At 72.5% G+C, this 57,671-nt stretch carries 49 protein-coding genes and 1 pseudogene (2 of these 50 cut by a window edge); 24 read left to right on the forward strand and 26 right to left on the reverse strand.

Annotated features, from left to right (window positions below; translation table 11 throughout):
- On the reverse strand, positions 1-1,377 hold the 5' portion of the coding sequence (locus tag ACFV18_RS18060; protein WP_380484240.1) for a hypothetical protein. It extends 234 nt beyond the left edge of the window; the window shows 1,377 of its 1,611 coding nt (coding positions 1-1,377); it begins with the start codon at positions 1,375-1,377; its stop codon lies off the left edge, out of view.
- 252 nt (positions 1,378-1,629) lie between these two features.
- Between ACFV18_RS18060 and radA the strand changes: the two genes are divergently transcribed.
- Together radA and disA are read left to right on the forward strand one after the other, a co-directional pair.
- Complete coding sequence (radA, locus tag ACFV18_RS18065; protein WP_380484242.1) at positions 1,630-3,150, forward strand: DNA repair protein RadA; 1,521 nt, start codon at positions 1,630-1,632, stop codon at positions 3,148-3,150.
- A 122-nt stretch (positions 3,151-3,272) separates the two neighbouring features.
- A complete protein-coding gene (gene disA / locus ACFV18_RS18070) occupies positions 3,273-4,379 on the forward strand; it encodes a DNA integrity scanning diadenylate cyclase DisA (protein WP_380484244.1) in 1,107 nt (368 codons plus the stop codon).
- Between the two features lie 7 nt (positions 4,380-4,386).
- Here disA and ACFV18_RS18075 read toward each other — a convergent pair whose 3' ends face one another.
- Positions 4,387-4,989, reverse strand: coding sequence for an ArsR/SmtB family transcription factor (locus ACFV18_RS18075; protein ID WP_380484246.1), 603 nt, complete (start codon positions 4,987-4,989; stop codon positions 4,387-4,389).
- 103 nt (positions 4,990-5,092) lie between these two features.
- Between ACFV18_RS18075 and ACFV18_RS18080 the strand changes: the two genes are divergently transcribed.
- Complete coding sequence (locus ACFV18_RS18080; RefSeq protein WP_380484248.1) at positions 5,093-6,343, forward strand: MFS transporter; 1,251 nt, start codon at positions 5,093-5,095, stop codon at positions 6,341-6,343.
- A gap of 14 nt (positions 6,344-6,357) precedes the next feature.
- On the opposite strand, the gene ACFV18_RS18085 is transcribed toward ACFV18_RS18080, so the two are convergent.
- Positions 6,358-7,062, reverse strand: coding sequence for an NAD(P)-dependent oxidoreductase (locus tag ACFV18_RS18085; protein ID WP_380484251.1), 705 nt, complete (start codon positions 7,060-7,062; stop codon positions 6,358-6,360).
- A 114-nt stretch (positions 7,063-7,176) separates the two neighbouring features.
- On the opposite strand from ACFV18_RS18085, the gene ACFV18_RS18090 reads away from it, so the two are divergent.
- Positions 7,177-7,887: a TetR/AcrR family transcriptional regulator gene (locus ACFV18_RS18090; RefSeq protein ID WP_380484253.1), complete on the forward strand. Its 711-nt coding sequence runs from the start codon at positions 7,177-7,179 to the stop codon at positions 7,885-7,887.
- A 27-nt stretch (positions 7,888-7,914) separates the two neighbouring features.
- Here ACFV18_RS18090 and ACFV18_RS18095 read toward each other — a convergent pair whose 3' ends face one another.
- The gene (locus tag ACFV18_RS18095) at positions 7,915-8,778 is read right to left on the reverse strand and encodes a hypothetical protein (RefSeq protein WP_380484255.1); all 864 of its coding nucleotides are present in this window, start codon (positions 8,776-8,778) and stop codon (positions 7,915-7,917) included.
- 133 nt (positions 8,779-8,911) lie between these two features.
- Here ACFV18_RS18095 and ACFV18_RS18100 point away from each other — a divergent pair, with 133 nt between their 5' ends.
- Both ACFV18_RS18100 and ACFV18_RS18105 read left to right on the forward strand, forming a co-directional pair.
- Complete coding sequence (locus tag ACFV18_RS18100) at positions 8,912-9,655, forward strand: rhomboid family intramembrane serine protease (RefSeq protein WP_380484257.1); 744 nt, start codon at positions 8,912-8,914, stop codon at positions 9,653-9,655.
- Positions 9,656-9,690: 35 nt separating this feature from the next.
- Entirely contained in the window at positions 9,691-10,596 is a 906-nt protein-coding gene (locus ACFV18_RS18105) for an A/G-specific adenine glycosylase (RefSeq protein ID WP_380484259.1), read from the forward strand.
- Positions 10,597-10,653: 57 nt separating this feature from the next.
- Here the strand turns inward: ACFV18_RS18105 and ACFV18_RS18110 are convergent, their stop codons facing one another.
- On the reverse strand, positions 10,654-12,270 hold the full coding sequence (locus ACFV18_RS18110; protein ID WP_380484261.1) for an MDR family MFS transporter: 1,617 nt from the start codon (positions 12,268-12,270) through the stop codon (positions 10,654-10,656).
- A 208-nt stretch (positions 12,271-12,478) separates the two neighbouring features.
- Here ACFV18_RS18110 and ACFV18_RS18115 point away from each other — a divergent pair, with 208 nt between their 5' ends.
- Complete coding sequence (locus tag ACFV18_RS18115) at positions 12,479-13,087, forward strand: TetR/AcrR family transcriptional regulator (protein WP_380484263.1); 609 nt, start codon at positions 12,479-12,481, stop codon at positions 13,085-13,087.
- A gap of 37 nt (positions 13,088-13,124) precedes the next feature.
- Here the strand turns inward: ACFV18_RS18115 and ACFV18_RS18120 are convergent, their stop codons facing one another.
- On the reverse strand, positions 13,125-14,099 hold the full coding sequence (locus ACFV18_RS18120; RefSeq protein WP_380484265.1) for a M23 family metallopeptidase: 975 nt from the start codon (positions 14,097-14,099) through the stop codon (positions 13,125-13,127).
- A 339-nt stretch (positions 14,100-14,438) separates the two neighbouring features.
- Here ACFV18_RS18120 and ACFV18_RS18125 point away from each other — a divergent pair, with 339 nt between their 5' ends.
- Positions 14,439-15,548 (forward strand): threonine aldolase family protein, encoded by a 1,110-nt coding sequence (locus ACFV18_RS18125; RefSeq protein WP_380484267.1) that lies wholly within the window; start codon positions 14,439-14,441, stop codon positions 15,546-15,548.
- Positions 15,549-15,642: 94 nt separating this feature from the next.
- Here the strand turns inward: ACFV18_RS18125 and ACFV18_RS18130 are convergent, their stop codons facing one another.
- Positions 15,643-17,976 carry an immune inhibitor A domain-containing protein gene (locus tag ACFV18_RS18130; protein ID WP_380484489.1) on the reverse strand — a complete coding sequence of 778 codons (2,334 nt, stop codon included), beginning with the start codon at positions 17,974-17,976 and terminating at the stop codon, positions 15,643-15,645.
- Between the two features lie 374 nt (positions 17,977-18,350).
- Entirely contained in the window at positions 18,351-20,870 is a 2,520-nt protein-coding gene (locus ACFV18_RS18135) for an ATP-dependent Clp protease ATP-binding subunit (RefSeq protein WP_380484269.1), read from the reverse strand.
- Positions 20,871-21,417: 547 nt separating this feature from the next.
- Between ACFV18_RS18135 and ACFV18_RS18140 the strand changes: the two genes are divergently transcribed.
- Positions 21,418-21,780 carry a hypothetical protein gene (locus ACFV18_RS18140; protein WP_380484271.1) on the forward strand — a complete coding sequence of 121 codons (363 nt, stop codon included), beginning with the start codon at positions 21,418-21,420 and terminating at the stop codon, positions 21,778-21,780.
- Between the two features lie 14 nt (positions 21,781-21,794).
- Here the strand turns inward: ACFV18_RS18140 and ACFV18_RS18145 are convergent, their stop codons facing one another.
- The 15 genes and pseudogenes from ACFV18_RS18145 to ACFV18_RS18215 form a co-directional block, all read right to left on the reverse strand.
- Positions 21,795-22,151: an Lsr2 family protein gene (locus ACFV18_RS18145; RefSeq protein ID WP_380484273.1), complete on the reverse strand. Its 357-nt coding sequence runs from the start codon at positions 22,149-22,151 to the stop codon at positions 21,795-21,797.
- 104 nt (positions 22,152-22,255) lie between these two features.
- Positions 22,256-22,783 carry an amino-acid N-acetyltransferase gene (locus ACFV18_RS18150; protein WP_380484275.1) on the reverse strand — a complete coding sequence of 176 codons (528 nt, stop codon included), beginning with the start codon at positions 22,781-22,783 and terminating at the stop codon, positions 22,256-22,258.
- Between the two features lie 11 nt (positions 22,784-22,794).
- Complete coding sequence (locus tag ACFV18_RS18155) at positions 22,795-23,187, reverse strand: BlaI/MecI/CopY family transcriptional regulator (protein WP_380484277.1); 393 nt, start codon at positions 23,185-23,187, stop codon at positions 22,795-22,797.
- Between the two features lie 105 nt (positions 23,188-23,292).
- Entirely contained in the window at positions 23,293-23,454 is a 162-nt protein-coding gene (locus ACFV18_RS18160; RefSeq protein WP_380484279.1) for a hypothetical protein, read from the reverse strand.
- A 4-nt stretch (positions 23,455-23,458) separates the two neighbouring features.
- Positions 23,459-25,024 (reverse strand): annotated as a pseudogene (gene lysX / locus ACFV18_RS18165) (bifunctional lysylphosphatidylglycerol synthetase/lysine--tRNA ligase LysX); the annotation flags it as partial.
- 134 nt (positions 25,025-25,158) lie between these two features.
- Entirely contained in the window at positions 25,159-26,886 is a 1,728-nt protein-coding gene (locus ACFV18_RS18170; protein ID WP_380484281.1) for a hypothetical protein, read from the reverse strand.
- Positions 26,887-27,116: 230 nt separating this feature from the next.
- On the reverse strand, positions 27,117-27,809 hold the full coding sequence (locus ACFV18_RS18175) for a hypothetical protein (RefSeq protein ID WP_380484283.1): 693 nt from the start codon (positions 27,807-27,809) through the stop codon (positions 27,117-27,119).
- A 130-nt stretch (positions 27,810-27,939) separates the two neighbouring features.
- Positions 27,940-28,734 carry a type III pantothenate kinase gene (locus tag ACFV18_RS18180; protein WP_035863765.1) on the reverse strand — a complete coding sequence of 265 codons (795 nt, stop codon included), beginning with the start codon at positions 28,732-28,734 and terminating at the stop codon, positions 27,940-27,942.
- Positions 28,735-28,757: 23 nt separating this feature from the next.
- Positions 28,758-29,729 carry a carboxylating nicotinate-nucleotide diphosphorylase gene (nadC, locus tag ACFV18_RS18185; protein ID WP_380484286.1) on the reverse strand — a complete coding sequence of 324 codons (972 nt, stop codon included), beginning with the start codon at positions 29,727-29,729 and terminating at the stop codon, positions 28,758-28,760.
- A 62-nt stretch (positions 29,730-29,791) separates the two neighbouring features.
- Positions 29,792-31,405 (reverse strand): L-aspartate oxidase, encoded by a 1,614-nt coding sequence (locus ACFV18_RS18190; RefSeq protein WP_380484289.1) that lies wholly within the window; start codon positions 31,403-31,405, stop codon positions 29,792-29,794.
- Positions 31,406-31,421: 16 nt separating this feature from the next.
- Positions 31,422-31,871 (reverse strand): aspartate 1-decarboxylase, encoded by a 450-nt coding sequence (panD, locus tag ACFV18_RS18195; RefSeq protein WP_380484291.1) that lies wholly within the window; start codon positions 31,869-31,871, stop codon positions 31,422-31,424.
- A gap of 62 nt (positions 31,872-31,933) precedes the next feature.
- Positions 31,934-32,839 carry a pantoate--beta-alanine ligase gene (panC, locus tag ACFV18_RS18200; RefSeq protein ID WP_380484292.1) on the reverse strand — a complete coding sequence of 302 codons (906 nt, stop codon included), beginning with the start codon at positions 32,837-32,839 and terminating at the stop codon, positions 31,934-31,936.
- Positions 32,839-33,753, reverse strand: a complete 915-nt coding sequence (locus ACFV18_RS18205) for a Rossmann-like and DUF2520 domain-containing protein (RefSeq protein ID WP_380484293.1) — start codon at positions 33,751-33,753, stop codon at positions 32,839-32,841. The genes panC and ACFV18_RS18205 overlap by 1 nt, the downstream gene beginning before the upstream one ends.
- A 151-nt stretch (positions 33,754-33,904) precedes the next feature.
- Positions 33,905-34,594 carry a response regulator gene (locus ACFV18_RS18210; protein ID WP_380484491.1) on the reverse strand — a complete coding sequence of 230 codons (690 nt, stop codon included), beginning with the start codon at positions 34,592-34,594 and terminating at the stop codon, positions 33,905-33,907.
- 14 nt (positions 34,595-34,608) lie between these two features.
- A complete protein-coding gene (locus ACFV18_RS18215) occupies positions 34,609-35,832 on the reverse strand; it encodes a sensor histidine kinase (RefSeq protein WP_380484295.1) in 1,224 nt (407 codons plus the stop codon).
- Between the two features lie 105 nt (positions 35,833-35,937).
- On the opposite strand from ACFV18_RS18215, the gene ACFV18_RS18220 reads away from it, so the two are divergent.
- Positions 35,938-36,939, forward strand: a complete 1,002-nt coding sequence (locus ACFV18_RS18220) for an SAM-dependent methyltransferase (RefSeq protein ID WP_380484297.1) — start codon at positions 35,938-35,940, stop codon at positions 36,937-36,939.
- A gap of 14 nt (positions 36,940-36,953) precedes the next feature.
- Positions 36,954-38,117: an NADH-quinone oxidoreductase subunit D gene (locus ACFV18_RS18225; protein WP_380484299.1), complete on the forward strand. Its 1,164-nt coding sequence runs from the start codon at positions 36,954-36,956 to the stop codon at positions 38,115-38,117.
- Between the two features lie 53 nt (positions 38,118-38,170).
- On the opposite strand, the gene ACFV18_RS18230 is transcribed toward ACFV18_RS18225, so the two are convergent.
- Positions 38,171-39,034 (reverse strand): hypothetical protein, encoded by an 864-nt coding sequence (locus ACFV18_RS18230; protein ID WP_380484301.1) that lies wholly within the window; start codon positions 39,032-39,034, stop codon positions 38,171-38,173.
- Positions 39,035-39,257: 223 nt separating this feature from the next.
- On the opposite strand from ACFV18_RS18230, the gene ACFV18_RS18235 reads away from it, so the two are divergent.
- The 9 genes from ACFV18_RS18235 (at position 39,258) to ACFV18_RS18275 (ending at position 52,703) form a co-directional block, all read left to right on the forward strand.
- A complete protein-coding gene (locus ACFV18_RS18235; RefSeq protein ID WP_380484303.1) occupies positions 39,258-39,602 on the forward strand; it encodes a WXG100 family type VII secretion target in 345 nt (114 codons plus the stop codon).
- Positions 39,603-39,667: 65 nt separating this feature from the next.
- Positions 39,668-42,916 carry a toxin glutamine deamidase domain-containing protein gene (locus ACFV18_RS18240; protein ID WP_380484305.1) on the forward strand — a complete coding sequence of 1,083 codons (3,249 nt, stop codon included), beginning with the start codon at positions 39,668-39,670 and terminating at the stop codon, positions 42,914-42,916.
- Complete coding sequence (locus ACFV18_RS18245; RefSeq protein WP_380484306.1) at positions 42,913-44,190, forward strand: SUKH-4 family immunity protein; 1,278 nt, start codon at positions 42,913-42,915, stop codon at positions 44,188-44,190. Before ACFV18_RS18240 ends, ACFV18_RS18245 begins: the two co-directional genes overlap by 4 nt.
- A 49-nt stretch (positions 44,191-44,239) precedes the next feature.
- Positions 44,240-45,193: a Ppx/GppA family phosphatase gene (locus ACFV18_RS18250; RefSeq protein ID WP_380484308.1), complete on the forward strand. Its 954-nt coding sequence runs from the start codon at positions 44,240-44,242 to the stop codon at positions 45,191-45,193.
- A gap of 132 nt (positions 45,194-45,325) precedes the next feature.
- On the forward strand, positions 45,326-48,265 hold the full coding sequence (locus ACFV18_RS18255) for a hypothetical protein (RefSeq protein WP_380484310.1): 2,940 nt from the start codon (positions 45,326-45,328) through the stop codon (positions 48,263-48,265).
- Positions 48,266-48,489: 224 nt separating this feature from the next.
- The gene (locus ACFV18_RS18260; protein ID WP_380484493.1) at positions 48,490-49,293 is read left to right on the forward strand and encodes a sugar phosphate isomerase/epimerase family protein; all 804 of its coding nucleotides are present in this window, start codon (positions 48,490-48,492) and stop codon (positions 49,291-49,293) included.
- Between the two features lie 151 nt (positions 49,294-49,444).
- Positions 49,445-50,200 carry a class I SAM-dependent methyltransferase gene (locus ACFV18_RS18265; protein WP_380484312.1) on the forward strand — a complete coding sequence of 252 codons (756 nt, stop codon included), beginning with the start codon at positions 49,445-49,447 and terminating at the stop codon, positions 50,198-50,200.
- A 106-nt stretch (positions 50,201-50,306) separates the two neighbouring features.
- Complete coding sequence (gene ilvD, locus ACFV18_RS18270) at positions 50,307-52,151, forward strand: dihydroxy-acid dehydratase (RefSeq protein ID WP_380484314.1); 1,845 nt, start codon at positions 50,307-50,309, stop codon at positions 52,149-52,151.
- A 48-nt stretch (positions 52,152-52,199) separates the two neighbouring features.
- Positions 52,200-52,703, forward strand: a complete 504-nt coding sequence (locus ACFV18_RS18275) for a hypothetical protein (protein WP_380484315.1) — start codon at positions 52,200-52,202, stop codon at positions 52,701-52,703.
- A 7-nt stretch (positions 52,704-52,710) separates the two neighbouring features.
- On the opposite strand, the gene ACFV18_RS18280 is transcribed toward ACFV18_RS18275, so the two are convergent.
- Together ACFV18_RS18280 and ACFV18_RS18285 are read right to left on the reverse strand one after the other, a co-directional pair.
- On the reverse strand, positions 52,711-53,736 hold the full coding sequence (locus ACFV18_RS18280; protein ID WP_380484317.1) for a hypothetical protein: 1,026 nt from the start codon (positions 53,734-53,736) through the stop codon (positions 52,711-52,713).
- A gap of 127 nt (positions 53,737-53,863) precedes the next feature.
- Positions 53,864-54,307: a hypothetical protein gene (locus tag ACFV18_RS18285; RefSeq protein WP_380484319.1), complete on the reverse strand. Its 444-nt coding sequence runs from the start codon at positions 54,305-54,307 to the stop codon at positions 53,864-53,866.
- A gap of 190 nt (positions 54,308-54,497) precedes the next feature.
- On the opposite strand from ACFV18_RS18285, the gene proC reads away from it, so the two are divergent.
- From proC to ACFV18_RS18305, 4 genes are all read left to right on the forward strand, one after another.
- Positions 54,498-55,325 carry a pyrroline-5-carboxylate reductase gene (gene proC, locus ACFV18_RS18290; protein WP_380484321.1) on the forward strand — a complete coding sequence of 276 codons (828 nt, stop codon included), beginning with the start codon at positions 54,498-54,500 and terminating at the stop codon, positions 55,323-55,325.
- Between the two features lie 11 nt (positions 55,326-55,336).
- Entirely contained in the window at positions 55,337-55,987 is a 651-nt protein-coding gene (locus ACFV18_RS18295) for an HAD family hydrolase (protein WP_380484323.1), read from the forward strand.
- A 97-nt stretch (positions 55,988-56,084) separates the two neighbouring features.
- On the forward strand, positions 56,085-57,326 hold the full coding sequence (locus ACFV18_RS18300; RefSeq protein ID WP_380484495.1) for an MFS transporter: 1,242 nt from the start codon (positions 56,085-56,087) through the stop codon (positions 57,324-57,326).
- Between the two features lie 79 nt (positions 57,327-57,405).
- A protein-coding gene (locus ACFV18_RS18305) for an acetoin utilization protein AcuC (protein ID WP_380484325.1) crosses the window boundary here: on the forward strand, positions 57,406-57,671 show its 5' end (the start). Its footprint extends 919 nt past the window's final position; 266 of the gene's 1,185 nt are visible here — the first part of the coding sequence; its start codon is at positions 57,406-57,408; the stop codon falls past the right edge of the window.

The raw sequence follows: 57,671 nt of genomic DNA on the forward strand, positions 1-57,671 counted from the left end.
GTCCACCGTCACGGTGACGGTGATCCGCTGGCCCGGTGCGAGGATGCCGTCGTCCCGGCTGAGCCGCAGCCAGTCCACGTCCAGCACGGCATGCCAGGCCAGCGCGGTGTCGCCGGAGTTGGTCAGGGTGAGCACCGTGCGGCTGCCGTACTCGCGGGCCTCGACGGTCAACTGCTCCCGGGCGGCGGACGGCGCGGCCGGGTCGGCGGTCGGTGCCGGGCCGGACAACCGGGACCCGCCGTGCCCGGGCGCCGCCAACGCCGGACCTTGAACCGGCGGCAGGGACGTTTCTGCGGCCACCGCGCCCGCCAGTTGCAGGGAGCTCACCGCCGGCGGCAGCGCCACGGCCGGCTGTGCCTCCTGGCGGTCCGCAGGCGCGTCCACCCGCACCGAGGACACGGCCGTTGCCCGGTCGTCCGGGCCGCCGCCCTGGTGCGCGCTCCACAGCGCCACCACCGGCGCGGCCAGCACCGCCGCCAGCACGCCCGTGGTCACCACCCGCTGGCGCACCGCCGAGCTGCGCTGCGGTACCACCACCCGGTGCCGGGGGAAGCCGCGCCGGTCGAACTGCGGCTCGCCGCCGGCCAGGCCCTGCGCGGCCCGCCGACCGGCCGCCGCGCCGGACAGGAACGCGGTGCCGCCGGTCGGCGGGGCAGGGCGCAGCCGGGCCGGCGCCGTCAGCAGCGGCAGGCCCGGCAGCCCGGCCAGGCCATGCCCGAGTTGGCCCGCCACCCGCTCGGCGGTGCCCCGGCAGGTCGGGCAGTCCACCAGGTGCAGCACCAGCTCCCGGCGCAGCGCCGCGCCGAGCACCCAGCCCCGCCAGGACTCCGCGCCGACCCCGCCGAGTTGCGCCAGCTGCGGGCAGCAGCCCACGCCGAGCACCAGCAGCGCCGTCCTGGTCCGGCCGACCTCGGCGCCCGCGGCGTCCAGCAACGCGGTGGCGGCCTCGGGGGTGATGCCGAGCACCGCCGCGACCTCCCCGGTCTCCAGCCGGTGCCGGACCGCCAGTTCCAGTGCCTCGCGCTGCTCCGGGTCGGTGCCGGCCGCCTCCGGCCAGGCCAGCGAGGCGAGTTCGCGGCGCCGCTCGCGGAGCACGCCCGGTTCGGACGGCGCCTCCGCCGCGGGGGTGCCGGTGCCGTTCAGCCGGATCAGGCAGCGGTGCCGGGCCAGCGCGTACAGCCAGGCGCGCAGCAGCGCCGGTTCGGTGAGCCGCTCGCCGTGGCGACGGGCCAGGTCACGGACCTCCCGCACGGCCGCGGTGGCGGCGTCGTGGTCGCAGAGCACGGACAGGCAGTAGGTGAACAGCCCGTCGACGCAGGCGCCGTACGCCCGCAGGGCCGGGGACGGATCGACGGGGTGGAACTGGCCGGTGGTCACGTCATCGACCGTAGGCAGCCCAAACCCTCCGCCCGGTGGGTTTGGGCCGCTTGTCCTTCTTTCGGGTAACACCACCGCTCTCGTGTTCGCCCGGTTGACGCCGGCCGTTGACACCGCAGGTTGACGCCGCCCGCCGCCCGCCGCCCGCCGCCCGCCGCCCGCCGAACGCCGCCACCCACCGCCGCCCGCCGGACGCCGCCGCCCGCCGGGCACGGGCGGGTGCTGTCGGTGCGAGGCGCTACCGTGGCGCGCATGGCTGCCCGTACCAAGACCTCCGCCAAGCCGCGCCCGGCGTACCGCTGCACCGAGTGCGGCCACCAGCTACCCAAGTGGGTCGGCCGCTGCCCCGAGTGCAACGCGTGGGGGACGGTCGAGGAGTACGGCGCGGTGCCGATCCGCACCACGGCGGCGGGCCCGGTCTCCGCGCCGGCCAAGCCGATCGCGCAGGTCGACGGCCAGGTGGCCACCGCCCGCTCCACCGGCGTGCCGGAGCTGGACCGGGTGCTCGGCGGCGGCCTGGTGCCGGGCGCCGTGGTGCTGCTGGCGGGCGAGCCGGGCGTCGGCAAGTCCACCCTGCTGCTGGACGTCGCGGCAAAGGCCGCCACCGACCGGCACCGCACCCTGTACGTCACCGGTGAGGAGTCCGCCGGGCAGGTCCGGCTGCGCGCCGACCGGATCAACGCGCTCTCCGAGCACCTGTACCTGGCCGCCGAGCAGGATCTCGGCGCGGTGCTCGGCCACATCGAGGCGGTCAACCCGGGCCTGCTGATCCTGGACTCGGTGCAGACCATCGCCTCCGCCGAACTCGACGGCGCCCCCGGCGGCCCCGCGCAGGTCCGCGAGGTGGCGGGCGCGCTGATCCGGGCGTCCAAGGAACGCGGCATGGCGACCCTGCTGGTCGGCCACGTCACCAAGGACGGCCAGATCGCCGGCCCCCGCCTGCTGGAGCACCTGGTGGACGTGGTGCTGTCCTTCGAGGGAGACCGGCACGCCCGGCTGCGGCTGATCCGCGGCGTGAAGAACCGCTACGGGGCGACCGACGAGGTCGGCTGCTTCGAGCTGCACGACGAGGGCATCGTGGGCCTCGCCGACCCGTCCGGCCTGTTCCTGACGCGCCGTGACAAGCCGGTGGCCGGCACCTGCCTGACCGTCACCCTGGAGGGCAAGCGGCCGCTGGTGGCCGAGGTGCAGGCGCTGATGGTCGACTCGCAGATCCCCTCGCCGCGGCGCACCACCTCGGGCCTGGAATCGCCGCGGATCGCGATGATCCTGGCGGTGGTGGAGCGGCACGGCGGCGTGAAACTCGGCAAGCAGGACATCTACACCGCCACTGTCGGCGGCGTGAAGCTCACCGAGCCGTCGGCGGACCTGGCGATCGCCCTCGCGGTGGCGTCCTCCTCGACCGACACGCCGCTGCCGAACAACCTGGTGGCGATCGGCGAGGTCGGCCTGGCCGGCGAGGTGCGCCGGGTGACGGGCGTTCAGCGCCGGCTCGCCGAGGCGCACCGGCTCGGGTTCACGCACGCCCTGGTGCCGCCGGACCCGGGCAAGGTGCCGCCGGGCATGAAGGTGGTGGAGGTCTCCGACATCGGCGAGGCGCTGCGCGCGATCCCCGGCCGCCGCCCCCGTTCGAAGCCCCGTCAGGACGCCGCGCCGCAGGGCGTCCCGGCCGGCCGGGCCCCCGCCCGGGAGCGCGCCGCCGCGCCGGTTCCGGCGTACCCGGACGAGCTGATGGCGGGCTGGGAGCCGCTCGACTCGGACGAACTGGCCTGACCCTCGTCCCGCCGCTGCCGCACGCAGTTAGACTGCACCTGCTAATTGCCGTCAAGTGCAGTAATAACAGACAGACCGTCGGGCATCGTGGCCACACGGTCCGGGTCGGCCCAAGGAGTCACGTGGCAGCCATCGACCGGGCGGACAAGTCCCCCCGCGAGGAGGCCCTGCTGCGGGCTTCCCTGAGTGCGGTCGCGCCGGGCACGGCGCTGCGGGACGGGTTGGAGCGGGTGCTCCGGGCCAACACCGGAGGCCTGATCGTCCTCGGCTTCGACAAGAGCGTCGACGCGCTGTGCACCGGCGGTTTCGTGCTGGACGTCGAGTTCACCGCCACCCGGCTGCGCGAGCTGTGCAAGCTGGACGGCGCGGTGATCCTCGACAAGGACATCACCAAGATCCTGCGGGCCGGCGTGCACCTGATGCCGGACGCCAACATCCCCACCGACGAGACCGGCACCCGCCACCGCACCGCCGAGCGGGTCAACCGGCAGACCGGCTTCCCGGTGGTCGCGGTCTCGCACTCGATGCGGCTGATCGCCATGTACGTGAACGGCACCCGCCGGGTGCTGGAGGACTCCACCACCGTGCTGTCCCGCGCCAACCAGGCGCTGGCCACCCTGGAGCGCTACAAGCTGCGCCTCGACGAGGTGGCCGGCACGCTCTCCGCGCTGGAGATCGAGGACCTGGTCACCGTCCGGGACGTCTCGGCCGTGGTGCAGCGCCTGGAGATGGTCCGGCTGATCGCCGGCGAGATCGCCGGCTACGTGCTGGAACTCGGTACCGACGGCCGCCTGCTGTCGCTCCAGCTGGACGAGCTGATCGCCGGCGTCGAGCCGGAGCGCGAACTCGTGGTCCGCGACTACTTCCCGGACCGGGCCGCCAAGAAGGGCCGTACCGTCGCCGAGGTGCTGGACGACCTGGAGGCGCTCACCCACGCCGAGCTGCTGGACCTGCAGACCGTCGCCAAGGCGCTCGGCTACACCGGTACCCCCGAGTCGCTGGACTCCGCGGTCTCCCCGCGCGGCTACCGGCTGCTCGCCAAGGTGCCGCGGCTGCCGAACACCGTGATCGAGCGGCTGGTCGACCACTTCGGGGGCCTGCAGAAGCTGCTGGCCGCGTCCATCGACGACCTGCAGACCGTGGAGGGCGTCGGCGAGACCCGGGCCCGCTCGGTGCGCGAGGGGCTGTCCCGGCTCGCCGAGTCCTCCATCCTGGAACGCTACGTCTGAGCAGTCGTCAGTCCTTGGCGGGCAGGACGGCGTACATCAGCGCGAACAGGGTCACCTCGACCGCGTCGGGCTCGGCCGAGTCGTCCTCCGCGAACACCTCGTCCAGCAGCTCGTCCAGCCGGGAGCGCAGCCTGCGCAGCCGTTCCGGGGTGAGCCGGACGTTGGTGTGCGCGAACTTGTTCGGCAGCGGGTTGCCCTGGGCCGCCGGGGTCAGGTCGATCCGGCCGGCCAGGAAGTTGCGCCGGAAGTCGGCCCGCACCAGGTCCATCGTCGCCAGCACGGTGCCCAGCGCCTCCGGCGGCTGCTCGCCCTCCGCGAGGACCTGCGGCGACAGCCGCAGTGACTGCTGCGCGGAGCGGTAGCGGCTCTCCACGATCCCGGACACCAGCCGGGTCTCCGCGACGTGCACCAGCCCGGTCTGCTCCAGCTGTTTGATGTGCCGGTAGAGCTTGGTCGGCGCCTCGTCCAGCTCGGCCGCGATCTCCTTCACCGACATCGGCTGCGGGTCCCGCTTCATCAGCGCACTGAGCACGGCCAGGCGCAGCGGGTCGGCCAGGGCCTTCAACGTCGCGACGTCGGTGACCTCGCGTTCCTTCATCTGATCAACCACGTTCACATTCAGCCACAGCGTTGGCCCTTGTGCAATCATTCGCGCCCGTGCAACCATTCACGCAGACGTGAATGGTTGCGCGATACGTGAACGGGGTGGAGTGATGACGGTGACCGAAAGCCCGACCAAGGCCGTGTCCGAGGCGGTGCCGCTGCGCCGCAACCGGCGGTTCCAGACGCTGTGGGCCGGCTCCGCGGCCGCGATGCTCGGCACCTGCGTCGCCGACACCGCGTACCCGCTGCTGCTGCTCGCCATGACCGGATCGCCCACCCTCGCCGGGGCGTTCGGTGCCGTCCAGTTCGGCGCGTCCGTGCTGTTCGGCCTGCACGGCGGCGCGGTCGCCGACCGGCACGACAAACGGCGGGTGCTGATCCTCGCCGACACCGTCCGGCTGGTCACCGCGCTCAGCGTGGCCGTCGCGCTGTTCACCCACCGGCTGACCGTCCCGCACACCCTGCTGGCCGCCGCCGCCATCGGCGCCACCATGGCCTACGGCGGCCCCGCCCGGATGCTCGCCCTGCGCGCCGTCGTCCCGCCCGAGCAGCTGCGCCAGGCGCTGTCCCAGGACGAACTGCGGGTCAACGGCGCGGCACTGGCCGGACCGCCACTGGCGGGCTTCCTGCTCGGCCTCGGCCGGGCCGTCCCCTTCCTCGCCACCGTGCTGGCCTCCGCGGCCGCGCTCGGCGCGTCGGTGGCCGTCCGCTTCGACCCCGAGCCGGGCGAGGGGCAGGCGGCGAGCGGCGGGAAGGAGAAGGGCGCGGTGTTCGCCGGGCTGCGGTACCTGTTCGCCGACCCGACGCTGCGTGCCACCGTGCTGGTCACCGTCGCGCTCAACCTGGCCGGCTCCGCGATGCTGCTGGCCGTCATGGTGCTGCTGCGCGACCACGGCACCTCCGAGGCCGGCACCGGCCTCGCCCTCACCGGCGAAGCCGTCGGTGGCCTGCTCGGCGCCCCGCTGGTCACCCGCCTGCACCGCACCCTCGCCCCCGGCGTGCTGCTGCTCGCCGTCGCCTGGACGGCCGCGCTGCTGTTCCTCGTCCCCGCCCTGGCCGGCGGCCCGGTGGTGGTGTTCGCCGCGCTCGCCGTGATGTCGCTGGGCGTGCCCGCCCTGCGCGTCATGCTCGACGTGCTGGTCTTCCAGCAGGTCCCCGAGGCGATGCGCGGCCGCGCGGTGGCCGCCACCATGACCCTGCTGATGGCCGGCCTGCCCGTCGGCACCATGACCGCGGGCCTGCTGCTCGACCGCCTCCCCGCCACCACCGTGCTGCCGCTGCTCGCCGCCCTGCTCGCCGGTGGCCTGCTCCCGCTCACCCTCGGCCGCTCGCTGCGCGGCACGAGCTGGCCGAAGGCGTGAGCTGCGGCTCCGGATCAGTACCCGGCGGTGAAGCGCCGCTGCACGTGACGGGGCAGTTCGGCCTCGTCGACCAGGACGATCGCGGCGTCCTCGGCGGAGATCCGGCTCTTGCCGTCGGCGTCCACGACGGGCTGGTCGCCGCCGAGGCGGAAGCGGCCGGTGCGCTCGCCGGGGCCGATCTGCTCGGCCGGGCTGAAGTACGTCCACAGTCGGTTGGAGGTGCGCAGCACGTCGAGCGCGTCCCGGTGGCCGCGGACGGCGGCGGCGTACTCGCGGGGCAGGCCGAGCTCGTCGAGCAGGGAGTGCAGCAGCTCGTCGTGGTCGGCACGCACCACGCCCGGCTCCTGTTCCAGGCTGCCCGCCCCGCCGATCACGATCAGCCGGACCCGCGGGCGCGAATCCAGCGCGGTGAGCAGCGAGCGGGCGGCCCGCGCGTAGACGCCCGGGTCGGCGATCGAGCGCCGGACGGTGTCGTGGAAGTCGAGCGAGGCGTTCCCGGGCTGGAAGCCGCTGATCAGCACGTCCAGCCCGGGCGGCAGCGCGGCGGCGACGCTCTCCGGGTCCAGGACGTCGATGCTCGCCCAGTCGAGGTTCTCCCGCCGGTCGGTGATCGCGGACGCGTCCCGGCTGAACGCCGTGACCCGGTGCCCGCGTCCGAGGGCTTCGGTGACGATCCGGCTGCCGATGGTGCCGGTGGCTCCGATGACGCCGATGTGCATGGTTCTCCCCTGATCTCATGCCTGCGGGCAGCCGAGCGCTGCACGCCGTGCAGTGACTATACGGCGTGCAGTTTCTGCACGGCAATCAGAGCGGTGACGCTGTAGATTCGACCCGTGGCAGCCACCCCCAGCACCGGACGGCGCGAACGACTGCGCGCCGAGACCACCGCCGAGATCAAGCGCACCGCCCTGGAGCTGATGCGCTCCGGCGGCCCCGACGCGATCACCCTGCGGGCGATCGCCCGCGAGATGGGCATGACCGCGAACGCCATCTACGGCTACTTCGCGACCCGCGACGACCTGGTCACCGTCCTGATCGCCGACGTCTACACCGCGCTGGCCGACGCCGTGGACGCCGCCTGGGCCGACTCCGCGGCCGACACCCCGGCAGCGCGGATCCAGGCCTGGGCGGGCGCGTTCCGAGCCTGGGCGCTGGCCAACCCCGAGGGCTTCCGGCTGGTCTACGGCGACCCCGTCCCCGGCTACCGGGCCCCCGAGGGCGGCGCCGCACCGGACGCCGCCCGCCGGGTCTGCGTCGGCATCGCGGCGCTCGCCGACGCCGCCTGGGCGCACGCCGAACCCGCGCACGGCGGCGCGGACTTCGACTGGGACGACTTCGACACCGGCCTGCTCGACAAGGTCCGCCCGGCCTTCCCCGCGCTGCCCCCGGCCGGCGTGGCCCTGGCCCTGCGGATCTGGGGCCACCTGCACGGCCTGGTCGCGCTGGAGGTCTACGGGCACCTGGGCGCGCAGACGACCTCGCCGGAGAAGCTGTTCCGGGTCGAACTCGCCCAGCTGGTCAGGTCCTTGGGCCTGTCCGGCTGAGCCGTCAGCCCTCCAGGCGGACCGCCGTCAGCCCTCCAGGCGGACCGAGGTGCGGGCCGACAGCGGGCCGCCGGCCGGGCCGGTCAGGTCGGCCTGGACCAGGTAGTTGCCGGGCTGGGCCGGCGTCGGGTCGGCGCTGGCGCACTGCGGCTTGGAGCGGCCGCGGTCCCAGCCGAAGGTCTCGGTGACACCGCTGTTGCCGGCGATCTGCGCCCAGGCGTCGACCTTCTCCGGGACGCAGTCGGCGGACGACCAGATCCGCTCATTGGTGCTGGAGGTGATGGTGAGCGCCGAGTTCTCGCGCGAGAGGTTGACCCGGCAGCCGGAGCCCGAGGAGTTGCGAATGGTCAGGGCGAGGCGCGGCTTGTCCTTGGCGGCGAAGGAGTTCTGCGCGGGGGCCAGCTCCAGCGACAGCTGAGAGGTGGCACAGACCGGGAGGGCCATCACCTCGGGCGTGTTGACGGCCGGCGAGGGGCCGGGCGAGGCGGCGCGCCCGCCGCTGCCGCCGGAGCCGTTCGAACCGCTGCCACCGCCGTTGCCCGTACCACCGCCGTTACCGGAACCGCCGTTACTGCCCGAGCCGCCGCTGCCGCCGCCCGTCACGTTCAGCTCGCCGGCCGCGCCGCCGCCCGAGCCGCCGCCGTTGCCGCCGGGGCGGGTGGTGATGGCGGAGCCGCTGGGGGAGGCGCCGGGGGTGATGGACTGGGCGGGCGCGGGCTGCGCACCGGTGGCTTCGGAGGCCTTCTTCTGCTTCTCGCCGTCCCCGCCGGTGCCGAACGCGAGCCAGCCGACCAGCAGCAGAACGACGGCGAGGACAGCGAGGACCACGACGCGGCGCCGCCAGTAGATCGAGGCGGGCAGCGGTCCGACGGGCTGGCGCAGAGAAGGCACGGGCAAACTCTACGAGACCTTGTGCGTCTGTTGACGCATCAACACCGCAGCAGAGGCACTTCTTTCACATGATCCGCCATTTGCTCCGGTCGGGGGACTCGACACGACGGTGCGCCGCCCTATAGTCGCCCTCATGGCCTCCCCGCACGACTCCGCTCCCGGCACCGCGACCCTCGACCCCGCGCAGCTGATCGCCGAGGCGCGCAGGGCCTTCTTCACCATGTTCGGCTTCCTCTGCCTGATCTGGATCGTGCAGGTGGCGAACTGGGCGATGGACGAGCAGATCGCCCTGCAGCACGGCATCCGCTCGCACCAGCTGGACAGCTTGCCGAACCTGCTGACCGCGCCGTTCCTGCACCTGAACTGGCAGCACCTGGAAGGCAATTCGGGCCCGCTGTTCGTGTTCGGCTTCCTCGCCGCCTACCGCGGGGTGCGCAAGTTCCTCGCCCTGACGGCGCTGCTGGTGGTGACCAGCGGTATGGCGGTCTGGCTGTTCGAGCGGGACGACGTGGTGACCGTCGGCGCCAGCGGAGTGATCTTCGGGTACTTCGGCTACGTGGTGCTGCGCGGCCTGTTCGACCGCAACCTGATCGACACGCTGATCGGCCTGGTGATGGGCGCGTCCTTCGCGTACCTGCTGACCACGGCGATCCCGGGCACCCCCGGGGTGTCCTGGCTCGGGCACCTGGGCGGCCTGGTCGGCGGTCTGGCCGGCGCCTGGATATTCCGGGCGCGGGAGCCGAAGCGGACGGCGGCTCCCGCCGCAGGCGCCGTACCGGCCGTCGGTCCGGCCTCCGTTCCGGCCGCCGGCCCCTCCACCGCTCCCGCCGGTTCGCGGGCCGACCTGCTGAAGGAGCTGGACGACCTGGGGCTTTAAGCCCGCGCGGCACCTCGTGGCAGGATCGAGGGGCCATGGTTGCCACTGCTTCGACTCTCGCCCCCGCCGCCGTACAGGCGCTGCACTCCACCGTCATCGGCTGGTACGAGGCCCACGCCCGCGATCTGCCCTGGCGGACCCCGGACGCCTCGCCCTGGGCGGTGATGGTCAGCGAGTTCATGCTCCAGCAGACGCCCGTGAAGCGGGTGCTGCCCGCATACGCGGCCTGGCTGGAGCGCTGGCCCACCCCCGCCGACCTGGCCGCGGACGCGCCCGGCGAGGCGGTCCGGATGTGGGGCCGGCTCGGCTACCCGCGCCGTGCGCTGCGGCTGCACGCGGCGGCCACCGCGATCACCGAGCAGCACGACGGCGTGGTGCCGGACGACCACGCGGCGCTGCTGGCCCTGCCCGGGGTGGGCGAGTACACGGCGGCCGCGGTCGCCTCGTTCGCGTTCCGGCAGCGCCACGCGGTGCTGGACACCAACGTGCGCCGGGTGTTCGCCCGCGCCGTCACCGGCGTCGAGTACCCGGCGAACGCCACCACCGCCGCCGAGCGCCGCACCGCGCACGAGCTGCTGCCGGCCGGTGACGAGCGGGCCGCGACCTGGGCGGTCGCGGTGATGGAGCTGGGCGCCCTGGTGTGTACGGCGCGCGGCCCCGAGTGCGGAGGCTGCCCGCTGCTGGCCGAGTGCGCCTGGCAGCGGGCCGACTGCCCGCCGTACCGGGGCCCGGCCCGGCGCGGCCAGACCTACGAGGGCACCGACCGGCAGGTGCGCGGCAAGCTGCTGGCGGTGCTGCGGGACGCCCACGGCCTGGTCACCCAGGGCCAGCTGGACGTGGTGTGGCCGGACGCGATCCAGCGCGCCCGGGCCCTGGACGGCCTGGTCGCCGACGGCCTGGTGGAGCCGGTCGGCCCCGGCACCTACCGGCTGCCCCAGTAGACGCGAAACGGCCCGGGACCAGTCGGTCCCGGGCCGTCCCTCAGGCCTCGCGGGCCGTCACATCGCGCCTTCCAGCGCGGCCTCGGCCTTCGCCTCGGCGGCGTCCGCGCCACCGCGCAGCTTGACCTCGCGGAGGAACAGCGCGGCGACGACGGCGACCAGGCTGATCACCGCGCCCCACAGGAAGACGGTGTGCATGCCGTTGGAGATGCCGTGCTGGTAGGCGTTCAGCACGTCGGGCGGCAGCTTGCTCAGGGTGGCCGGGTTCATCGCCGACATGCCCTCGCCGCCGCCGGCCTGCTGCATGTGCTGCAGGACCTCCGGCGGGAGCTTCGCGACGCTCTTGTTGACCTGGTTGATGTACAGGGTGCCGAACAGGGCCACACCGAAGGAGCCGCCGATGGTGCGGAACAGCGTGGCGGAGGACGAGGCGACGCCCATGTCCTTCATCTCCACGCTGTTCTGCGCGACCAGCATGGTGACCTGCATCAGGAAGCCCATGCCGGCGCCGAGCACCACCATGTAGCAGGACGAGGCGAAGCTGGAGGTGTCCACGGACAGGGTGGACAGCAGCAGCGAGCCGCCGCCCATCACCACGGTGCCGATGATCGGGTAGATCCGGTACTTCCCGGTCTTGGTGATGGCCTGGCCGACCACCAGCGAGATCACCAGCATGCCGAACATCATCGGCATCAGCAGCAGGCCGGAGTTGGTCGCCGAGGCGCCCTGGACGATCTGCTGGTAGGTGGGCAGGAAGGTGACCGCGCCGAACATCGCGAAACCGACGATGAAGCCGATGATCGAGACCATGGTGAAGTTGCGGTTGCGGAACAGCCCCAGCGGGATGATCGGCTCGGCGACCCGCTGCTCGACGTAGCAGAAGCCGATCAGCGAGGCGACGGACAGCGCGCCCAGGCCGAGGATCTGCTTGGAGCTCCAGGCATACTCGTGGCCGCCCCAAGTGGTGATCAGCACCATCGAGACGATGCCGATGGTGAGCAGCGCCGCGCCGAGATAGTCGATCTTGGCGTTGGAGCGGATCTTGGGCAGCTTCAGCACCACGACGATGAAGATCAGCGCGATCGCGCCCAGCGGAAGGTTGACGTAGAACGTCCAGCGCCAGTTCAGGTGGTCGGTGATGAAGCCGCCGATCAGCGGGCCGCCGATGGTGGCCAGCGCCATGACGGCGGCGAACATGCCCTGGTACTTGCCGCGGTCACGGGGAAGCACCAGCGCACCCATGATCGACATCACGCCGACCATCAGACCGCCGGCGCCCAGGCCCTGGACGGCGCGGAAGGCGATCAGCTGGGTCATGCTCTGCGACATGCCGGACAGCGCCGAGCCGAGCAGGAAGATCGCGATCGAGACCAGGAACGAGCCCTTGCGGCCGTACAGGTCGCCGACCTTGCCCCAGATCGGGGTGGAGGCGGCGGTCGCCAGGGTGTACGCCGTGACCACCCAGGACATGTGCTCGGCGCCGTTCAGCTCGCCGACGATGGTGGGCATCGCGGTGCCGACGATCAGGTTGTCGAGCATGGCGAGCAGCATGGTGATCACCAGGCCGATCATCACCAGGCGCACCTCGCGGTGCGGCCGCTGCTCGAATCCGTCGTCCTTCCCGAGGACGACGATCGGCTCCTCCGGAGCCGCCTCGGACTGCTGGGTTGTCATGGTGCGTCTCTCCCGGGGCGCAGGTGCCGCGGTGCTGTCCGCGACGGAACTTACTTGACGACCGGCTAGTTAATCGCCGTTCGGCACGGTAAGTTGTTCCCTAGCCGGTCGTCAAGCCAGTTTCGAAGCAGCCCCCCTGGGCAGGGAGAATGCGACCAAGAACCGGACCTTGACACCCGTCCGCACTTCACGAGGCAGGCCGCCAGCGATGACCACTCCCCAGAGCCCCCGCAGCGACACCAGAGCGCGGATCATCGACGTGGCGCTGGAGTTGTTCGCCGAGCACGGCTACGAGAAGACCTCGCTGCGCGAGATCGCCGACCGCCTCGGCGTCACCAAGGCCGCCCTGTACTACCACTTCAAGACCAAGGACGACATCGTCCGCGGCATCGTCGAGAAGATGGCCGCCCCGCTGGACGACGCCATCGCGTTCGGCGAGGGCAAGGACTGGTCGCCCGAACTGCGCGACGAACTGATCCGCCGGTTCGCCGCCGGCATGGGCGAGCGGGCGCCGCTGCTGCGCTTCTTCCACGAGAACCAGCCCGCGCTGCGGGAGTCCGCGGCCGGGCTGGCGTTCAAGGAGCGGATGATCAAGATGATCACCCTGCTGCACGGGCCGGAGCCGAGCTTCCGCGACAAGCTGCGCGCCACCGTCGCGCTGACGTCCATGCACTCGGCGATGTTCCTGCTCAAGGCCGACCTGTGCGAGCCGGGCCAGGAGCGCACCGGCCCGGTCACCGGCCTGGACGAGGCGATGGAGGCGGCCCTGGAGGTCGCCCTGGAGGTCGCCGCACACATCGAGCCGCCCACGCACTGACGCGGACGGCTCGACGGGGCAGGGCCCGGGTGGCGGATCAGAAGTTGTTCGCGCCGTGGCCCTTCAGGTAGCCGATCGGGTCGGTCACCTTCGCGTACTGGTTGACGGTACGGATCTCGAAGTGCAGGTGCGGACCGGTCGAGTTGCCGGTGTTGCCGGACTTGCCGATCCGGTCGCCCGCGTTCACGTGCTGCCCGGCCTTCACCTCCAGCTGCGACAGGTGCGCGTACTGGGCGAAGCGGCCGTCGGCCAGCTTCAGCACGACCTGGTTGCCGTACGCGCCGGCCCAGCCGGACGACACCACGGTCGAGTTGCCGACCGCCAGCAGCGGGGTGCCCACGGAGACCGCGAAGTCGGTGCCGGTGTGGTAGCCGGCCGCGTACGACGGGTTGGTCTTGTGGTACGGGTTGCTGATCCGAGCGCCCGGGGCGGGGGAGGACCAGTCCATCTTGACCGGCTCGGGCGCCGGGGCGGGCGCGGGAGCCGGCTCGGGCGCCGGAGCCGGCGCGGGCGCCGGGGCGGGGGCGGGAGCCGGGGCCGGCTGCTCGGCCGGAGCGGGCTGCTCGGCCGGGCCGGCGGGCTGCTCGGCCGGCTGCGCCTGGTCCTGGTGCTCGCTCGGGGCGTGCTCGACGGCCGGGTGCCCGTCGGCGGGGTGCTCGTCCGCCTGCTTCGCCAGGTGCTCCAGGTTGGCGGCGACCTTGGCCATCGGGCTGCTGTCGTCCTGGTGGCGAGCCGGAGCGGACAGCTCCAGGTCGCCGCTCTCCAGGTGGGTGTCCGCCGCGGCGAACGGGGAGCTGCCCAGGGCGGCCGGGACGGTCTGCGCGGAGGCGTGTCCGGCAGGGATCAGCACGGCGCCGAAGGCGGCCACAGCGGCGCCGGCGACGACCGCCTTGGTGGGGGTTCGGCGGGCCGGGGCCGCAGCGGCGGCAGCGCCGGAACCGGTGATGGCGTGGATGTGGCGGGTGCTGATCGCCTGGAGAATCCGGCGGCCGGTGGCGGGGAAAGAACGCATCGGGAGTCGGTACCTCACGGACGGGGCCAGAGCGGGGCCGAGCCGGGGGGCTCGCCGAACTGGTGGAACGACTCCGGTGTAAACGACCCCCCGGGGCAGGCCCAAGCGTGTGACGTACGACGGCGGGTAGTGGACGAAGCTCACGGAATACCGACCCGGAGCCTCCCGCGAACCGGCATATTCGCCCTCGAACCTCCTACTTCCGGTCGTAGGTCGCCGAGGCCCTGTGACCAGCGCCACCGGGAAGCGGCCGGTTTGACCCCGGAGCGCCCCGGGTAGAACCGGCTTTCGAACCAGCTGCGCCATCCGATCCACCCAGCCGTCGGAGATGATCAGCTGATGAATGACACCCCGGTGCAGGACCGCCGCTTCACCGCCCGCCGCCAGGCCCACCGCCTGCTGTCCGGCGGCCGCCCGCAGACCGTCCGCGAATCCCTCGCCGAGCTCGCCGCACTGGCCGACGGCCCCTACCCGCTGGACGAGCCCACCGACCTGTACGGCAACGGCATCGTCCGCACCCTGGAGCGCCGCACCGCCGAGCTGCTCGGCAAACCCGACGCCGCCTACTTCCCCACCGGCACGATGGCCCAGCAGGCCGCCCTGAAGACCTGGGCCGACACCCACGGCCCGGTGGTCGCGATGCACCCGCTCGCCCACCCCGAGGTGCACGAGCGCCGCGCCCACCAGGTGCTCAGCGGCCTGCGCTCCGTCCCGCAGGCCACCGGTCGGCAGCAGCCCACCGCCGCGGACCTGGCCGCCCTGGACGAGCCGTTCGACGTCCTGATGCTGGAACTCCCGCTGCGCGACGCCGGCTTCCTGCTGCCCAGCTGGGAGGAGCTGTCCGCGCTGTACGACTTCGCCGCCGACCGCGGCCTGCCGGTCCACCTGGACGGCGCCCGGCTGTGGGAGTCCGCCCCGCACCTGGGCCGGAGCCTGCCGGAGATCTGCGCCCGCGCCGGGTCGGTGTACGTCTCCTGCTACAAGTCGCTGGGCGGGCACAGCGGCGCGCTGGTCGCCGGCGAGGAGGAGTTCGTCCGCCGGATCAAGGTCTGGCGGCACCGCTACGGCGGCAAGCTGTGGCAGCAGTGGCCTGCGGTGCTGTCCGCGCTGGCCGGCCTGGACCGCGAGCTGCCCCGGCTGCCCGACTACGTGGCGCACGCCAAGGTGATCGCCGCCGCGCTCGCCGAGACCCCCGGCGCCCGGATCAACCCGGAGCCGCCGCACACCCACCAGTTCCAGCTCTGGCTGCCGTACCCGGCCGAGCGGCTGGTCGAGGCCGGCCACCGGCAGGCCGAGGAACAGGGCGTGTCGCTGTTCGGCGGCTGGTGGGAGCCCGGCCCGCAGCCCGGCGTGGCGCTGACCGAGGTGACGGTGGCCGCCGCCGCCCTGGAGTGGAGCGCCGAGGAGGTCAGCGCGGCGATGGCGGGTTTCCTCGCGCTGCTCCGATAGCCGAGGAGTTCAGGAACGGCGAAGAGCCCCGGCGGTCCGAAAACCGCCGGGGCCCTTCGTTCAGTACTGCCGTTCAGCCGTGCTCAGGCAAGCGTCACTTGGAGCGCTTGACCTGGATCAGGGCCTCCAGCTCGTTGTGCGACTGCCACAGCACCTGGATCTGGGTACCGGTGTTCGGCACCTGGACGGAGCTGTACTTGTTCGACGCGTCCCAGTAGCTGTTGGTGCGGTCGTTGAAGACCGTCACGCCGCGCTCGCTGGGGATCTTGGTGAGCGCGTCGGCCTTGTGCAGCTGCAGGCCGGTGGTGCGCTCGAAGCGGAAGGTGGAGTCGTACGCCTGGAAGCGCGGACGCATCAGGCTGCCGTCGTTCCACTTCAGCGGGGCCGGGTGGGCGTCGATCGGGAGGATCAGACCCTGGCCGGGGTGGTTGGCCACGTTGTTGTCCGACTGCGAGGAGTCCCACAGCCAGATCAGGATGCCGTTCTGGTTGGCGTAGTGCTCGACCCAGTCGGGGCGGGCGGCCGAACCGAAGTTGTACGGGCCGGTCTTCAGCGTGGTGTCGAAGGACACGTACTGGCGGTTCTCGACCAGGTAGTGCTGGTCGTAGTCCTTGTTGAACTTGCCGGAGATCCGGGAGAAGCCCGACGCGGTCCAGCCGTTGTCACCGTTCTCGGCACCATCGGTGAAGATGGCCGCACCGTTCGCGGTCACCGCGATCTCGTCCAGGGCCAGGCCCTTCATGTGGACGCCCGGGTCGGTGGTGTTGTGGAAGCGGACCTTGATCGCCTTGCCGGCGTACGCGTCCAGCGAGAACGCCAGGTCGCCCCAGCCGGCCGAGTTGCCGGTGATGGAGTTCTCCGGCAGCGCCTTGCCGTTGAAGGTGCCGGCCAGCGAGGACCAGTTCTTGCCGCCGTCGGTGGACACCTCGGCGTACGCGAAGTCGTAGTCCTGCTCCAGGTCGTACCAGGCCTTCGCGGTGAGCGAGGCCGAGGTCTTCCCGGTGAGGTCGACGTCACGGGTCAGGGCGACGTTCAGGTTGTCGGCGCTGCCGCTCCACCACTCGTTGCCACCCGCGAACGGGGTGTTGATCTCGGTGGTGACGGTCTTCGCCGGCAGGTCGACGATCAGACCCTGCTTGCGCTTGTTGTTGTACTCGGCCGGGCCGAGCAGGCTGACGGCGTTCTTGCCGGCCTTGGCGGTGTCGTAGTCCAGCCAGCCCAGCTTCAGCTTCGACCAGATGTCCAGGTCGTTCGGCATGTCGCCGATCTCGTTGCGGCCCTCGCCCAGCCAGGAACCCGAGGACATCAGGGACCAGAAGCCGACCGAGTTGTCGATGCCGGTGCCGGAGGTGTCGTACAGGTCCGGCAGGCCCAGGTCGTGGCCGTACTCGTGGGCGAACACGCCCAGGCCGCCGTTCTCCGGCTGCATGGTGTAGTCGCCGACCCACAGGCCGGTGCCGCCGATCGGGGTGCCGCCGAGCTTGTTGTTCTCCGGACCGGTCTTGCCGGCCTGGTTGGCGTACACGTACGAGCGGTGCGCCCACAGGGCGTCGGTGCCCTGGACGCCGCCGCCGGCCGACTGGTCCTCACCGGCGTGGACGATCTGGAAGTGGTCCAGGTAGCCGTCCGGCTCGTTGAAGTTGCCGTTGCCGTTGAAGTCGTAACGGTCCCACTGGTCGTACTGCGCCAGGTCGGCCTTGATGTCCGCGTCGGTGCGGCCCTTGGCCTTCTGGTCGGCGACCCAGGCGTTGATGCCGTCGCGGATCAGGTCCTGCGCGTTGGCGCAGACGTGCTGGCCGCAGTAGTCCGAGCCGTAGCGGGCCTCGTTCCACGGGACCCGCACCCAGTCGGTGACCAGGCCGTCGACCGAGTAGCGGCCCGAGGACTGCTTCTCGTAGTAGGTCTTCAGCGACGGCTTGTTCGCCGCGAAGTACAGGTCCTGGTAGTGGGCCTGGTTGTAGTCCGCCTGCCAGGCAGTGGAGTTGTCCTTGGTGCGGTCCGGGGAGGCGATCTGGTTGTGCGCCGGGCCGGGGGTGCCGCCGTACTTCACCTTGCCGTCGGGGGTCTTGGTGGTGCTGTCCACCTGGTCGCCGAAGTCGACCAGGATGGTGAAGATCCGGTCGGTGCGCTCACGGGAGAGCTCGACGTACTTGTCGCGGCCCAGCTTGACCGCGCTGCTGCTGCCGTGCTTCTCGACCTTCGCGGTGCCGTTGACCAGCTGCTCTATCGCGGCCTTCTGCTCGGCCTGCACCTTGTCGGTCAGCGGGCTCTGCAGCTCGCGCGGCACCGTGTCGTTCTGAATGGCGTCGGCCGGGTCCTTGGCGACCGGCGTCGCCGGGGCGGCGGTGGCCGTACCCGGCAGCATGCCGACGCCGAGCGCGGCGGTCACCGCGATGGCGGCGGAGGCCGCGGCGACCTTCTTGGTCATCTTCAACGTGGGACGTCCTCCCCTTACCGGTGCGGCTGATGGCCGAGCCGGTGAACCAATGCAAGACAGGTGGACGACATTGGACCCAAGGTCGGGTAAAAAAGAAAGACCTTGACCGTGCCATGGCCACGCCGCTATGCTCCGGCAACTCAAATTATCTGACGATCCGTCAATCTACCTACGGTGTGGGCCGCTTGCGGATCGGTCGCACTCACACCGCGCCGGAGCCCACCCGTTCGGCCTCCACGGCCCCCGCATTCACAGCGCACGGAAACCTAAACAGTTTTTCAACTGAAAACCCGGACGCGAAAAAGCCACCGCCCCCGACCTGATCAGGTCGGAGGCGGCGGCTTGGAACGCGCTTTGTGGATCTATTACTTCGTCAGATCCGGACCGGTCGCCGAGACCGCCGCCGGAGTGTCCGCCACCGGGGACTTCTCCTCACCGCGGAAGGTGAACTTGGCTTCCTTGCCCTCACCCTCCACACCGACCACCACGATGTGGCCGGCCCGCAGCTCACCGAACAGGATCTTCTCGGACAGGTGGTCCTCGATCTCCCGCTGGATCGTGCGGCGCAGCGGACGGGCACCCAGGATCGGGTCGTAACCGCGCTTCGCCAGCAGCTTCTTGGCCTCGACACTGAGCTCGATGGCCATGTCGCGGTCCTTCAGGCGCTGGTCCACCTTCGCGATCATCAGGTCGACGATCTCGATGATGTTCGCCTCGGACAGCTGGTGGAACACCACGATGTCGTCGACACGGTTCAGGAACTCGGGGCGGAAGTGCTGCTTGAGCTCATCGCCGACCTTCGCCTTCATCCGCTCGTAGCCGGTCTGGACGTCACCCGTGGCCGCGAAGCCCAGGTTGAAGCCCTTGGAGATGTCCCGGGTGCCGAGGTTGGTGGTCATGATGATGACCGTGTTCTTGAAGTCCACGACCCGGCCCTGGGAGTCGGTCAGGCGACCGTCCTCCAGGATCTGCAGCAGCGAGTTGAAGATGTCCGGGTGGGCCTTCTCGACCTCGTCGAACAGCACCACCGAGAACGGCTTGCGGCGCACCTTCTCGGTGAGCTGGCCGCCCTCCTCGTAACCCACGTATCCGGGCGGGGAGCCGAACAGCCGCGACACGGTGTGCTTCTCCGAGAACTCGGACATGTCGAGCGCGATCAGCGCGTCCTCGTCCCCGAACAGGAACTCCGCCAGGGTCTTGGACAGCTCGGTCTTACCGACACCCGAGGGGCCGGCGAAGATGAACGAACCACCGGGGCGCTTCGGGTCCTTCAGACCGGCCCGGGTACGGCGGATCGCCTGGGAGAGCGCCTTGATGGCGTCCTCCTGGCCGATGACCCGCTTGTGCAGCTCGTCCTCCATGCGCAGCAGACGCGAGGACTCCTCCTCGGTCAGCTTGAAGACCGGGATACCGGTGGCGGTGGCCAGGACCTCGGCGATGAGCTCCTCGTCCACCTCGGCCACGACATCCATGTCGCCGGCCTTCCACTCCTTCTCCCGCTTGGCCTTCGCGGTCAGCAGCTGCTTCTCGCTGTCGCGCAGACCGGCGGCCTTCTCGAAGTCCTGCGCGTCGATCGCGGACTCCTTCTCGCGGCGCACCTCGGCGATCTTCTCGTCGAACTCGCGCAGGTCCGGCGGCGCGGTCATCCGGCGGATGCGCATCCGGGAACCGGCCTCGTCGATCAGGTCGATCGCCTTGTCCGGCAGGAAGCGGTCCGAGATGTACCGGTCGGCCAGGGTGGCGGCGGCGACCAGGGCCGAGTCGGTGATCGAGACGCGGTGGTGCGCCTCGTACCGGTCGCGCAGGCCCTTGAGGATCTCGATGGTGTGCGGGAGCGAGGGCTCGGCGACCTGGATCGGCTGGAAGCGGCGCTCCAGCGCGGCGTCCTTCTCCAGGTGCTTGCGGTACTCGTCCAGCGTGGTGGCGCCGATGGTCTGCAGCTCACCGCGGGCCAGCATCGGCTTCAGGATGGAGGCGGCGTCGATCGCGCCCTCGGCGGCGCCCGCGCCGACCAGGGTGTGCAGCTCGTCGATGAACAGGATGATGTCGCCGCGGGTGCGGATCTCCTTGAGCACCTTCTTCAGGCGCTCCTCGAAGTCACCGCGGTAGCGGGAGCCGGCCACCAGGGCGCCGAGGTCCAGCGTGTAGAGCTGCTTGTCCTTCAGCGTCTCCGGGACCTCGCCCTTGACGATCGCCTGGGCCAGGCCCTCGACGACGGCGGTCTTGCCGACGCCGGGCTCGCCGATCAGCACCGGGTTGTTCTTGGTGCGGCGGGACAGCACCTGCATGACCCGCTCGATCTCCTTCTCGCGCCCGATCACCGGGTCGAGCTTGGCCTCGCGGGCGGCCTGCGTCAGGTTGCGGCCGAACTGGTCGAGCACCAGGGAGGTGGACGGGGTGCCCTCGGCGGGGCCGCCGGCCGTGGCCGACTCCTTGCCGCTGCCGGTCGAGTAGCCGGACAGCAGCTGGATCACCTGCTGGCGCACCCGGTTCAGGTCGGCGCCGAGCTTCACCAGGACCTGGGCGGCGACGCCCTCGCCCTCGCGGATCAGGCCGAGCAGGATGTGCTCGGTGCCGATGTAGTTGTGGCCGAGCTGAAGGGCCTCGCGGAGCGACAGCTCCAGCACCTTCTTCGCCCGGGGAGTGAAGGGGATGTGGCCGGACGGGGCCTGCTGGCCCTGGCCGATGATCTCCTCGACCTGCTGGCGGACCGCCTCGAGCGAGATGCCGAGGCTCTCCAGCGCCTTGGCGGCGACACCCTCGCCCTCGTGGATCAGGCCCAGGAGGATGTGCTCGGTGCCGATGTAGTTGTGGTTGAGCATCCGGGCTTCTTCCTGTGCCAGGACGACAACCCGCCGCGCGCGGTCGGTGAACCTCTCGAACATCGTTAATCGCTCCTCAGAGCGGTCGGTCAGTTCGGGGGCCGTCCCCGCCCTGTCCTTCCGCATGCTAGTCCCGCTCAGCGGCGCGGCTACGGAACTCCCACCGGAGCGGGAGAAACATGCTGCGCGACCAGCCGACACCTTTCCCAACCTGATGCTGGGAGACGGTGTTCCCAGCGGCGGGCCCGATGCACCGGATACCGCTACGCCAACGGCGAACACAGTCCGGTGGAACCGGTGGACCGGCCCCGCGCAGTGCTGCGGCCGGGCTCCTGCGACCCCGTCCACCTGCATTCATACCCGGTTGGGCGGCGGGTTTCGCGCGGTTTCCGGGGGGTGCTTGTTCGCCTGGCGAGAAGTCGGCCGACCGGGCACCCGGAGTGACGGCCGGTCAGGCCGACCCCGCGTGACGTCCCGCCACACCGGCGGCGGTCGTGACCGGGTCGCTCACTCCAGCGTTGCACAGGTCGTGACCAGTTCGCCGCCGGCCGCCGCCCGTACCCCTTGGACGCCTCGGCCGACCGGGATCGGTCGGTCCGGAGCGGACCGGGTGATCGCACCGCTGCGGCCCGCACTGGCCGCCCTCGGCCGCCTCGACCGGCTCGGCCGCACCACCGGACCGGTGCTGCGACACGGCGGCCGGGCCGCCTTCCTGCTCGCCCCGGGGGCCGCCGAGCCGGTGCCCGACCTGTTGGGCTGGCTCGGCTGGGGCCCCGAACTGCGGCTGCCGATCGACGCCGTCACGGCGCACCCGGGAGAGCCCCGGGTGCCCGAACCGCGGACCGCCGACTGGCTGCGGGCCGGCTCCGAGCGGCCCGCACTGGACCTGCGCTCGCCCGACCTGCTGTGCCTGCTGGACGCCCTGGCGGACGCCTGTGCGCGGGAGCGACTGGGGTTGCCGCCCGCGCGGTGATGAAGCCGGACGCCTCAGGAGGCGTTGGCCTTCTCGTACGCCTCGCGCACGTTGCTCGGAACCCGGCCGCGGTCGTTGACCGGGTAGCCGTTCTCCTTCGCCCAGTTACGGATCTTGGCGGTGTCGGCCCCACCGGCCGAGGAGGCGGAGCGCCCGGCGCCCCGGGTGCCGCCGCGCCGCGGGGCGGTCAGCCGACCGCTCTGCTTGCGGCCCTTCTCGACGTACGGGGCAAGCAGGCCGCGGAGCTTGTCCGCGTTGTCGCTCTTCAGGTCGATCTCGTAGGCCACGCCGTCCAGGGCGAACGTCACCGTCTCGTCCGCGGAGCCACCGTCGAGATCGTCTTCCAGAATGACCTGAACCCTCTGTGCCACGGGCTTCCCTTTCCGCGATAACGGTCCATTGCCTAGTGAAAGGAAAGCGCCTTTTCCCGGAAAACACAAACCCCTGTGCCGCCCGTCGTGCCCGCAGAGCTGGATCAGAGGTGCAGCAGCATGCGCGAGTTGCCCAGTGTGTTCGGCTTCACCCGCTCCAGGTCGAGGAACTCGGCGACACCTTCGTCGTACGAGCGCAGAAGTTCTTCATAGACTTCTGTGGCCACGACCGCCGGGTCTGCCGTACGATCGTCGTTTTCGCCGATCTCGACGAAGCCGTGTTTCGAGAAGAACGGCACCTCGAACGTCAGGCAGAAAATCCGACGGACGCCGAGCCAGCGTGCCGTCTCCAGCAGCTTGTCCAGCAGCTGGTGCCCGATGCCGAGGCCTTTGCAGATCGGATCGACCGCGAGGGTGCGCACCTCGGCCAGGTCCTCCCACATCACGTGCAGTGCGCCGCAGGCCACCACGCGGCCGTCCTCGTCGCGTTCGGCGACCCAGAACTCCTGGACGGATTCGAACAGTGTGACGGTCGGCTTGTCGAGCAGAATGCCGTCGCGGGCGTACGTGTCGATGAGCCGGCGAACGGCGCGTACGTCGGTGGTCCGCGCACGGCGGATGGTGACCTCCATGCCGGGGAACGTTATCGTGCCCCGGGCGGGCGGGTCTCCTCGGTATCGACACCGGACACTCGGAGAGCGTCGCGCAGCCACTCGCGCTGTTCCGGCGACATCATCCCGAAGAAGTGCACCAGGGCCGCGGCCGGATTGTCACTCGTCGCCCAGGCATCGTTCATCAGCGCGGCGGTGTAAGCCTCGCGCGAGGACACCGGCTCATATCGGTATGCGCGCCCCGCGCGCTCCCGGCGCACCCAGCCCTTTCGATAGAGCTTGTCGAGCACCGTCATCACCGTTGTGTACGCGATTTCACGTTCCGAACGCAGATCCTGCAGAACCTCTCGAACGGTGACCGGGCGGTTCCACTGCCACACCCGGGTCATGATGTCGTTCTCGAGTTCTCCGAGTGGCCGCACCATAGTGCGGCCCAGGATAGGACCGAATCGGACAAAGGGCGGCAAATGGCAAACAGACCGGCGCGCCGCTCCCCGAAAGAGGGAACGGCGCGCCGGCCGGTGATCGGACTATTCGGTGGAGGAGGTGGAGGAAGCCGTCACCATCGCCTCGGCGGCGGCGTCCTCCTTGGCCTTCTGGGCACCGCCCTGGCTGCGGATGATGGCCCGCACCAGGAAGGCGAAACCGATCGCCATGACCAGGGGCGGGACGAGCGCGCTGACGTACTCCATGGGTCTACTCCTCGGTGTCCTCGGTGTCCTCGTCGGCTTCGGCGGTCTTCTCCGCCTTCCCGGCCTTCTCGGGCTTCACCAGCGGGAAGAGCACCGTCTCGCGGATGTTCTTGCCGGTCAGCAGCATGATCAGGCGGTCCACACCCAGGCCGAGGCCGCCGGTGGGCGGCATCGCGTACTCCAGGGCGCGCAGGAAGTCCTCGTCCAGCTGCATCGCCTCGACGTCGCCACCGGCCGCCAGCAGGGACTGCGCGGTCAGGCGGGCGCGCTGCTCGACCGGGTCGATCAGTTCGGAGTAGGCGGTGCCGATCTCGGTACCGAAGATCACCAGGTCCCACTTCTCCGCGACACCCTCGATCGAGCGGTGCTGGCGGGTCAGCGGGGACACCTCGGTCGGGTAGTCCTTGATGAAGGTCGGCTTGATCGCGTGGTGCTCCAGCAGGCGCTCGACCATCTCCAGGACGATCTGGCCGTGGCCCCACTCCTTCTCGTACGGGATGCCGGCCGCGTCGGCGAGCTTGCGCAGCTCGTCCACCGAGGTGGCGGGGGTGACCTCGGTGCCCAGGTGGGCGGAGATGCCCGGGTAGACCGAGACCTCCTGCCAGGGCTCCGCCAGGTCGATCTCGTGCTCGGTGCCGTCCGGGCCCAGGCCCTTGACCACGGTGGTGCCCAGCGCGTCCCGCGCGGCGTTCACGATGATCGCCCGGATCAGCTCGGCCTGGGTGTCGTAGTCGCCGTACGCCTCGTACGACTCCAGGGCGGTGAACTCCGGGTTGTGGGTGGCGTCCGCGCCCTCGTTGCGGAAGTTCCGGTTGATCTCGAAGACCTTCTCGGCGCCGCCGACCACCAGGCGCTTCAGGTACAGCTCGGTCGCGATCCGCAGGTACAGCTCGATGTCGTACGCGTTGATGTGCGTCCTGAACGGACGGGCGTTGGCGCCGCCGTGGATCGGCTGCAGCATCGGGGTCTCGACCTCGAGGTAGCCGCGGTCCTCGTAGGTGCGGCGGATCGAGCGGATCACCCGGGTGCGCAGGTGCAGCATCTCGCGCGCCTCGGGGTTGACGATCAGGTCCACGTAGCGCTGGCGGACCCGGGCCTCCGGGTCGGTCAGGCCCTTGTGCTTGTCCGGCAGCGGGCGCAGGCACTTGGCGGTGAGCTCCCAGCGGTCCACCATCACGCTCAGCTCGCCGCGGCGGGAGGTGATCACCTCGCCCTCGACGCCGACCTGGTCGCCGAGGTCGATGTCGGCCTTCCAGGCGGCCAGCCGCTCCTCGCCCAGCTTGTCCAGGGACAGCATCACCTGGAGGTCGCCGGAGCCGTCGCGCAGGGTGGCGAAGCAGAGCTTGCCGCCGGTGCGGGCCAGGATGACCCGGCCGGTGATGCCCGCCCGTTCGCCGGTCGCGGTGTCCGGCGCCAGGTCCGGGTGCTTGTCGCGCAGCTCGGCGATGGTCGAGGTGCGGGGGAAGCCGACCGGGTACGGGTCGATGCCGGCGGCCCGCAGCCGGTCCAGCTTCTCGCGCCGGACGCGCATCTGCTCGGGAAGGTCGTCGGTCGCGGGGAGAGTGCTCTGATCGCTCACCCCACCAGGGTAGCCAGGCTCACGGGCACTTCCGCCACGGGATATCGCGCCGCACGCCCCCGCCCCCCGGCCACGGCGGATCCCCGGGCCGCCGACGGGGCGGCCCGGGGAGCCCTGACGTCGACTCAGTTGTGCGCGCCGGTCCTGCGCCGGCGGGCGACCACGGCGATCACGCCGCCGCCCACCACGATGGCGCCCAGGCCCAGCCCGAGCATGGTGCCGGTGCCCTCGCTGCCGGTGGACGCCAGGTCGCCGCTGGTGGCGGCGTGCGAGGAGGCGCTGCCACTGGCGGTCGGGGTCGCCCGGCCGGCCGAGGCCGAGGCCGAACCGGTCGGGCCGGAGCCGGCGGGCGGGGTGGACTGCCCGCCGCCCGACCCGGTGCTCGGGGGGCTCGGCTCGGCGGTGGTGGCGGCGGTGCCGAGCGCCAGCGTGATCGAGTTGTTGGCGTTATTGGTGTCGTACGGCAGCGGCTCGACCCTGTTCTCCGACCCGCCCTGCGCGGTGGTCAGCGCGATGGCGACCACCGGACCGGTGGCCGGAGCGGAGACCGCGAGCGGCACGTCGAAGACCTTGTCCTCGCCGCCGGCCAGCCACTCCGGAAGGTTGCAGGCGACGACGTCCGGGTGCTGGTCGCGCACGAAGCAGCCGTCGGGCAGTTTGCCGGCGACGGTGACCCCGGAAGGCGGCGTCAGGAGGAACTCGGCGACGGGGCTGCCACTGCGCAGGTAGCCGACCGAGGCCGGGCCGTCGCTGTGCGCCCTGACCTTCAGGATGCCCTTCTTACCGCCGTCGGTGGGGACCCACACCGCCCAGGACGAGAGGTCCGCGTGGCTGTCGACCCGGTACTGGAGGATCACCGCGCTGCGCGAGTACGGGCCGACGTTCGGCGGGCCGGGCTTGGTGCCTTCCTGCTCCGGCACGTCCGTGACGAGGCGGGTGCCGCTGTTGGTGGCGGGCGTGAAGGTGTAGCCCCGGTGCAGGTACTGGAGTTCGCTGTCGTACTCGCCCGGCAGGGCCTGGTACTCGACGTCCGGGTAGAGCGCGTCGGCGCCGACAGCGATCTCCATCGGGGCGACCGTGACGGTCTGGCCGGGCTTGACCGAGGTGTTGATGGTGCAGATGGCCGCCTCGGTGAGGCCGAACGTTCCGCTGGTGTCGACGGGCTTGCCGTACGAGCAGTTGGCGTAGTGCTGCTTGAACTTGAGGCCCGGGGAGAGCTGGGCGGCGATCACCAGCCGGCCGCTGGCCAGGGTGCCGTTGTTGGTGAGCTCCAGCGGCTGCCTGATGGTGGAGCCGGGCTTGCCGCCGTCGAACTTGTGGCCCTGGTCCGCGCCGGTCTTGAACTCCAGCTTCGGGCCGCCCGCGTACACCGCGACGTCGGTGCTGGTGATCGGGCCGTCGACCCAGCCCTGACTGATCTTCAGGTGGCCGGCCGTCCCCTGCGGCGCGCCCTTGAGGCCCGTCAGCACGGGGTGGAACTGGTGGCTGAAGTCGGGGTGCTGCTGGGAGGGGTACTGGCGGTAGGTGCAGGTGAAGACCTGTCCCGCCGAAGTGCACTTCGCGCCCGACTCGGTGTCGGGCGCGAAGGCGGCGATGCCGGCCAGGCCGGTCGCGTCGTAGGTGTAGACGATGTCCCGGGCGCTGGAACCGGTGAACGTGCCGAGCGAGTTGAAGATCAGCTGGTACGCGGTGGCGTCGCCGCTGTCGGGGACGGCCGGGACGGAGACGGCGGACGGGACGTCGAACTGGAGCTCGTCCGCGGCTAGCGCGGGCGTCGAGGTGAGAGCCAGGATTGCGGCGGCGGCCACCGGTGCGGCGAGGGCGGCCGGACGCGTGATGCGCGAATTCCCCACGATGATCCTTCGATCTTTCGGATGCGACCGGCCCAGACGATAGGGGGGATTCCGGCCATCGATGCGGTGTTATTTCGGACAGTTCGGGACGCGGCCGCCGCTATCGCTCGAACCTGTTGTCAAATCTTGACCCTTGTTCCTCCGTGGGTGCCTCACCATGTCGACACATCTCCAGCGGGCAACGCGAAGAGCCCCCTCCGGGGAGGGGGCTCAAGGCAGTTGACTGGCCGTCAGCCGTCTGTGCCGGTGGCGAGTTCCGGCTGGTCGGTGTCGGTGGGCGGTTCGGGGGCGGGGCGGGTGCGGCGGCCGAAGAGTTCGGCGGGGGTGGGCATCCGGCGCGGCCGGGGGCGATCGGCGGGGGGCTGCGGGTGCTGGTCGCTCATCGGGAACCGTCCTCCAACTGGGATGGCGGGCTGGGGTTCGGACGCGGGGCTCGGTACGGCGGCGAGGTGCCGCTGCCCGGAGCCGAGGGAGAGTCGTTCGCGGACCTCCGCCTCGGCGAGTGCGTGGCAGCGTCCGGCGAGCCGGGAGCGGCGGGCGTGTTCGGGCGGGCCGCACGGCTGGCGGGACAAGGCGCGCAGGGCGGAGAGGTCCTCGGCGGTGGGCAGGTAGCCGTCGGTGACGGCCTCCTCCAGCCGTTCCAGGTAGCCGCCCGCGCTGCCGGGCAGGGCGGCGCGGTAGCGGCCCAGGTCGGCCAGCAGGAACGCGCGCAGCCGCCCGCCCTCCTGGACCGCCTCGTCGATGGCCTCGGTGAGCCGAAGCGCGTCCTGGACGTCCTCGGCCCACAGTTCGCCGCTGGCGGTGGGCATCGGGAGCCGGTCGGGCGCGGCCGGATAGAGGGCTTGGGCGAGGGCACGGCGCAGCACCCGGACTTCGTCGGCGCTGAAGGCCATGCCGCCGCGCGATCCGTGTGGCGTTGGCATGGCTCGACAGTACGTGCCGTACGTCCGACTTATGGCGATTGAGGACGTGTTTGTCCCGATTGGCCTATGAGATGGTGCATCTGACGTCCGGTCGGCGGTCCAATGGCGGCCGACCGGGCGTCAGCGGCCCTCAGGCGGTGGCCGGGCGGTTGCGCTCGAAGATCAGACGCAGGCCGATCAAGGTCAGCCACGGCTCGTGCACGTCGATCGAATCGGCCTCGCCGAGGACCAGCGGGGCCAGGCCGCCGGTGGCGATCACCTGGACGTCGTTCGGGTCCTTGGCCAGTTCCTTGGCCATCCGGTTGACCAGGCCGTCCACCTGCCCGGCGAAACCGTACAGGATGCCCGACTGCATGCCCTCGACGGTGTTCTTGCCGATCACGTTGCGCGGGCGGGCCAGCTCGATCTTGCGGAGCATCGCGGTGCGGCCGCCCAGGGCGTCGACCGAGATCTCGATGCCCGGGGCGATCGCGCCGCCCACGTAGTCGCCGCGCGCGTTGATCGCGTCGAAGGTGGTGGCGGTGCCGAAGTCGACCACGATGCACGGCCCGCCGTACAGGTGGTTGGCGGCCAGCGCGTTGACGATCCGGTCCGCGCCGACCTCCTTCGGGTTGTCCATCAGCACGTGCACGCCGGTCTTCACGCCCGGCTCCACGATCACCGCCGGCACGTCCCCGTAGTACCGGCGGGTCACCTCGCGCAGCTCGTGCAGCACCGCCGGCACCGAGGAACAGATCGCCAGGCCGGCCACCCGGTCGTCCGCCGAGACGATCGGGTGGGCGCCCATCAACCCCTGGAGCAGCACCGCCATTTCGTCGGCGGTGCGGCGCGGGTCGGTGGAGATCCGCCAGTGCTCGACGATCTCCTCGCCGTCGAACAGGCCGAGCGTGGTCTGGGTGTTGCCGACGTCGATGGTGAGGAGCATGGGGCGCTTTCTGCTTGGAAGGGTCAGGAACTGCGGAGGTCCAGGCCGATGTCCAGGATCGGCGAGGAGTGCGTCAGGGCGCCGACGGCCAGGTAGTCGACACCAGTCTCCGCGACCTCGCGCGCGGTGGCCAGGGTCAGGCCGCCGGAAGCCTCCAGCTTCGCCCGGCCCGCGACCAGGGCGACTGCCTCGCGCAGCTGCTCGGTGCTGAAGTTGTCCAGCAGGATCAGGTCCGCGCCGGCCTCCAGCACCGGGGTGATCTGGTCGATGGTGTCCACCTCGACCTCGATCGGCAGCTCCGGGAACGCGGCCCGGACGGCGTTGAACGCCTCGGCGACGCCGCCGGCGGCGACCACGTGGTTGTCCTTGACCAGCGCCGCGTCCGAGAGCGCCATCCGGTGGTTGGCGCCGCCGCCCGCGCGGACCGCGAACTTCTCCAGCGCGCGCAGGCCCGGAGTGGTCTTGCGGGTGTCCCGGACCACCGCCTTGGTGCCCTCCAGGGCGTCCGTCCAGGCGCGGGTCGCGGTGGCGATGCCGGACAGGTGGCAGAGCAGGTTGAGCGCGGAACGCTCGGCGGTGAGCAGGTCGCGGGTACGGCTGCGCACCGAGAGCAGCACCTGGCCGGCCTCGACCGCCGCGCCGTCCTCGACGTGCCGCTCGACCTCGAACTCGTCCTCGCACACCAGCGAGACGACCGCCTCGGCGACCCGCAGGCCCGCGACGACTCCCGCCTGACGGGCCGTGAAGTCCGCGGTGGCGACGGCCTCGGCGGGGACGGTCGCCACCGAGGTGACGTCCTCGCCGCCGGCCAGGTCCTCGGACAGGGCCATCATCGCCACGTCCTCCACCTCGACCGGGTCCAGGCCGGCCGCCTCCAGCAGCTCGGCCAGCGCCGGGTCGAGCCCGGTCTCGTACACCTCGCCGTCACCGCAGGCACAGCCGTCGCCACAGCCGTCGGACTCGGTGGGCAGGAGGGGGAGTTCGTCGTGGGACATGGGTGAGGCTCCAAGAGGTGGGTGCGAAACCGGGGGCGCGAAAGAACGGGGCGGGCGGAACGTCAGCTGCTGACGGGGTGGGTGATGTGGCGGTGCCAGTGGGTGTCGTCGCGGTCGGGGAAGTCCTCGCGCCAGTGGCAGCCGCGGGTCTCCTCGCGGAGGGTGGCGGCGGCGGTGAGGGCGGTGGCGACCTGGTGGAGGTTGGTGGCTTCCCAGGTTTCGACGGAGGGGGAGGCGGGGTGGGCCGGGTCGGGCAGGGCCGCCAGGCCCTTCGCGGTGGCGGCCAGCGAGTCCGCGGAGCGGATCACGCCCGCGCCGGTGGACATCAGGTGCTGGATCGCGCCGCGGCTCTCCGCGGGCAGCAGCGGCACCGGCGTGGCGGCCTGGGCGGCGTCGGCGTCCACGGTGCGGGCGGGGAGCTGCCCGGCCTCGGCCAGTTCGGCCAGGTCGGCGGCGATCCGTTCGGCGAACACCAGGCCTTCGAGCAGCGAGTTGGAGGCGAGGCGGTTGGCCCCGTGCACGCCGGTGCAGGCGACCTCGCCGCACGCGTACAGGCCGGGGACGGTGGTGCGGCCGTGCAGGTCGGTGCGGATGCCGCCGGAGGCGTAGTGCGCGGCCGGGGCGACCGGTATCGGCTCGGTGACCGGGTCGATGCCGTGGCTGCGGCAGGCGGCCAGGATGGTGGGGAAGCGGTTCTCCCACATCTCGGCGCCGAAGTGCCGACCGTCCAGATACATGTGCCGGGTGTCGTGGGCGTTCATCCGGCGGGTGATGGCCTTGGCGACGATGTCGCGCGGGGCGAGTTCGGCGAGTTCGTGCTGGCCGATCATGAAGCGCACACCGTCGGCGTCCACCAGGTGCGCGCCCTCGCCGCGGACGGCTTCGGAGACCAGCGGCTGCTGGCCCTGCGCGTCCGGGCCGAGGAACAGCACGGTGGGGTGGAACTGGACGAACTCCAGGTCGGTGACCTCGGCGCCGGCCCGCAGGGCGAGTGCCACGCCGTCGCCGGTGGAGACCGCCGGGTTGGTGGTGGCCGAGAACACCTGGCCCATGCCGCCGGACGCCAGCACCACGGCGCGGGCCAGGATCGCGCCGACGCCGTCCCGCTGGCCCTCGCCCATCACGTGCAGGGTGACGCCGGAGGCGTGGCCGCCGGCGTCGGTGAGCAGGTCCAGGACGAGGGCGTGTTCGATGAGTTCGAGGCCCGGGTCGGCCTCGACGGCGGCGACCAGGGCGCGCTCGATCTCGGCGCCGGTGGCGTCGCCGCCGGCGTGCGCGATCCGGCGGCGGTGGTGGCCGCCCTCGCGGGTGAGGACGATCTCGCCGTCCTCGTCGAGGTCGAACTCGGCGCCCACCTCGATCAGTCGGCGCACCGCGTCCGGACCCTCGGTGACCAGCGTCCGGACGGCGTCCTCGTCGCACAGCCCGACCCCGGCGACCAGGGTGTCCTGGAGGTGCTGCTCCGGGGTGTCGCCCTCGCCCAGGGCGGCGGCGATGCCGCCCTGGGCCCAGCGGGTGGAGCCGTCGTCGAGCATCGCCTTGGTGACCACCATGGCCCGCAGGCCGGCCTTGCGGACGTTGAGCGCGACGGTGAGTCCGGCCACGCCGGAGCCGACCACGACCACGTCGGTGCTCGTGGTCCAGCCGGGGGCGGGGGCGGTCAGGCGGTGCGACATGGCTTCAGCTGCTCCTTCAGTGCGCGGCGGCGACGGCCGCGCCGTCCGCCCCACGGTACGCGGCGTCACCGCGCAGCAGTCCGCTGCCCTCGGGGGCGTCCGCGGGGTCGCCGCCCAGGCCGGTGATCCGGTTGTGCTCGTCCACGAACACCACCTTCGGCAGGTACGCCTTGGCCTCGGCGGTGTCCATCTGCCCGTATGCGATCAGGATCACCAGGTCGCCGGGGTGGACCAGCCGGGCGGCGGCACCGTTGATGCCGATGACGCCGGAGCCGCGCGGGCCCGCGATGGTGTAGGTCTCCAGCCGGGCGCCGTTGTTGATGTCGACGATGTGGACCAGCTCGCCGGGGAGTAGGTCCGCGGCGTCGAGCAGGTCCTCGTCGACCGTCACCGATCCCACGTAGTGCAGGTCGGCCTGGGTGACGGTGGCACGGTGGATCTTGGACTTGAGCATGGTGCGGAGCATGTGGTCACGCCTCTCTGAGTGCATGCCGGGGCTGCAGCCGTACTTGTCGGACGACGCAGTGCTTATCGGACGATGATGCTCACGTTGTCGATCAGCCGGGTCGAGCCGACCTTGGCCGCGAGCGCGAGCACCGCCTCGCCCCGGTAGTCGTCCGGCGCCTCGGTGAAGGACATCGGATCGATCAGGGCGAGGTAGTCGAGGGAGATGCCGTCCGCGCCGTCCAGCACGGCGGCGGCCGCCTCGCGGACGGCCTTGGCACCCTGGGCACCGGCGTCACGGCCGGCGAACAGGGCGCGGGAGAGGGCGAGCGCCTGGGCGCGCTCCTCGTCGGAGAGGAAACGGTTGCGGGAGGACAGCGCCAGGCCGTCCTCCTCGCGGACGGTCGGGACGCCGACGATCTCCACGTCGAAGTCCAGGTCCGCGACCATCCGGCGGATGATCGCCAGCTGCTGGGCGTCCTTCTCGCCGAAGACCGCGAAGTCGGGGTCGGTGATGTGCAGCAGCTTGGCGACCACGGTCAGCATGCCGTCGAAGTGGCCGGGGCGGGACGCGCCCTCGAAGCCCTCGCCCATCGGGCCCGCCGAGAGGCGCACCAGCGGCTCGCCGTTCGGGTACATCTCGTCCACGGACGGGGCGAACACCACGTCCGCGCCCATCTCCTCGGCGAGCGCGACGTCCGCGTCCAGGGTGCGCGGGTAGCGGTCGAGGTCCTCGCCGGCGCCGAACTGCAGCGGGTTCACGAACACCGTGACGGCCACCCGGCCGTCCTTGCCGACCTGGCGGCGGGCCTCCCGGACCAGCGCCGCGTGGCCCTGGTGCAGCGCGCCCATGGTCATCACCACGGCGTTGTCCACCGGCTGCTCGTCCGGCCAGAACGCGGCCTCGAACTCCTCCACGGTGCGGGTCAGCACCGCCTTGCGGACCTTCGCCGCCTTCGGGGCCTTCGCCGGGCGCCTGTCGCGTGCCATCAGTGCTTCTCCTCGTTCAGTACGTCCAGCAGCGCTGCCGCCGGTTCCGGCTTCAGCGATCCGTTGGCGACCGCCCGTTGCGCGGTCGCCTTCGCCATCGCCCGGTACGCCTGGCCGATGTCCGGGGTCACCGTAGCGAGTCGGTCCAGGTGCTTGCGCACCGTGCCCACGTCGCCCCGGGCGACCGGGCCGGTCAGCGCCAGGTCGCCGGAGCGCAGGGCGTTGTCCAGGGCCGCGCCGAGCAGCGGGCCGAGCATCTGGCCGGGCTCGGCGACACCCGCCGTGCGCAGCAGCTCCATCGCCTGCGCGACCAGCGTGACCAGGTGGTTCGCGCCGTGCGCGAGAGCCGTGTGGTACAGCGGCCGGACGTCCTCCGGGATCCAGGACGGCTCGCCGCCCATCTCCACCACCAGCGCCTCGGCGACCGGACGCAGCTCCTCGGGCGCGGTGACACCGAACGGGCAGCCGGCCAGCCGGGCCACGTCCACCGAGGTGCCGGTGAACGTCATCGCCGGGTGCAGCGCCAGCGGCAGCGCGCCCTTGCGGGTCGCGGGCTCCAGCACCGCCACGCCATGGGCACCCGAGGTGTGGACGAGTATCTGGCCCGGACGCACGGCGCCCGTCGCGGCCAGACCGCTCACCAGATCGGGCAGGGCGTCGTCCGGGACGGTCAGCAGCACCAGGTCGGCCGCCGCCATCACCTGCGGCGGCGTCACCAGACGGACGCCGGGCAGCAGGGCCTCGGCGCGACGCCGCGAGGCGGCGGACACACCGGACGCGGCGACCACCCGGTGGCCGGCCAGTTGCAGGGCCGCACCCAGGGCGGGACCGACCCGGCCGGCCCCGACCACACCGACAGTGAGCCGGGCCGGGCGGTTACCGGGGTCGGAGGGATCTCCGAAGTCGTGCAGCACTCTTCCGTTCCAGTCCTCGGCGGGTACCAGACGTACCGCTCAATGGTACGGGGCCGCCGCGCCCACCCTCCCGCCCGTGGCCCGGCAGGGAAGGGGAGGGGGTGGGGGGCTGCGGGTGTGCTGTTGGTGGTGGGTCGGTGGGGCAGGGACGTCAGGGGGTTTCGCCGGCGCGGACGAGGCCGTTCTCGTAGGCGAGGACGACGGCCTGGACACGGTCGCGGAGGCTGAGTTTGGCGAGGATGCGGCCGACGTGGGTCTTGACGGTGGCTTCGGAGAGGACCAGGCGGGCCGCGATCTCGCCGTTGGAGAGGCCCTGGGCGACCAGCAGGAAGACCTCGCGTTCGCGTTCGGTGAGCGGGCCGAGGACGGCGGAGCCGGGCGTCGCGGTGGGGGTGGGCAGCACCTCGGCGAAGCGGTCGATCATGCGGCGGGTGGTGGTGGGCGCGACCACCGCGTCGCCGCCGTTCACGGCGCGGATCGCGGCGACCAGTTCGGTCGGCGGCACGTCCTTGAGCAGGAACCCGGAGGCGCCCGCCTTGAGTGCGGCGAAGGCGTATTCGTCCAGGTCGAAGGTGGTGAGGATGAGGACTCGCGGCGCGCCCTCGATCGGGGTGCCGCGGTCGTCGAGGCAGATCCGGCGGGTGGCCTGGACGCCGTCGAGGCGGGGCATCCGGACGTCCATCAGGATCACGTCGACCTCGGCGGTGCGCAGCACGTCGAGTGCCTGCTGGCCGTCGCCGGCCTCGGCGGCGATCTCGATGTCGCCCTGCGACTGCAGCACCATCCGGAAGCCGGTTCGCAGCAGTTCCTGGTCGTCGACCAGCATCACGCGGATCGGCATCGCTCGGGTCTCCTTCATTTGGCCACTTTGAGGGGGAGGACGGCCCTGATCCGGAAACCGCCGCCGGGCCGGGGCCCGACGTCCAGGCTTCCGCTGACCATGCCGACCCGTTCACGCATGCCGATCAGGCCGTGGCCGAGGCCGTCGGTGCCGCCGGCGGCGAGCTTTTCGTGGGTGCTGCCGCGGCCGTCGTCCTCGACCAGGACCTCCAGGTCGCCGTCCCGGAAGTCGACGGCGACCTTGGCACTGGCGTCCGGGCCGCCGTGCTTGCGGACGTTGGTGAGGGCTTCCTGGACGATCCGGTAGACCGTCAGCTCCAGGCCGCGGGGGAGTTCGCGGACCTCGCCGGTGGCGGTGTACTCGACCGGCAGGCCGGCGGTGCGGACCTGTTCGAGCAGGTCGGGGAGTTCCTCGACGCCGGGCTGCGGCACGTACTCGCCGGTGGTGTCGGCGGTGCGCAGCACGCCGAGCAAGCGGCGCATCTCGGCGAGCGCCTGGCGGCCGGTGGAGGCGATGGTGCTGAGCGCCTCCTTGGTCTGCTGCGGGGAGGAGTCCATGACGTACGCGGCGCCGTCGGCCTGGACGATCATCACGGAGACGTTGTGCGCGACCACGTCGTGCAGCTCGCGGGCGATCCGGGCGCGCTCGGCGGCGACCGCGACCTGCGCCTGGGCGTCCCGTTCGCGTTCCAGCCGGGCGGCCCGGTCCTCCAGTTCGACCAGGTAGGCGCGGCGGACCCGGGTCAGCCGGCCCCACGCCCAGCACAGCACGAACGGGGTGGTCATCAGCGCGGCCACCAGGACCTTCTTGGCGAAGGTGTCGTTCGGGCCGCCGTCGCCGGTCGGCATCAGCCGCCAGACCGTGAGCGGCCCGGCGATCAGGCTGGCGACCAGCGCCAGCCGGGCCGTCCAGCGCCGGCCGAAGGCCGCGCCGGTGTAGGCGAACACCAGGTAGGCCATGCTGGCCGCGCCGGGTTCGATCACGAGGGCGATCTGGCTGAGACCGATGGCGACGGCCGCCGCGGTGGTGACGTCGGGCCAGCGCCGCCGGACCACCATCAGCCCGGGCAGGACCATGGCGACCGCGACGGCCAGGAATTTCTCGGCCCCGGTGATCCGCATCCCGTCGGGCCCGACCTGGTCCAGCGCCACGAGTACGCCCGGGAACAGCACCATCAGTGCCCAGGCGGAATCGACCACCATGGGGTGTCGGCGGAGCCAGGCGTTGAGTCGATGCACAGGTCCAGCCTAGGGAGTCGGACGGCATGTTCAGGTCCGCCGGGAGAGCGATCCGGTGCTACTCCCCAGGGTGGAGATCCCTGCCTCCCGGTAACGTCGCCCGCTATGACATGGATGCGGTGGCGGCCCGCGATCGAACACGCGCTGTACCGGCCCGACGGCGGCTTCTACCGCAGGCCGGAGGGTCCGGCCGGGCACTTCCGCACCTCCGTGCACGCCTCCGCCCGGTTCGCCGGCGCGGTGGCCCGCCTGTTGGCAGGGGTCGACGCCGCGCTCGGCTCGCCGGCCCGGCTCTGCTTCGTGGACGTCGGCGCGGGCCGCGGCGAACTCACCGTCGCCGTCCGCGACGCGCTGCCCGCCGAGCTGCGCGCCCGGGTCGCGTTCCACGCCGTCGAACTCGCCGACCGCCCCGCCGGCCTGCCCGCCGGCATCGGCTGGGGCCCCGAGCCGCCGTCCGGCGTCACCGGCCTGCTGTTCGCGAACGAGTGGCTCGACAACGTCCCCCTGGACCTCGCCGAACGCGACGAGGACGGCCGGCTCCGGTACATCGAGGTCGCCCCGGACGGCGAGGAACGGCTCGGCGAGCTGCTCGACGCGGACGACGCGGCGTGGGCCTCCCGGTGGTGGCCCGGGGAGCGGGTGGAGCTGGGCGGGCCCCGGGACGCCGCCTGGGCCGCAGCGGTCGGTGCCCTGGAGCGGGGCCTCGCGGTGGCCGTGGACTACGCGCACACCCGTGACACCCGCCCGCCGTTCGGCACCCTCACCGGCTTCCGGGACGGCCGCGAGACCACGCCCGTCCCCGACGGCAGCTGCGACCTGACCGCGCACGTCGCCCTCGACGCCGCCGCCGTCCCCGGTCACCCGACCGTCCTCACCACCCAGCGCGCCGCCCTGCACGCACTCGGCGTCAGCGGCGCCCGCCCGCCGCTCGCGCTCGCCAGCACCGACCCGGCCGGCTACCTGCGGGCCCTGGGCGGGGCCGGGGAGGCCGCCGAACTCACCGACCCGGCCGGGCTCGGCGCGTTCCACTGGCTGGTCCAGGCCGTCCGCATGCCGGTACCGGACGAGCTCGCGGGACTGCCGGGATGGCAGACTCTCCCCTCATGAAGGAGTCGACGGCCATGACGGAGACCACGGTCGGCATCGGCCCGGGCGCGCAGACGCTCCCCGGGGAGCCCGGCAGCACCGACATGGTGCTCAACATAGGCCCCCAGCACCCGTCCACCCACGGCGTGCTGCGCCTGAAGCTCGTCCTCGACGGCGAGCGGATCAGCTCCGTCGAACCTGTGATCGGCTACATGCACCGCGGCGCGGAGAAGCTCTTCGAGGCCCGTGACTACCGGCAGATCATCATGCTGGCCAACCGGCACGACTGGCTGTCCGCCTTCGCCAACGAGCTCGGTGTGGTGCTCGCCGTCGAGCGGATGCTCGGCATGGAGGTCCCCGAGCGGGCCGTCTGGCTGCGGACCCTGCTGGCCGAGCTGAACCGGGTGCTCAACCACCTGATGTTCCTGGGCTCGTACCCCCTGGAGCTGGGCGGCATCACGCCGATCTTCCACTCCTTCAACGGCCGGGAAGAGCTCCAGCACGTGCTGGAGGAAGCCTCCGGCGGCCGCATGCACTACATGTTCAACCGGGTCGGCGGCCTGAAGGAGGACCTGCCGGCCGGCTGGCTCGGCCGGGTCCGGGCGGCCGTCGGCGTCGTTCGCTCGCAGCTGCCGGTCTTCGAGGACCTGGTGCTCGGCAACGAGATCTTCCGCGGCCGGACGGCCGGGATCGGCGTGCTCTCGCCCGAACACGTGCATGCCTACGGCGTCACCGGGCCGATCGCGCGGGCCAGCGGCGTCGACTTCGACCTGCGGCGGGACGAGCCGTACCTCGCGTACGGGGAACTGCAGGACGTCCTGCGGGTGCCAGTGCGGGAGGAAGGGGACTGCCTGGCCCGGTTCGAGTGCCTGCTCGACCAGACGGAGAACGCGCTCGCGCTGGCGGACGCGTGCCTGGACCGGCTGGCGGAAATGCCCTCCGGGCCGATCAACCTGCGGCTGCCCAAGGTGCTCAAGGCACCCGAGGGGGAGACGTACGCCTGGACGGAAAACCCGCTCGGGGTGAACGGGTACTACCTGGTGTCGCGCGGGGAGAAGACGCCCTGGCGGCTGAAGCTCCGGTCGGCCTCGTTCAACAACATCCAGGCGCTCACGGAACTGCTGCCGGGGACGCTGGTGGCGGACATGGTGGCGATTCTGGGGTCGATGTACTTCGTGGTCGGGGACATCGACAAGTAGAACCCTTCGGCAGGCGAAGGGGAACGGAAGGGGCTCCCGCCGTTCCCCCTCGATCAGTCGGCCGGGTGCGGTGCCAGTCGCGGGTTGTGGGCTTCGCAGAGGGTGACGAGAGTCGCGTACGCCTCGGGGCCCATGAGTTCGATGAGTTCGGGGCGGTAGGAGACGTAGACGGGCTTGGCGGCGTTGTGGGCCTCGGGGGAGCTGGTGCACCACCAGTGGAGGTCGTGGCCGCCGGGGCCCCAGCCGCGGCGGTCGTACTCGCCGATGGAGACCTGGAGGTAGCGGGTGTCGTCGGGGCGGTCGATCCAGTCGTAGGTGCGGCGGATCGGGAGCTGCCAGCAGACGTCGGGCTTGGTCTCCAGGGGTTCGAGGCCCTCGCGGAGGGCGAGGACGTGCAGGGCGCAGCCGGCGCCGCCGGGGAAGCCGGGGCTGTTGAGGAAGAGGCAGGCGCCGTTGACGCGGCGGGTCTGGCGGTCGCCGTCCTCGTCGAGCATGGTGATGCCGCCGTCGCGGCGGATCCTGCCCTTGGCGTCGGTGCCTTCGGCGTGGTGTTCCCAGATGTCGGGGGTGAGGCGGGCGGCGTGTCCGGTGACGCGCTGTTCGTCGTCCTCGTCGGAGTAGTGGGCACCGAGGGTGCAGCAGCCGTCGGAGGCGCCGCGGCCGGGCTGGATGCCGTGGCAGCCCTTGCCGAAGATGCAGCCCCACTTGGAGGTGAGCCAGGTGAGGTCGCAGCGGAACACCTGGTCCTCGTCGGTGGGGTCGGTGAACTCGACCCAGGCGCGCGGGAAGTCGAGGGCGACTTCGCGGACGGTGGGCATCGCCAGGTCGACGACCGGGGCCTTGGCCGCCCCGCCGGCCTTGCCTGCCTTGCCGGACTTCTTGGACTTCTTGTTCTTCGCGCTCTCAGCTGGTGCCACCCGGCAAGGGTATGGCCTGGGCCCCGGTGGGCGCGGTGCGGCATCGCCGCTTTTGGACGGGCTTGCCGGGGTTGGACGGTTTTCCGGGGCTCTCGGTGGGCGGCGTAGGTGAAACGGCTGTGAAAAGGGCCGCAGGCCGGGCGGCGGTGGCCGTGCGCGGCTCTAGGATGGCCCAGCCGGGGGTAGGTCGGGCGCACGAGCGCCCTTGCACGGGGGAGTGCACATGGGCGACAAGGTCGTCATCCGGTCGTGGGAACTCCACGGCGAGGCAAAGGAGTTCGAGACCGTCTCGAACGAGTTCGGCAGTGCGGCGAAGCAGTTGGAGAGCGGGCTGGCGGCACTGGGTGCGCCGTGGGGCAGTGACGCTCCGGGCAAGCCGTTCGGGGCCGCGTACGGCGAGGCCCGGGAGGGTGTGCTGGCCGGGCTGCAGGGCCTGTCGGAGCGGCTGGGCCGGATCGGCCAGGGCCTGCACAGCATGGCGGACCGCATGGAGCGCACCGACAGCGAGGTCAGCGCGGACTTCAACGCGCCGTCGTCGAACCACCCGACCGCAACCGGCCGGGCCTGAACCGCAGTCAGAGCACGCGGCGGGCGGCTGTGCACGCCGAACCGCACCACCCGAAGGGGGAGCACGTGTCCAGGAACCTGCCGGAGGAACTCGCCCCCGCGCTGGCACGGACCGGCCACGCGTGGCCGCAGGCGGACGAGGACGGGCTGCGCCAAGCCGCCGGCCTGTGGCGGGAGTTCGGTTCGGAGGCGGAGGCCCTGGTGCGGCGCGGCAACACGTCCGCGCAGCGGGTGTCCGGGGAGAACTCGGGCCCCGCGGTGGACGCGTTCACCACGCACTGGCAGCAGTTCAGCGGCGGCGGCCGCGGCCAGCTGGACGACGCCTCCGCGGCGGCGGGCCTGGTGGCCGCCGCGCTGGACAAGGCGGCCGGCGTGGTCGACCACAGCAAGGCCGAGATCATCGCGGTGCTCCAGGAGCTGACCGAGAAGATCCGGGCGGCGGACGCGGCCGAGGCGAAGGCCAAGGCGCAGATCGCCCAGGCCGGCAAGGACCTCACCTCCGGGGTCGGCGGCCTGGTTTCCGGGCTGGTGTCCGGCGCGGCCGGCCTGGTGAAGGAGGGCGTCGCCGAGGCCGAGGAGCTGGCCGCCGTCGAGCACGCCAAGCTGAAGATCGGCCAGCTGCTGGAGCAGCTGGAGCGGGACATGGCCGAGGCGGCGAAGTCGCTCGCCAAGGAGCCCGCCCTGATCGCCCTGGAGCGGATCGCCCAGGCCGACGGCCGCGGCCTGCACGGCGAGAAGCGCGAGAGCTCGATGGCCGCGCGGTCCGGGCAGGTCACCGGTGCGCTGGCGAAGTCCGGTGTGGCCCGCTCGGTGGAGGTCGCCGGCGTGGCCGGCGTGCACGCCGAGCTGAAGGCCGACGGCACCGTCAAGACCGACCGGCACGGCAACCCGGTGCTGGTCGGCGACGACGGCCAGCGGGTGAAGGGCGTCGAGGGCCTGAAGGTCACCCAGGGCGCCGACGGCACCCAGCAGCTGGTCGGCCCGGACGGCACCCCGGTCAGCGGCGTGGCGATGGGCCAGGACGGCAAGCCGCTGCTCGGCAAGGACGGCAAGCCACTGCTGGTCAGCCTGACCGGCGCGCTGGTCGGCACCGGCATCGTGCTGGCCCTCGGCCTGGACGGCCACCCCAAGCTCGACGACGACGGCCACCCGGTGATGATGGCCGCCAACGGCACCCCGGTCTCCGGCCTGGTCGCCGACCAGAAGGGCCACCTGCTGGTGGGCAGCAACGGCCAGGCCGTCACCGTCAATGCCGACATGCAGGCGGTCGGCCCGAACGGGCAGATCGTGCAGTTCGGCGCCGACGGCCGCCCGCTCGACCTGCTCGGCAAGGACGGGCAGCCGCTGCCGATCACCGACGGGCAGAACAACGGCCCGTTCGGGGACGGTACGCGCAGCCACCACGGCCCGGGCCACGACAGCCAGGGCGACGGCAACGGCCAGGGCAACGGAAACGGCAACGGTAACGGCCAGGGCAACGGCCACGGCAACGGCCGCGGCGGCGACTCCCCGCTGAACGGGATCCCGAGCAAGGTCGACAGCGCGATCTTCGAGCAGCAGAGCGGCCAGGACCAGGGCGGCGGCCAGTCGCAGTCCGCCCCGGCGGGCGGCGGCGGGCGCCACGGTGGCGGCAACAACTCCGGCTACCAGAACAACTCGGCTCCCGTGTACGGCAGTTCGCACAGCGCTCCGGCCGGCGGTGGCGGTGGCGGTGGCGGTTCGTACGGCGGTGGCGGTGGCGGCGGCTCGTACGGGGGCGGTGGCGGCGGCTGGTCGCCGAGCGACTCGCCCGCGCCCTCCTCCTCGCACGGGCCGGTGTCGGTGCACGTCGACTCGGTGCTGGCGCCGCCCGCGCCGCACCTCCCGCCCTCGGTGGACAACGGTGACATCTGGTCGTCCGGCGGTGGTGGCGGTGCCGGTGGTGGCGGTGGTGGCGGTGTCCACCGCGGCGACTCCGGTTCGGTGTTCGGCGGCTCCGGCGGTTCGGGCGGCGGCTCCTCCATCCAGCTCGGCCCGGTCGGTGGCGGTGGCGCCCCGGCCGGTGGTGGCGGCATCCCGGTCGGCGGTCCGGTCGGTGCCGGCCCGGTGGCCGGCGCGGGCCCGGTCGGCGGCGCCCCCGCCGGTACGCCCGGCGCGGCCGGTACCCCCGGCGCCCCGGGTGCGGCGGCCGGTGCCCCTGGCGCCCCCGGCGCTGCGGCCGGCGCGGCAACCGGTACCCCCGGTGCGCCCGGTGCTGCGGCCGGTACGCCCGGTGCCGTCGGCGCGGGCGGGCAGGGCGGCGGTGCGGCGGCGGTGGTCGGCGTCGGCCAGCACACGGCGGACGGTCGCCCGGTGGCGGCCCGTCCGGTGACCGGCCCGGTCCCGCCCACGGGCGGCGGCGGCATCGGCCAGCAGGCCCCCGGCGGCCCCGTCCGGCACGACCCGCTGCCGGACGTCCGGCGGCACAACCCGGCCGACGAGTCCGGCGCGCCGCTGCACCAGGCGTCCGCGGCCTGGCTGGTGATCTCCGGCAGCGGGCAGGGCGGCGTGGTGCGGCCCGGCTCCGCCGAGCAGGTGGTGCGCACCCTTGCCGACAGCCGCCCGTACGGGCTGCCCGGCGGGCTCGGCCCGGTCGATCCCGCGCACCAGGCCGAGGTGGTGCGGCGCACCCCCGCGCCGTTCCCCGACCCGATGGTCGGCGAGTGGATCGAGGTCCTCAACGGCGGCGGCCCGACCGAGAGCGGACGCGCCAACAACTGTGTGGACGTGGCCCTTTCGGCCGTCGACACGCTCGGCGGCGCACCCACCTGCGCCGCGCCCCGACTGCCCGACGGCCCGGCCGGCGAGCGCGGCGGCCGCGACCGCGCCGAGCTCGAACTCGGCACCCGCTTCCTCGACCTCGGCGACGGCGACGAGGCGCACGGCAAGCTCGGCCAGGCGCTGCTCGCCCACGGCACCGGCACCCGCGCGGTGCTGCTGACCGTGGACGGCTTCGGCCGCTCGCACACCTGGAACGCCGTCAACCACAAGGGCGTGCTCAGCTACCTCGACCACCAGACCGGCTACGCCGCGCCGACCCCGCTCTACCCGGCCGACCACGGCCTGTGGGCGATCGCGGTGGACGCCGCCGACCGGCCGATCGACCTGTCCGCGCCGCTGCCCGTCACCGTCGCCGTTCCGTCCGGGAACCTCGACGCCGGGGCCGCCGAGCCGGCGCCGGTGCCCGCCATGGCCGGCGCCCCCGCCGAGGAACCGGCCGCGGACGTCCCGCCCGCGGCAGCGCCGCCGCGCTCCCGTCTCACCATCCACCGCACCACCGGGAGCACCAACCGATGATCAGCCGTGAACAGGCCCTCGCCACCGCCCACCGCTGGGTCAACGGCGACCTCCCGCAGGAGGCATCGCGGCCTGTCAGGTGCCACGAGTTCGACCTCGGCTGGGTGCTCTGGCCGGAGCCCGCGCCCATCCTCACCGACCCGCTCACCGGGGTGCGCCGCGCCCCGGAGGAGATCGGCGCGGCCTGCGCCGTGGTCGACCGGGTCAGCGGCGAACTCACCGTCTTCCCGTCCGTCCCGGTGCCCGAGGTGGAGCGGCTCTACCGCGACCGCCTCGGCGCCGGCAGCCACAACCCGGCGCTGCCGCCCGTCACCGGCCCCGGCACCCGGGCCGCGCTCAGCTACCGGGACGCCAAGGGCGTCACCCAGTCGCTCACCGTGCACTCCGCGCACGGCCACCCGCACCCCGCGCTGCGCGCCTGGCAGCAGCTGTCCGCGCAGGGCGTCGCCCTCGACGACCTGATCGCGCTCCGCACCGACCTGCGGCTGTCGATGCTCCCCGGCGGCTACTGGGAGCACGTCATCGCGGCCCGACTGCCCGGCGTCCGGATCGAGTTCGAGCAGCCGTACGGCCCGCGCCACGACCACCGGGCGGCCGCCGTCCGGGCGCTGGCCGCCCGCACCCGCCGGCCCTGGAACCGGGTGCCGTTCCCGCTCGCCGTGCCGCCCGCCCAGCCCGAGGACGAGACCGGCCTCGGGAAGCGGTTGGCCGCGCTGTTCGGCGAGGACGGCGCCCACCGCTTCGAACAGGCCGAGGTGCTCGCCGCCGACCTGCCCGATCCCGCCGCCCGCGCCCTGCAGCGCACCGGCCTGCCGCGCGTGGTGGCCGGGTTCTTCACCCTCCACCTCCCCGAGGGCGACGGCATCGCCGAGCAGGCCGGACCCGTCCTGCCGGACCTCACCGAGTACCTCGCCGCGCTCGGCCGCGGCCGCCGCGCCACCGCCGCGGCCCGCACCGCGCTGCTCGGGCAGCGGCTGCTCGGCACCGACGGCTGGGCGCTGTTCACCGTCGACTCCGCGCAGGGCCGGATCCGCGCCATCGACCCCGACACCTGCGAGTCCCGCTACACCAACACCGACCTGACCGCCTTCACCCGCTGCCTCGCCCTCCTCGCCGAGCGCTACCCGCGCCTGCGCGACCTGCCGCCCGAGCAGGCCGGCCCGGCCGTCGCCGAGTTCCAGTGGGCGCTGGCCGCGCTCGACCGGACCGCCCTGCGCGACCCCGAGAACTGGTGGGCGGTCATCGTCGAACAGCTCTGGGACGGGCTGCTGTGACCCGATCGGCACCCCGGCAGGTCACCGAACTGGGCTAGGTTTGACGGTCATGCGACTCGGTGTGCTCGACGTAGGCTCCAACACCGTCCACTTCCTCGTGGTGGACGCCCACCCCGGTGCGGCCCCCCTGCCCGCCTACTCCCACAAGGCGGACCTGCGCCTCGCCGAGCTGCTGGACGAGGACGGGGCGATCAGCCCGGTCGGCATCGAACGGCTGGTCTCCATGGTCGCCTCCTCGCTGCGGGTCGCCGAGGACAAGGGCGTCGTCGACCTGCTGCCGTTCGCCACCTCCGCCGTCCGGGAGGCCACCAACGGCGAGGAGGTGCTGCGCCGGGTCGAGGAGGAGACCGGCGTCGCCCTCACCGTGCTGTCCGGCCAGGACGAGGCCCGGCTGACCTTCCTCGCCGTCCGCCGCTGGTTCGGCTGGTCCTCCGGCCGGCTGCTCAACCTCGACATCGGCGGCGGCTCCCTGGAGATCGCCTGCGGCCTCGACGAACAGCCCGACGTCGCCGCTTCCCTGCCGCTGGGCGCCGGACGCCTCACCTCCCGCCTCCCCGGCGACGTCGCCGACCCCGTCGACATCCGCGAACTGCGGCGGCACATCCGCGCCGAGATCGCCGGCGCGGTCGGCGAGATCGCCCGCCTCGGCGCGCCCGACCACTCCGTCGCCACCTCCAAGACCTTCAAGCAGCTCGCCCGGATGACCGGCGCCGCCCCCGAGAGCGCCGGCGTCCGCGTCCCCCGCAAGCTCACCCGGGCCGGCCTGTCCGCCTGGCTGCCCCGCCTCGCCGCCATGACCCCCGCCGAACGCGCCCGGATCCCCGGCGTCTCGCTCGGCCGCGCCCGCCAGCTGCTGGCCGGCGCGCTGGTCGCCGACGCCGCGATGGACCTGTTCGGCCTGGACGAGCTGGACATCTGCCCGTGGGCGCTGCGCGAGGGCATCATCCTGCGCCGGCTCGACACCATGGACGGGCAGGACAGCCGGGTCGCCATCGAGGCGTGACCGGACGCCGGACACCAACTCGCTTTTCCCCTACGGGATTCGTGTGCGAGCGGCTAGGATCCCGGTGCTTGCAGGGGAACGCTCGCCGGGGGGATCGCGATGTCCGTGCCGTTCTTTTCCGACCGTCGAAGAGTGACGCGCCGGCTCGCCGCGATCGGCAGGCTGCCGGTGGTCGCCGCGCTGGTGTCGCTGGCCGTGCTGCTGCCGGGCGAGGGCCCGCAGCCGAGCGCGGCCGGGGCCGCTCCGGTCTCCGCACCACTGTCCGCCGTCTCGGCGCCGACGCCCGGTAACGCCGGTAACGCCGGTAACGCCGGTAACGCCGGTAACGGCGGCGGGCCGGTCCGGGCCGGCGATCCCGGGCCCACGCCCGGCACGACTCCGCCCTCCCTCCAGAGCCCGTTGGCGTCCGGCATCCCCACGCCGAGCCGGCCGCCGCGGCCGGTCTCGTATCCCATCGGGTCGCCCGGCTCGACCGGCCCGTGCCCGACCGGGCTGGCGCCCCAGCTGCTGGTGTACTGCGGTGCCGCCCCGAACACACCGACACAGTTCAAGTTCTACGTGACGGCGGACCGGGACATGGTGATCGTCCAGGTGGCCAGCACGCTGTACGGCCTGGTGCCGCAGCTGTTCGGTCCGGACGGCGCGCGGGTGCCGTGCGACGTGAAGGACGAGAGCTACACCTTCGGCGCGGTGCGGTGCGCCACCGACAAGGCCGGCACGTACACGCTGCGGCTGGACAACCGCCTCCAGGGAGTCCTGCCCATCGCGCTGTCGTACCTGCCGGTGTTCTCCACCGACAAGTGCGTGGCCATGCGCGGCTCCGACACTTCGCTGGGCGATCCCACCGTCTACCCGGGCAGCGTGCCGTCGGGCATGGCGGGTGACTGCTGGACGACCGACTTCGCCACCGGCGACGTGGTGCGGCAGCTCAGCTCGAACCTGAGCCAGAGCGTGTTCGACGCCACCGGCCGGGAGGTCTGCGCTCCTGGCAGCCCGCAGGTGTCCGGGCCCGACTGCCGACTGACCGGCACGGCCCCCTACCGGGTGGTCGTCCAGCACGGGTACGAGTCCGACTACCCCGGCGAGCCCGGCACCCACGGCTACAAGATGGCCATGTCGCGGCTGTCCCGGCCGGAGGGCTGCCGGGTGGTCGAGCCGCAGACGTACGCGGTGGCCCCCGACCTGACGGACACCACCCGCTGCCGGATCCTGCGGGTGCCCGCCGACGGCCACTACAGCTTCCGCGGAACCCGCGACAACGGCCCCACGGGCGGCACCCTGTACCGCTTCGACCTCAGCACGCTCTGCCCGTCCGGGGACTGCGACCTCACCGCCGGCGACTACCTGTTCACGATTCCGCCGAGCGTCTACCGGGTGCCGTACGCGATGGTGCTCCGCTCGGCCACCGAGACCCGCGGCTGCACCGCCGGCCGGGACGACCAGATGGCCTCCGGCGCGCCCGTCGAGACCTTCGACTCGGCCGGGCAGGACCGCTGCCGCACCCTGCCGACCGCGTCCGGCCGGGCCGTCTACGTGCTGAACGGGACGACCAACGGCGAGACGGCCCGCTACCGGGTGCTGGACGCCACCGGCGCCGAGCAGTGCCACGGCTTCACCGTGAACGACACCTACCAGGTGTGCCGACTGGCCGGCGCCGCCCCGTTCCGGCTGGTGGCGGACGCCCAGGGCCCGTTCAACTACCGGCTGCTGGTCCAGCGGGTCGACGAGACCGCCGGCTGCACGCCGTGGGGTGCCGCCGAGTACGGCACCGGCAGCGGCCTGCGCACCGGCCTGTCCGGGAAGCCGGCCGACGGGGCGCTGGAGAGCTGCTTCGCCGTTCCGGCCGACCACCCGGCCACCGAGCTGGTCGGCTTCCGGCTGGCGGGGTCCCAGGTCGGTGCCGCCGTCCACCTGGTCGGCCCGTCCGGTGAGGAGTTCTGCGAGGTCGTCTCGGGCGGCGAGGGCACCTGCCGGCCGCCCGCCGGCAAGGCCTACACCGCCGTGCTGACCTACGGCCGCGGCCTGGGCGACTACACGCTGGTCCGCCGGGACGCCACCCCGTCCGCCGCCTGCGACCTGCCCGCCTCCTCGGGCCGGGTCGGCGGCCCGTCCACCGGCTTCGCCTTCGACAGCTCCATCGACGCGCACTGCACCACCTTCGACGCGGCCGCCGCCGACCTGCTGCAGGTGAACACCCACACCAACACCCACCAGGTGTCCGCCGTGATCAACGTGCTGGACGCCGACGGCAGGACGCTGTGCAGCGGCTGGGGCCGTGACTGCCGGGTCACCGGCTCGACCCGCTACCTCGCGGTGGTGGCCTCCCCCGACCCGCTCGGCCGGGCCGCCGAGCCCGGCGCGCTGGACGTCTGGCGGCTGGCCACCGCGGACGGATGGGCGCCCGAGTGCGCCGCCCACCCGGTCTCGGCCGACGGCTTCGACCAGCGCAGCGGGGTGCTGACCGGCGACGCCCCGCTGTACTGCGCGGTACTGGAGATGCGGCCCGGCCAGAAGATGGACGTCGCCTCCCTCACCGACGACGACCTCGCCCGGGCGCGGCTGACCGTCGCCGGCCGGGAGAACTGGGCCGACGGCGACACCGCCTACACGTGCACGCAGGACGACGGGATCACCGGCATCTCCACCGTGTGCACATACCGCGGCACCACCACCGGGCACGCCGTGCTGCTGTTCAGCCCGGGCTGGGCGCACCTCCCGCTGGCCTACACCCTGCAGGGGGCCCGGCCGGGCACCGGCATCGAACGCTCCGGCGTCCCGGAGTCGATCACCCCGTCCGTGCTGCCCACCGGCGGCTGGGCCGAGACGACCGTCCGCGGCACCGGGCTCAGCCTCAACACGCAGCTGGAGCTGTTCAACGGACCGGGCTGGTGCGGTTCCCTGGACTGGCGCCCGGTGCGGGTGAACGCGGAGGGCACCGAACTGGTCGTCCGGATCAACCTGGTCAGCGGCTGCACCGGCACCTACGACCTGCTGGTCCAGGGCGCCCCTCACCAGAACGGCGTCCCCTCGCCCGGCTACCTGCCCAAGGCGCTCAAGGTGATCGCCGGGTAGCCGCCGGGCTCCGAGTGCCGTATCGCACACCGATCGGGATCCCGGCGGGGCCGCGCGTTGCGCTTAACCTGGTTCGCGTGGCGGATTCAGCGGACCAGCGAAAGCCGAGGCGCGGCCCCCTGCCGTTGAAGGCGGCGCGGGCCGCCCGCGCGGCGCGCCGGAAGCTGGAGCGGCCACCGCTGCTGCGCACCACCGACCGGCTGGTGCTGCCGCCGCACCCGGCGCTGCACGTGCCGGACACCAAGGTGGCGCTGTCCACGGCCTCGGTGTACCCGTCGACCACCGAGACGGCGTTCGAGCTGGCCTCCCGGCTGGGCTACGACGGCGTCGAGGTGATGGTCTGGAACGACCCGGTGAGCCAGGACGTGGAGGCGCTGCGGCGGCTCTCCGACACCTACGAGGTGCCGATCCTCGCGGTGCACGCCCCCTGCCTGCTGATCACCCAGCGGGTCTGGAGCACCGACCCGTGGACCAAGCTGGTGCGGGCCCGGAAGGCGGCCGAGCGGCTGGGCGCGGACGCCGTGGTGGTGCACCCGCCGTTCCGCTGGCAGCGGCAGTACGCCAAGGCGTTCGTGGCGGGCATCGACCGGATGGCGGGGGAGACACCGGTCCGGTTCGCGGTGGAGAACATGTACCCGTGGCGCTACCGGGACCGCGAGATGCTGGCGTACGCGCCCGGCTGGGACGTCACCGAGGAGGCGTACCGGCACTTCACCGTCGACCTGTCGCACGCCGCGACCTCGCGGGTGGACGCGCTGGAACTGGTGGACCGGATGGGATCGCGGCTGGCGCACGTGCACCTGGCGGACGGCTCCGGGTCCGGCAAGGACGAGCACCTGATCCCCGGGCGCGGCAAGCAGCCGTGCGCGGAACTGCTGGAACGGCTGGCCCGGACCGGCTTCGACGGGCACGTGGTGCTGGAGGTCAACACCCGCAAGTCCGGCTCCCCGGCCGACCGGGAGGCCGACCTCGCGGAGGCGCTGGCCTTCACCCGCCTGCACCTGGCGGCGGTCCGGCCCGCGAGCTGAGGAGCCGTCAGTTCGCTGATCGGCGGACAGCCCGGCAGGCCCGCGCCTGGAGTCGCTACCATGATCAACCGGCAAATGATCAACCACCGAGCGGCGGCACCGGCGTGATCGGCCCCGCCACCCACGTCCGGCTGGCCGAGAGGACGAATCGATGAGTGACCTGCAGGCCCACGCGAGTTCCTTCGGCGCGGTCGCCGCCGAGTACAACGCCGCCCGGCCGTCCTACCCGGACGCGCTGTTCGACGAACTGGAGCGGCTGTCCGGCCGCCCGCTGAACGGCGCGGACGTGCTGGACGTCGGCGCCGGCACCGGCATCGCCACCCGGCTGATGGCCGGCCGCGGCGCCCGGGTGGTGGCGGTCGAACCCAGCGACGGCATGGCCGCGGTGCTCCGCGAGGTCAGCCCCGAACTGCCGGTGGTCAAGGCCGGCGGCGACGAACTGCCGTTCCACGACGCCTCGGTGGACCTCGTCACCTACGCGCAGGCGTTCCACTGGACCGACCCCGAGCGGTCGATCCCGGAGGCCCTGCGGGTGCTGCGCCCGGGCGGGGCGCTGGCGGTGTGGTGGAACATCAAGGACTACGAGACCCCGTGGCTGGCCGCCCACCAGGAACGGATGGCCGCCGCCCTGCCCGGCTACCACTACTACGGCGGAGTGATCGCCGGGCACGAGAATCTGACCGAGGCGGGCCTGGAAGTGCGCACGGCCACGGTGCACTGGGAGCGGCAGGTGACGGTCGATCAGGTGATCACCGACCTGACCTCCCGCTCGTACGTGGCGGTGCTGGACCCGGAGCTGCGCGCCCCGATCCTGGCGGCCGAACGGGAGGCGCTGCTCGCCGAATTCCCGGACGGGCAACTGATCGAGCCGTACCGGCTGGAGCTGTACGTCGCCCCGAAGCCGTAGCCCGCAGCCGCGCCCGCGCTGACCGTATCGCGGACATCCGGTCCGGATCGGGTCGGCGCGGGCGTAGGCTCGACGGACCCAGAAAACTCCCGAAGGAGCGGCTCCGATGCCCCAGCTGAGGTCCAACACGGTCACCCAAGGTCGCAACATGGCGGGCGCGCGCGCCCTTCTGCGCGCCGCGGGCGTAGCCCGCGAGGACTTCGGCAAGCCGATCATCGCGGTCGCCAACTCCTTCACCGAGTTCGTCCCCGGCCACACCCACCTGCAGCCGGTCGGCCGGATCGTCTCCGAGGCGATCAAGCAGGCCGGCGGCATCCCGCGCGAGTTCAACACCATCGCGGTGGACGACGGCATCGCCATGGGCCACAACGGCATGCTCTACTCGCTGCCGTCCCGCGACCTGATCGCCGACTCGGTCGAGTACATGGTCAACGCGCACTGCGCGGACGCGCTGATCTGCATCTCCAACTGCGACAAGATCACCCCCGGCATGCTGATGGCCGCCCTGCGCCTCAACATCCCCACCGTGTTCGTCTCCGGCGGCCCGATGGAGGCCGGCCAGGCCACCCTGGTGGACGGCACCGTCCGCAAGCTGGACCTGGTGGACGCGATCTCCCAGGCGGTGAACGAGAACGTCTCCGACGCGGACATCTCGATCATCGAGGAGAACGCCTGCCCGACCTGCGGCTCCTGCTCCGGCATGTTCACCGCCAACTCGATGAACTGCCTGACCGAGGCGATCGGCCTGTCGCTGCCCGGCAACGGCTCGGTGCTGGCCACCCACACCGCCCGCCACGCGCTCTACGAGCAGGCCGGCCGCACCGTCGTCGAGATCACCAACCGCTACTACGGCGGCGACGACGCCTCCGTCCTGCCGCGCAACATCGCCACCCGCGCCGCCTTCGAGAACGCGATGGCGCTGGACATCGCCATGGGCGGCTCCACCAACACGATCCTGCACCTGCTGGCCGCCGCCCAGGAGGCCGAGGTCGACTTCGACATGCGGGCCATCGACGCGATCTCGCGCAAGGTGCCCTGCCTGTCCAAGGTCGCCCCGAACGGCAAGTACTACATGGAGGACGTGCACCGGGCCGGCGGCATCCCCGCCATCCTCGGCGAGCTGTACCGCGCCGGGCTGCTCAACGAGGAGGTGCACACCGTGCACTCCGACTCGCTGGACGAGTGGCTGAAGACCTGGGACGTGCGCGGCGGCTCGCCCTCCGAGCAGGCCGTCGAACTCTGGCACGCCGCCCCGGGCTGTGTCCGCTCCGCCGAGGCCTTCAGCCAGTCCGAGCGCTGGGAGACCCTGGACACCGACGCGGCCGGCGGCTGCATCCGCAGCGTCGAGCACGCCTACTCGGTCGAGGGCGGCCTCGCCGTGCTGTACGGCAACATCGCCGAGGACGGCTGCGTGGTGAAGACCGCGGGCGTGGACGAGTCGATCTGGCGCTTCCAGGGCAAGGCCGTGGTCTGCGAGTCCCAGGACGAGGCGGTGGAGAAGATCCTCGCCAAGCAGGTCACCGAGGGCGACGTGGTGGTCATCCGCTACGAAGGCCCCAAGGGCGGCCCGGGCATGCAGGAGATGCTCTACCCGACCTCCTTCCTGAAGGGCCGGGGCCTCGGCAAGGCCTGCGCGCTGATCACCGACGGCCGGTTCTCCGGCGGCACCTCCGGCCTGTCCATCGGCCACATCTCCCCGGAGGCGGCATCCGGCGGCGCCATCGCCCTGGTCGAGGACGGCGACCCGATCACCATCGACATCCCGGCCCGCACCATCAACCTCGACATCTCCTTCGAGGAACTGCACGAACGCCGGATCACGCTGGAGGCGGCGGGCGGCTACCGCCCGAAGACCCGCGACCGCCAGGTCTCGGCCGCCCTCAAGGCGTACGCCGCGATGGCCACCTCCGCCGACAAGGGCGCCGTCCGGGACGTCAGCAAGCTCGGCTGAGGCGCGCCGCCCGGGGGCGGGCCGCCCGTCGTGGCGATAATCGGGCCCGTGAGGACCACCACCACCGCCGACGGCGCGCCGGCCCCCGAACCGATCCGCTTCTTCGGCACCACCTGGGTCGAGCGCGGCGCCGCCTACTGGCTGCGCCGCGTCCTGGTGCCGCTCGGCGCCCTGGCGGCCACCGCCGCCGGGGCGCTGCTGCTGCGCCTGGGCGTCTCGGGCGTCCGGCTCTCCGGCGCCGCCCCGCTCACGGTGCTGCTGACGCTCGCCATCGGCCTCTGCACCGCCCTGGCCGGCCTGCGCACCTGGAAGATCCTCACCGAGGGCCGCGCCTCGCTCACCGGCTGGATGGCCGAGGACAGGTCACTGGCCGGCGTCTGGCTGGTCGGCTTCACCGGCGCGCTCGCCGCCTACTTCCTGCGCAGCCTGGTCGAGGCCCCCGGCGAGGGCCTGCGGCGCGCCGTCCACGACCAGCAGACCGCCACCTGGCAGCGCCGCCGGGCCGCCCGTGCGGAGCGCGACGCCCGCAAGGCGGCCCGGCGGCGGGCCTGAACTCACCTCAACTGCGGCTGGCCGTCCCGCACTTGCCGTCACTGTTCAGCGGCTTGCTCCAGTCGTACGGGTCGCTGGTCGGGCCGCCCCCCGGCGAGGCGCTCGCGGCGCCCCGGTCGGCCCGGAAGGCCGGCCGCAGGAAGCCGCCGCCGAAGCTGCACAGCGTGTTGGCCCGCTCGCTGGTCCAACTGGCCAGCGACACCTTGTCCTTCTTCACCTGGAAGCGCGCCGGGTCGGCGAACCGGAAGTCGATCTTGCGGCGGACGATCTCCCGCTCCACCTCGACCGCGCCCGGCTCGGCCCGGACGAAGCCCACCGCCTTCGCCCCCGCGCTGCCGGACGGCTGACCCCCCGTGCCGCGGCCCGAGGGCGGCGAGGACGGCGAGGCCTGGCCGACCTTCGGGCCCGGCTTCAGCGCGTACACGAAGGTGACGTCGGCGTGCACCAGCAGGCCCTGCTCGCCGTCGCCCTCGAAGGTGATCAGGCCCTGCACCTTCACCTGGTCGGTCACCGGCACCGCCCACTGCGGGTCGAAGCGGCTCACCCAGTTCGCCGGGTCGTGCTCCTCGCTCGGGTGGGACAGGTCCGAGGTCATGCGGTCGCCGGTCTCCCGGTTCGCCAGGTCGATCGCGTCCTGTGGGTACCCGCCCGCCACCACCTTCGGGTCCAGGTTGGTCGCGACCAGGTACGCCTTGGCCAGCTCCAGGTCCTTGGCCACCCGGTCCTGGTCGAACACCCCGACCGCGGTGGCCTGCGGCAGTTGCAGCCCGTCCGGACCGGCCGGCCACGCCTCGGCGGGCGAACCCGCCCACGGCCGGTCCACCGTCGCGGTCTCCGGCGCCACGCTCGGCGGCGCACTGCTGGGTGCCGCCGTCGCCGCCCCCACCGAGGGCAGCGCCGAGGACTTCGCCTCCGGCTGCTCCGCCTTCCGGTTGCCCACCGCCACCGCCGCCCCCACCAGGGCCAGCACCAGCAGCGCCAGCAGCGCGCCCCGCACCGGGCGCGACTTCTTCACCGGCTGTTCGTTCTGCACCGACCCCGCGAAGGGGTCCCCCTCTTGTCCGGGAACGCCGTTGTCCGGCCCCGGCCCGTCTATTCTCGGCACGGCCGGAAGTATGCCGACCGCGGCCGACACGCCCGACACCGGGGGCCGGTAACGGCTACTCCTTGCGGGCCGCCTTCACCGAGCCGACCACACCCGCCACCGCCAGCAGCAGACCCGCGGGCAGCAGCGAGGTGAACAGCGCCCCGAACAGGCCCCAATCACCCAGCAGCCACAGGTTCACGGTGTTCGCCAGCCACAGCGCCCCGGACGCCGGAACCGCCGACTGCCACGGGTGCTCGTCCGCCCACCGCCGCAGCCGCCGGTCCCCGGTCCTGCGCAGCCGCCCGCCGACCGTGCCCACCAGGAAGAAGAAGAACAGCCCGAGGCCCACCGGCCCCGCCAGGATGTCCATCGCCCAGTGCCCGGTCACCACATCGACGGCGAGCGCGGCACCACCGACCACCGCACCCACCGCCGTCGCCGTCCGCCACGGTCCGAGCGTCGCGGCGGCGACGGCGACCTGGCGGTTCTCACGTCCTGACAACTCTCCGTGTCCCATGTCTCCACGGTGCCCCTCGACCGCCCCGGAATCCAGCATCGGAACCCCTGAGATTCCCCCTACGGGCCAAAACCCGCACCGGCACGGCGACTTCGCCCACCCACCCCGACCGCAGGGTGGACGCCTGCGCCGCGGCGGAGGCGTTCCGGGGCAAGATGGCGGGCAGGAACCGCAGCGCACGGAGGGCCCCATGAGCAACACCACCACCGCCGGCCAGAAGATCGCCTTCCTCGGCACCGGCAAGATCGGCGAAGCCCTGCTCTCCGGACTGCTGCGGGCCGGCGCCGACCCGGCCGACGTGCTGATCACCGCCCGCCGCCCCGAGCGCGCCACCGAACTCGCCGATCGCTACGGCGTCGCCACCGCCACCAACGCCGAGGCCGCCAAGCTCGCCGACACCCTGATCCTCGCCGTCAAGCCGCAGGACATGGGCACCCTGCTCGACGAACTCGCCGAGCACGTCGCCGCCGACAAGCTGATCGTCTCCGCCGCCGCCGGCATCCCCACCGCCTGGTTCGAGGAACGTCTCGCCCCCGGCACCCCCGTGGTCCGCGTCATGCCCAACACCCCGGTGCTGGTGGACCAGGGCATGAGCGTGATCTCCGGCGGCTCGCACGCCACCGAGGCCCACCTGGAACGCACCGAGGCGATCTTCCGCTCGGTCGGCAAGGCGCTGCGCGTCCCCGAGAGCCAGCAGGACGCGGCCACCGCGCTGTCCGGCTCCGGCCCCGCCTACTTCTACTTCCTGGTCGAGGCGATGATCGACGCCGGCATCCTGCTCGGCCTGCCCCGCCAGGTCGCGCACGAGCTGATCGTGCAGTCCGCGATCGGCGCCTCGGTGATGCTCCGCGACTCCGGCGAGCACCCCGTCAAGCTCCGCGAGGCCGTCACCTCCCCGGCCGGCACCACCATCGCCGCCATCCGCGAACTGGAGAACCACGGCGTCCGGGCCGCCCTGCTCGGCGCCCTGGAAGCCGCCCGGGACCGCTCCCGGGAACTGGCCACCGGCGGAAAGTAGTCTGGAGCGACGTGAGTTACGACCTGCTGATTCTCGACAACGACGGCGTGCTGGTGGACAGCGAGCCGATAGCCAACCGGGTGCTCGCCGAGTACCTCACCGAACTCGGCTTCCCCACCACTGTCGAGGACTCCTACCGCGACTTCATGGGCACCGCCGCGCACCACGTCCACGACGTGATCGCGCAGCGGCACGGGGCCACCCTCCCCGAGGGCTTCGACGAGCTGTTCCACGACCGGGTGTTCACCGCCTTCGAAAGCGAACTGCGGCCCGTGCGCGGCGCCGAGAAGTTCCTCAACCACCTCCAGGAACACGGCGTCCGCTACTGCGTCGCCTCCTCCGCCCACCACTCCTGGATCCGCACCGCCCACCAACTCACCGGCCTGTCCAGGTACTTCACCGAAGAGCTGCTGTTCTCCGCCCAGGACGTCGGCATCGGCAAGCCCGCCCCCGACCTGTTCCTGCACGCCGCCCGCACCATGGGCGCCGACCCGGCCCGCTGCCTGGTCCTGGAGGACAGCGCCAACGGCGTCCTCGCCGCCCGCGCCGCTGGAATGGACGTGTACGGGTACACCGCGCTCACCGACCCCGAAAAGCTCAACTCCGCTGGAGCCACCGGCCTTTACGCCGACCTGCAGGGGGCGGTCGATCTTCTGAACTGATCGCGCGCGACCCCTCCCGCCGGCGCCGCCCACCGCCTACGCTCTGGCCCAACGTCCTTCGTACCGGCCGGTAGCGTCGGTGGTGAGCGAGGTTTTGATGCAGGCCGAACCGACCCCCCGGCTCCGCCAGGCCCGGGCCGCGCTCGCCGTCTCGTTCTTCCTCCAGGGCACCACCTTCGCGCTGCTGGTGGCCTGCATCCCCGAACTCCAGAAGCGCTACAGCCTCAGCGACGGCCTGCTGCCGGCCTTCCTGGCCGCCGTCCCGATCCTGGCCGGCATCGGCTCGATCGGCTCCGAGGCACTGGTCAAGCGCACCACCGCGCGCGGCGTGCTGCGCGTCGTCCAGCCCGCCGTCTGCCTCACCCTCGCGCTCACCGGCCTCGGCAACCAACTGTGGCAACTCGCCATCGCCCTCGGCCTGTTCGGCCTCCTGGTCGGCGCCCTCGACGCCTCCATGAACATGCTCGGCGTCGGCCTCCAGCACCGCTACGGCCGCAGCATCATGATCGGCTTCCACGCCGCGTTCAGCCTCGGCGGCATCCTCGGCGCCGCACTGGCCGGCCTCGGCGCCCACTGGGACGCCGGCCTGCCGCTGCTGTTCGGCGGCGCGGCCGCCCTGCTGATACCCGCCGCCCTCGTCGTCGGCCGCCAATTCGCCGGCCCCGCCGAACTCGGCGACGCCGTCCGGGAAGCCGCCGAACTCGCCGCCCGCCGCATCCCCTGGCGGCCGCTGCTGCCGCTGTGCGCCGCGATGGCCTTCGCCTACATCGCGGACGCCTCGGTCTCCAACTACAGCGTCAAGTACCTCACCGACGGCCTCGGCAGCCGCGAGGACCTCGCCAAGCTCTCCTACCTCGGCTACATGCTCGCCATGCTGCTCGGCCGCGCCGTCGGCGACCGCGCCGTCCAGCGCTTCGGCGCGACAGCCGTGGTCCGCGCCGGCGCGAGCCTGGCCGGCACCGGCTTCCTGATCGCCGCCACCGCCCCCGGCACCTCGGCCGGCATCCTCGGCTTCACCGTCCTCGGCTTCGGCATCTGCGCGATCATCCCCCAGGTCTTCGCCGCCGGCGGCCGCCTCCTCCCGCACGCGAGCGACGCCGCCGTCGCCCGCCTCAACCTCTTCAACTACGCCGGCTTCCTGATCGGCTCCCCCCTCGTCGGCACCCTCGCCGGACTCTCCGGCTACCGCTGGGCCTTCGGCGCCCCCATGCTCCTGATCCTCGCGATCATCCCGCTCGCCCCGCACTTCGCCCCGGCGGCCGCGCAGGCGGGTGCGAAACCGGGGGCGCGGGTGGGTGCGAATCCGGGGGCGCGGGGAACTGCGCGGAACGGAAGCTGACCGGCGGAAAGATCGCGTCACGGATCACCACCTGCACGCGCGTGCGCTCTCGTAGGACGCCTCCCGATACCGTGTGCCCATGGCAGATACTTGCGGACTGCACCTGTTCTGGGACGAAGCCGAAACCGGCTACGACTTCGGCCCGGGCCACCCCATGGACCCGACCCGTCTCGCCCTGACGATGCGTCTGATCGAGTCCCTCGGCCTCACCAAGCAGCCGTCCGTGACGTTGCGTTCGGCCCCCGCCGCAGGCGACTCCACGCTCCGCCTGGTGCACACCGCCGAGTATCTCGCCGCCGTGAGACGCGCCGCCGCCGACCCGTCCGCCACCGACCCCGTGCACGG

This window comes from Kitasatospora sp. NPDC059673, assembly GCF_042734215.1.
GTDB lineage: Bacteria > Actinomycetota > Actinomycetes > Streptomycetales > Streptomycetaceae > Kitasatospora.

Coding starts and splice junctions, on each gene's coding strand:
- ACFV18_RS18110 (WP_380484261.1), bottom strand. CDS start 12,270: ATGACAACCCAGCAGTCCGAGGCGGCTCCGGAGGAGCCGATCGTCGTC.
- panD (WP_380484291.1), bottom strand. CDS start 31,871: ATGCTCCGCACCATGCTCAAGTCCAAGATCCACCGTGCCACCGTCACC.
- ACFV18_RS18105 (WP_380484259.1), top strand. CDS start 9,691: ATGGTTGCCACTGCTTCGACTCTCGCCCCCGCCGCCGTACAGGCGCTG.
- ACFV18_RS18100 (WP_380484257.1), top strand. CDS start 8,912: ATGGCCTCCCCGCACGACTCCGCTCCCGGCACCGCGACCCTCGACCCC.
- ACFV18_RS18245 (WP_380484306.1), top strand. CDS start 42,913: ATGATCAGCCGTGAACAGGCCCTCGCCACCGCCCACCGCTGGGTCAAC.
- ACFV18_RS18250 (WP_380484308.1), top strand. CDS start 44,240: ATGCGACTCGGTGTGCTCGACGTAGGCTCCAACACCGTCCACTTCCTC.
- ACFV18_RS18175 (WP_380484283.1), bottom strand. CDS start 27,809: ATGCCAACGCCACACGGATCGCGCGGCGGCATGGCCTTCAGCGCCGAC.
- ACFV18_RS18085 (WP_380484251.1), bottom strand. CDS start 7,062: ATGCACATCGGCGTCATCGGAGCCACCGGCACCATCGGCAGCCGGATC.
- ACFV18_RS18285 (WP_380484319.1), bottom strand. CDS start 54,307: ATGGGACACGGAGAGTTGTCAGGACGTGAGAACCGCCAGGTCGCCGTC.
- ACFV18_RS18180 (WP_035863765.1), bottom strand. CDS start 28,734: ATGCTCCTCACCATCGACGTCGGCAACACCCAGACCACGCTCGGCCTG.
- ACFV18_RS18300 (WP_380484495.1), top strand. CDS start 56,085: ATGCAGGCCGAACCGACCCCCCGGCTCCGCCAGGCCCGGGCCGCGCTC.
- proC (WP_380484321.1), top strand. CDS start 54,498: ATGAGCAACACCACCACCGCCGGCCAGAAGATCGCCTTCCTCGGCACC.
- ilvD (WP_380484314.1), top strand. CDS start 50,307: ATGCCCCAGCTGAGGTCCAACACGGTCACCCAAGGTCGCAACATGGCG.
- ACFV18_RS18160 (WP_380484279.1), bottom strand. CDS start 23,454: ATGGAGTACGTCAGCGCGCTCGTCCCGCCCCTGGTCATGGCGATCGGT.
- ACFV18_RS18225 (WP_380484299.1), top strand. CDS start 36,954: ATGACGGAGACCACGGTCGGCATCGGCCCGGGCGCGCAGACGCTCCCC.
- ACFV18_RS18120 (WP_380484265.1), bottom strand. CDS start 14,099: ATGCGTTCTTTCCCCGCCACCGGCCGCCGGATTCTCCAGGCGATCAGC.
- ACFV18_RS18080 (WP_380484248.1), top strand. CDS start 5,093: ATGACGGTGACCGAAAGCCCGACCAAGGCCGTGTCCGAGGCGGTGCCG.
- ACFV18_RS18210 (WP_380484491.1), bottom strand. CDS start 34,594: ATGCCGATCCGCGTGATGCTGGTCGACGACCAGGAACTGCTGCGAACC.
- ACFV18_RS18150 (WP_380484275.1), bottom strand. CDS start 22,783: ATGGAGGTCACCATCCGCCGTGCGCGGACCACCGACGTACGCGCCGTT.
- ACFV18_RS18135 (WP_380484269.1), bottom strand. CDS start 20,870: ATGTTCGAGAGGTTCACCGACCGCGCGCGGCGGGTTGTCGTCCTGGCA.
- ACFV18_RS18265 (WP_380484312.1), top strand. CDS start 49,445: ATGAGTGACCTGCAGGCCCACGCGAGTTCCTTCGGCGCGGTCGCCGCC.
- radA (WP_380484242.1), top strand. CDS start 1,630: ATGGCTGCCCGTACCAAGACCTCCGCCAAGCCGCGCCCGGCGTACCGC.
- ACFV18_RS18155 (WP_380484277.1), bottom strand. CDS start 23,187: ATGGTGCGGCCACTCGGAGAACTCGAGAACGACATCATGACCCGGGTG.
- panC (WP_380484292.1), bottom strand. CDS start 32,839: ATGGCACGCGACAGGCGCCCGGCGAAGGCCCCGAAGGCGGCGAAGGTC.
- nadC (WP_380484286.1), bottom strand. CDS start 29,729: ATGTCCCACGACGAACTCCCCCTCCTGCCCACCGAGTCCGACGGCTGT.
- ACFV18_RS18115 (WP_380484263.1), top strand. CDS start 12,479: ATGACCACTCCCCAGAGCCCCCGCAGCGACACCAGAGCGCGGATCATC.
- ACFV18_RS18125 (WP_380484267.1), top strand. CDS start 14,439: ATGAATGACACCCCGGTGCAGGACCGCCGCTTCACCGCCCGCCGCCAG.
- ACFV18_RS18190 (WP_380484289.1), bottom strand. CDS start 31,405: ATGTCGCACCGCCTGACCGCCCCCGCCCCCGGCTGGACCACGAGCACC.
- ACFV18_RS18235 (WP_380484303.1), top strand. CDS start 39,258: ATGGGCGACAAGGTCGTCATCCGGTCGTGGGAACTCCACGGCGAGGCA.
- ACFV18_RS18130 (WP_380484489.1), bottom strand. CDS start 17,976: ATGACCAAGAAGGTCGCCGCGGCCTCCGCCGCCATCGCGGTGACCGCC.
- ACFV18_RS18220 (WP_380484297.1), top strand. CDS start 35,938: ATGACATGGATGCGGTGGCGGCCCGCGATCGAACACGCGCTGTACCGG.